50 protein-coding genes and 1 pseudogene (2 of these 51 only partly in view) are annotated in these 57,671 nt (G+C 47.6%); 27 read left to right on the top strand and 24 right to left on the bottom strand.

Annotated elements, in window-relative coordinates; genetic code table 11:
• A protein-coding gene (locus DSZ37_RS03940) for a trans-sulfuration enzyme family protein (RefSeq protein ID WP_109725660.1) crosses the window boundary here: on the top strand, positions 1 to 320 show its end. 877 nt of this gene lie to the left of the window's left edge; the window shows 320 of its 1,197 coding nt (coding positions 878–1,197); its start codon lies off the left edge, out of view; the stop codon is at positions 318 to 320.
• A 27-nt stretch (positions 321 to 347) separates the two neighbouring features.
• A complete protein-coding gene (locus DSZ37_RS03935) occupies positions 348 to 1,145 on the top strand; it encodes a carbon-nitrogen hydrolase family protein (RefSeq protein WP_109725659.1) in 798 nt (265 codons plus the stop codon).
• A gap of 76 nt (positions 1,146 to 1,221) precedes the next feature.
• Here the strand turns inward: DSZ37_RS03935 and DSZ37_RS03930 are convergent, their stop codons facing one another.
• Positions 1,222 to 1,611 carry a GH25 family lysozyme gene (locus tag DSZ37_RS03930; protein WP_181380229.1) on the bottom strand — a complete coding sequence of 130 codons (390 nt, stop codon included), beginning with the start codon at positions 1,609 to 1,611 and terminating at the stop codon, positions 1,222 to 1,224.
• A gap of 647 nt (positions 1,612 to 2,258) precedes the next feature.
• Here DSZ37_RS03930 and DSZ37_RS03925 point away from each other — a divergent pair.
• The 5 genes and pseudogenes from DSZ37_RS03925 to DSZ37_RS03905 form a co-directional block, all read left to right on the top strand.
• A pseudogene (locus DSZ37_RS03925) lies at positions 2,259 to 2,642 on the top strand (heavy metal translocating P-type ATPase); the annotation flags it as partial.
• Complete coding sequence (locus tag DSZ37_RS03920) at positions 2,639 to 3,118, top strand: DUF6921 family protein (protein WP_146198156.1); 480 nt, start codon at positions 2,639 to 2,641, stop codon at positions 3,116 to 3,118. The pseudogene DSZ37_RS03925 and the gene DSZ37_RS03920, both read left to right, overlap by 4 nt.
• 2 nt (positions 3,119 to 3,120) lie before the next feature.
• On the top strand, positions 3,121 to 3,657 hold the full coding sequence (locus DSZ37_RS03915) for a pilus assembly protein PilX (protein ID WP_109725656.1): 537 nt from the start codon (positions 3,121 to 3,123) through the stop codon (positions 3,655 to 3,657).
• Positions 3,654 to 5,201, top strand: a complete 1,548-nt coding sequence (locus DSZ37_RS03910) for an L-aspartate oxidase (RefSeq protein WP_242978559.1) — start codon at positions 3,654 to 3,656, stop codon at positions 5,199 to 5,201. The genes DSZ37_RS03915 and DSZ37_RS03910 overlap by 4 nt, the downstream gene beginning before the upstream one ends.
• 5 nt (positions 5,202 to 5,206) lie before the next feature.
• Positions 5,207 to 5,908: a succinate dehydrogenase/fumarate reductase iron-sulfur subunit gene (locus DSZ37_RS03905; protein WP_109725654.1), complete on the top strand. Its 702-nt coding sequence runs from the start codon at positions 5,207 to 5,209 to the stop codon at positions 5,906 to 5,908.
• A 409-nt stretch (positions 5,909 to 6,317) separates the two neighbouring features.
• Here DSZ37_RS03905 and DSZ37_RS03900 read toward each other — a convergent pair whose 3' ends face one another.
• Positions 6,318 to 6,830 (bottom strand): nitroreductase family protein, encoded by a 513-nt coding sequence (locus tag DSZ37_RS03900; RefSeq protein ID WP_109725653.1) that lies wholly within the window; start codon positions 6,828 to 6,830, stop codon positions 6,318 to 6,320.
• Between the two features lie 201 nt (positions 6,831 to 7,031).
• Between DSZ37_RS03900 and DSZ37_RS03895 the strand changes: the two genes are divergently transcribed.
• The 5 genes from DSZ37_RS03895 to DSZ37_RS18165 all read left to right on the top strand — a co-directional run bounded on the left by DSZ37_RS03895 (position 7,032) and on the right by DSZ37_RS18165 (position 9,752).
• The gene (locus DSZ37_RS03895) at positions 7,032 to 7,484 is read left to right on the top strand and encodes a GNAT family N-acetyltransferase (protein ID WP_109725652.1); all 453 of its coding nucleotides are present in this window, start codon (positions 7,032 to 7,034) and stop codon (positions 7,482 to 7,484) included.
• Positions 7,485 to 7,497: 13 nt separating this feature from the next.
• Positions 7,498 to 7,992 carry a nitroreductase family protein gene (locus tag DSZ37_RS03890; protein ID WP_109725651.1) on the top strand — a complete coding sequence of 165 codons (495 nt, stop codon included), beginning with the start codon at positions 7,498 to 7,500 and terminating at the stop codon, positions 7,990 to 7,992.
• Positions 7,989 to 8,486 (top strand): GNAT family N-acetyltransferase, encoded by a 498-nt coding sequence (locus tag DSZ37_RS03885; protein ID WP_109725650.1) that lies wholly within the window; start codon positions 7,989 to 7,991, stop codon positions 8,484 to 8,486. The genes DSZ37_RS03890 and DSZ37_RS03885 overlap by 4 nt, the downstream gene beginning before the upstream one ends.
• Positions 8,487 to 9,028: 542 nt before the next feature.
• Complete coding sequence (locus DSZ37_RS18170; protein ID WP_347504390.1) at positions 9,029 to 9,484, top strand: DUF1016 N-terminal domain-containing protein; 456 nt, start codon at positions 9,029 to 9,031, stop codon at positions 9,482 to 9,484.
• A complete protein-coding gene (locus tag DSZ37_RS18165; protein ID WP_347504389.1) occupies positions 9,417 to 9,752 on the top strand; it encodes a PDDEXK nuclease domain-containing protein in 336 nt (111 codons plus the stop codon). Before DSZ37_RS18170 ends, DSZ37_RS18165 begins: the two co-directional genes overlap by 68 nt.
• 198 nt (positions 9,753 to 9,950) lie before the next feature.
• On the opposite strand, the gene DSZ37_RS03875 is transcribed toward DSZ37_RS18165, so the two are convergent.
• The 3 genes from DSZ37_RS03875 to DSZ37_RS18160 all read right to left on the bottom strand — a co-directional run bounded on the left by DSZ37_RS03875 (position 9,951) and on the right by DSZ37_RS18160 (position 13,573).
• A complete protein-coding gene (locus DSZ37_RS03875) occupies positions 9,951 to 10,409 on the bottom strand; it encodes a helix-turn-helix domain-containing protein (protein WP_109725649.1) in 459 nt (152 codons plus the stop codon).
• A 603-nt stretch (positions 10,410 to 11,012) separates the two neighbouring features.
• A complete protein-coding gene (locus tag DSZ37_RS03870; RefSeq protein WP_109725648.1) occupies positions 11,013 to 12,089 on the bottom strand; it encodes a dockerin type I domain-containing protein in 1,077 nt (358 codons plus the stop codon).
• 470 nt (positions 12,090 to 12,559) lie between these two features.
• Complete coding sequence (locus DSZ37_RS18160; protein WP_109725647.1) at positions 12,560 to 13,573, bottom strand: dockerin type I repeat-containing protein; 1,014 nt, start codon at positions 13,571 to 13,573, stop codon at positions 12,560 to 12,562.
• Between the two features lie 200 nt (positions 13,574 to 13,773).
• Between DSZ37_RS18160 and DSZ37_RS03860 the strand changes: the two genes are divergently transcribed.
• Together DSZ37_RS03860 and DSZ37_RS03855 are read left to right on the top strand one after the other, a co-directional pair.
• Positions 13,774 to 14,328 (top strand): RNA polymerase sigma factor, encoded by a 555-nt coding sequence (locus DSZ37_RS03860; RefSeq protein WP_109725646.1) that lies wholly within the window; start codon positions 13,774 to 13,776, stop codon positions 14,326 to 14,328.
• Positions 14,315 to 15,472 carry a hypothetical protein gene (locus DSZ37_RS03855; protein WP_109725645.1) on the top strand — a complete coding sequence of 386 codons (1,158 nt, stop codon included), beginning with the start codon at positions 14,315 to 14,317 and terminating at the stop codon, positions 15,470 to 15,472. Before DSZ37_RS03860 ends, DSZ37_RS03855 begins: the two co-directional genes overlap by 14 nt.
• 68 nt (positions 15,473 to 15,540) lie before the next feature.
• Here the strand turns inward: DSZ37_RS03855 and DSZ37_RS03850 are convergent, their stop codons facing one another.
• The 4 genes from DSZ37_RS03850 to DSZ37_RS03835 form a co-directional block, all read right to left on the bottom strand.
• Complete coding sequence (locus DSZ37_RS03850; RefSeq protein WP_109725644.1) at positions 15,541 to 16,086, bottom strand: class D sortase; 546 nt, start codon at positions 16,084 to 16,086, stop codon at positions 15,541 to 15,543.
• Positions 16,076 to 20,533 (bottom strand): FMN-binding protein, encoded by a 4,458-nt coding sequence (locus DSZ37_RS03845; protein WP_109725643.1) that lies wholly within the window; start codon positions 20,531 to 20,533, stop codon positions 16,076 to 16,078. Before DSZ37_RS03845 ends, DSZ37_RS03850 begins: the two co-directional genes overlap by 11 nt.
• A 219-nt stretch (positions 20,534 to 20,752) precedes the next feature.
• Complete coding sequence (locus DSZ37_RS03840; RefSeq protein ID WP_109725642.1) at positions 20,753 to 21,868, bottom strand: hypothetical protein; 1,116 nt, start codon at positions 21,866 to 21,868, stop codon at positions 20,753 to 20,755.
• Positions 21,869 to 21,880: 12 nt separating this feature from the next.
• A complete protein-coding gene (locus DSZ37_RS03835) occupies positions 21,881 to 22,447 on the bottom strand; it encodes an RNA polymerase sigma factor (protein WP_109725641.1) in 567 nt (188 codons plus the stop codon).
• Positions 22,448 to 22,808: 361 nt separating this feature from the next.
• Here DSZ37_RS03835 and DSZ37_RS03830 point away from each other — a divergent pair, with 361 nt between their 5' ends.
• The 5 genes from DSZ37_RS03830 (at position 22,809) to DSZ37_RS03810 (ending at position 31,181) form a co-directional block, all read left to right on the top strand.
• Entirely contained in the window at positions 22,809 to 27,296 is a 4,488-nt protein-coding gene (locus DSZ37_RS03830) for a leucine-rich repeat protein (RefSeq protein ID WP_109725640.1), read from the top strand.
• Between the two features lie 221 nt (positions 27,297 to 27,517).
• A complete protein-coding gene (locus DSZ37_RS03825; RefSeq protein WP_109725639.1) occupies positions 27,518 to 27,817 on the top strand; it encodes a DUF7701 domain-containing protein in 300 nt (99 codons plus the stop codon).
• A gap of 240 nt (positions 27,818 to 28,057) precedes the next feature.
• Positions 28,058 to 29,197 carry a leucine-rich repeat protein gene (locus tag DSZ37_RS03820; RefSeq protein ID WP_109725638.1) on the top strand — a complete coding sequence of 380 codons (1,140 nt, stop codon included), beginning with the start codon at positions 28,058 to 28,060 and terminating at the stop codon, positions 29,195 to 29,197.
• Between the two features lie 213 nt (positions 29,198 to 29,410).
• A complete protein-coding gene (locus DSZ37_RS03815) occupies positions 29,411 to 29,962 on the top strand; it encodes an RNA polymerase sigma factor (protein WP_181380228.1) in 552 nt (183 codons plus the stop codon).
• A gap of 13 nt (positions 29,963 to 29,975) precedes the next feature.
• Entirely contained in the window at positions 29,976 to 31,181 is a 1,206-nt protein-coding gene (locus DSZ37_RS03810) for a hypothetical protein (RefSeq protein ID WP_109725636.1), read from the top strand.
• A 140-nt stretch (positions 31,182 to 31,321) separates the two neighbouring features.
• Here DSZ37_RS03810 and DSZ37_RS03805 read toward each other — a convergent pair whose 3' ends face one another.
• From DSZ37_RS03805 to DSZ37_RS03795, 3 genes are all read right to left on the bottom strand, one after another.
• Positions 31,322 to 32,689 carry a hypothetical protein gene (locus DSZ37_RS03805; protein ID WP_109725635.1) on the bottom strand — a complete coding sequence of 456 codons (1,368 nt, stop codon included), beginning with the start codon at positions 32,687 to 32,689 and terminating at the stop codon, positions 31,322 to 31,324.
• Between the two features lie 13 nt (positions 32,690 to 32,702).
• A complete protein-coding gene (locus DSZ37_RS03800; protein WP_109725634.1) occupies positions 32,703 to 33,269 on the bottom strand; it encodes an RNA polymerase sigma factor in 567 nt (188 codons plus the stop codon).
• A gap of 317 nt (positions 33,270 to 33,586) precedes the next feature.
• Positions 33,587 to 34,162 (bottom strand): sugar O-acetyltransferase, encoded by a 576-nt coding sequence (locus DSZ37_RS03795; RefSeq protein WP_109725633.1) that lies wholly within the window; start codon positions 34,160 to 34,162, stop codon positions 33,587 to 33,589.
• A 285-nt stretch (positions 34,163 to 34,447) separates the two neighbouring features.
• Here DSZ37_RS03795 and DSZ37_RS03790 point away from each other — a divergent pair, with 285 nt between their 5' ends.
• The 6 genes from DSZ37_RS03790 (at position 34,448) to DSZ37_RS03765 (ending at position 41,555) form a co-directional block, all read left to right on the top strand.
• Positions 34,448 to 35,572: an MORN repeat-containing protein gene (locus tag DSZ37_RS03790; protein WP_109725632.1), complete on the top strand. Its 1,125-nt coding sequence runs from the start codon at positions 34,448 to 34,450 to the stop codon at positions 35,570 to 35,572.
• A gap of 280 nt (positions 35,573 to 35,852) precedes the next feature.
• The gene (locus DSZ37_RS03785; protein ID WP_109725631.1) at positions 35,853 to 38,072 is read left to right on the top strand and encodes a BspA family leucine-rich repeat surface protein; all 2,220 of its coding nucleotides are present in this window, start codon (positions 35,853 to 35,855) and stop codon (positions 38,070 to 38,072) included.
• A 332-nt stretch (positions 38,073 to 38,404) separates the two neighbouring features.
• Entirely contained in the window at positions 38,405 to 38,797 is a 393-nt protein-coding gene (locus DSZ37_RS03780) for a membrane lipoprotein lipid attachment site-containing protein (protein ID WP_109725630.1), read from the top strand.
• An 18-nt stretch (positions 38,798 to 38,815) separates the two neighbouring features.
• The gene (locus DSZ37_RS03775; protein WP_109725629.1) at positions 38,816 to 39,076 is read left to right on the top strand and encodes a PqqD family protein; all 261 of its coding nucleotides are present in this window, start codon (positions 38,816 to 38,818) and stop codon (positions 39,074 to 39,076) included.
• Positions 39,077 to 39,113: 37 nt separating this feature from the next.
• Positions 39,114 to 39,842: a hypothetical protein gene (locus DSZ37_RS03770; RefSeq protein ID WP_242978558.1), complete on the top strand. Its 729-nt coding sequence runs from the start codon at positions 39,114 to 39,116 to the stop codon at positions 39,840 to 39,842.
• 3 nt (positions 39,843 to 39,845) lie between these two features.
• Positions 39,846 to 41,555: an ABC transporter ATP-binding protein gene (locus DSZ37_RS03765; protein ID WP_109725627.1), complete on the top strand. Its 1,710-nt coding sequence runs from the start codon at positions 39,846 to 39,848 to the stop codon at positions 41,553 to 41,555.
• Positions 41,556 to 41,571: 16 nt separating this feature from the next.
• Here DSZ37_RS03765 and DSZ37_RS03760 read toward each other — a convergent pair whose 3' ends face one another.
• From DSZ37_RS03760 to DSZ37_RS03740, 5 genes are all read right to left on the bottom strand, one after another.
• A complete protein-coding gene (locus DSZ37_RS03760; RefSeq protein WP_181380227.1) occupies positions 41,572 to 42,300 on the bottom strand; it encodes a prolipoprotein diacylglyceryl transferase family protein in 729 nt (242 codons plus the stop codon).
• 16 nt (positions 42,301 to 42,316) lie between these two features.
• On the bottom strand, positions 42,317 to 42,862 hold the full coding sequence (locus DSZ37_RS03755; protein WP_109725625.1) for a hypothetical protein: 546 nt from the start codon (positions 42,860 to 42,862) through the stop codon (positions 42,317 to 42,319).
• Between the two features lie 141 nt (positions 42,863 to 43,003).
• Positions 43,004 to 44,206 (bottom strand): nicotinate phosphoribosyltransferase, encoded by a 1,203-nt coding sequence (gene pncB / locus DSZ37_RS03750; RefSeq protein ID WP_109725624.1) that lies wholly within the window; start codon positions 44,204 to 44,206, stop codon positions 43,004 to 43,006.
• An 18-nt stretch (positions 44,207 to 44,224) separates the two neighbouring features.
• Positions 44,225 to 44,749 carry a cysteine hydrolase family protein gene (locus DSZ37_RS03745; protein ID WP_109725623.1) on the bottom strand — a complete coding sequence of 175 codons (525 nt, stop codon included), beginning with the start codon at positions 44,747 to 44,749 and terminating at the stop codon, positions 44,225 to 44,227.
• A gap of 13 nt (positions 44,750 to 44,762) precedes the next feature.
• The gene (locus DSZ37_RS03740; protein WP_109725673.1) at positions 44,763 to 45,584 is read right to left on the bottom strand and encodes an NUDIX hydrolase; all 822 of its coding nucleotides are present in this window, start codon (positions 45,582 to 45,584) and stop codon (positions 44,763 to 44,765) included.
• A gap of 311 nt (positions 45,585 to 45,895) precedes the next feature.
• Here DSZ37_RS03740 and DSZ37_RS03735 point away from each other — a divergent pair, with 311 nt between their 5' ends.
• Both DSZ37_RS03735 and DSZ37_RS03730 read left to right on the top strand, forming a co-directional pair.
• Positions 45,896 to 47,203, top strand: coding sequence for a GGDEF domain-containing protein (locus DSZ37_RS03735; RefSeq protein WP_242978557.1), 1,308 nt, complete (start codon positions 45,896 to 45,898; stop codon positions 47,201 to 47,203).
• A 227-nt stretch (positions 47,204 to 47,430) separates the two neighbouring features.
• The gene (locus tag DSZ37_RS03730; RefSeq protein WP_109725622.1) at positions 47,431 to 50,382 is read left to right on the top strand and encodes a glycoside hydrolase family 9 protein; all 2,952 of its coding nucleotides are present in this window, start codon (positions 47,431 to 47,433) and stop codon (positions 50,380 to 50,382) included.
• Between the two features lie 525 nt (positions 50,383 to 50,907).
• On the opposite strand, the gene queF is transcribed toward DSZ37_RS03730, so the two are convergent.
• The 7 genes from queF to DSZ37_RS03695 all read right to left on the bottom strand — a co-directional run.
• Positions 50,908 to 51,405, bottom strand: coding sequence for a preQ(1) synthase (gene queF, locus DSZ37_RS03725; RefSeq protein ID WP_109725621.1), 498 nt, complete (start codon positions 51,403 to 51,405; stop codon positions 50,908 to 50,910).
• Position 51,406: 1 nt separating this feature from the next.
• Positions 51,407 to 52,093, bottom strand: coding sequence for a 7-cyano-7-deazaguanine synthase QueC (queC, locus tag DSZ37_RS03720; RefSeq protein ID WP_109725620.1), 687 nt, complete (start codon positions 52,091 to 52,093; stop codon positions 51,407 to 51,409).
• A gap of 10 nt (positions 52,094 to 52,103) precedes the next feature.
• Entirely contained in the window at positions 52,104 to 52,673 is a 570-nt protein-coding gene (gene folE, locus DSZ37_RS03715) for a GTP cyclohydrolase I (protein WP_109725619.1), read from the bottom strand.
• Positions 52,673 to 53,335: a putative 7-carboxy-7-deazaguanine synthase QueE gene (gene queE / locus DSZ37_RS03710; protein ID WP_207655904.1), complete on the bottom strand. Its 663-nt coding sequence runs from the start codon at positions 53,333 to 53,335 to the stop codon at positions 52,673 to 52,675. Before queE ends, folE begins: the two co-directional genes overlap by 1 nt.
• On the bottom strand, positions 53,332 to 53,757 hold the full coding sequence (gene queD, locus DSZ37_RS03705) for a 6-carboxytetrahydropterin synthase QueD (protein ID WP_109725617.1): 426 nt from the start codon (positions 53,755 to 53,757) through the stop codon (positions 53,332 to 53,334). The genes queE and queD overlap by 4 nt, the downstream gene beginning before the upstream one ends.
• Before the next feature lie 190 nt (positions 53,758 to 53,947).
• Positions 53,948 to 54,904 (bottom strand): hypothetical protein, encoded by a 957-nt coding sequence (locus DSZ37_RS03700; RefSeq protein WP_109725616.1) that lies wholly within the window; start codon positions 54,902 to 54,904, stop codon positions 53,948 to 53,950.
• 526 nt (positions 54,905 to 55,430) lie between these two features.
• Positions 55,431 to 57,671, bottom strand: partial view of an Ig-like domain-containing protein gene (locus DSZ37_RS03695; protein ID WP_109725615.1) — the final stretch only. The gene runs 3,444 nt beyond the window's last position; only the last 2,241 of its 5,685 coding nucleotides appear in the window; the start codon falls outside the window, past its right edge — the gene reads right to left on this strand; the stop codon is at positions 55,431 to 55,433.

Here is a 57,671-nt window from a genome sequence, read left to right as displayed (position 1 = left end):
ATCCGGGACTTCCGAGTAATCCGGGTCATGAATTAGCAAAGCGGCAGATGAAAAACGGCTACGGTGGAGTTATATCCTTTGGCGTAGATACAGATGATAAGACCGTTGAACGCTTTTGCGCGGCACTTAAGGTCGTAACATTTGCCGTATCTCTTGGACATGATGAAAGCCTGATTTTCCCACAACCGAGTTATGATGAGCGAATCAACCTATATCCGGAGAAATTCAGAAAAGGCTTTATCCGCTTTAGTGTTGGACTCGAGGACCCGGATGATATCATAGCAGATTTGGATCAGGCGTTGAAATCGGTGGGTTTATGATCAAACTGAATTTATGAGGTAAACGAGATGAAGATTGCTCTTGCGCAGATGAAAATGGATACAGATATCGAAAAGAATTTTCAAAAGTCATTGCAGCTTATTTGTGAGGCGGCGGAAAAGAAAGCGGATCTGATTTGCTTTCCAGAAATCCAGTTCTCTCCATTCTTTCCCCAATTTCCAGACTGTGATGTGAGCGAATATGTCATGACGGAAGACAGCAGCTATGTGAATGGAATAAGAAATGCCTGCCGGGAAAACCATATATTTGCTTCCCCCAACTTTTATATTGAGGAAAAAGGGCATAGATACGATATGAGCCTTTTGATTGATGATCAGGGAGAAATCGTCGGCAGACAGAAGATGGTTCATGTCGCTCAATGTGAAATGTTCTATGAGCAGAGCTATTACACTCCGTCTGAAGAAGGGTTTATGGTCTTTGATACGAAGTTAGGTAAAATCGGGATTGTTGTGTGCTTTGATCGCCACTATCCTGAGAGCATTCGTACGGAAGTTCTACGCGGTGCGGAGCTGATTATTGTCCCTACAGCAAATACTAAGTCAGAGCCCTCTGATGTGTTTCAATGGGAGATAAAGGTTCAAGCATTCCAAAACAGTGTCAATGTAGCAATGTGCAACAGAGTTGGAGTGGAAGGAAGCATGGAGTTCTCCGGCGAGTCGCTAGTTGCAGGCTTTGATGGCGAGACGATTGGAATGGCGGGAGATCAGGAAGAGTTAATGCTGGCAGAGGTGAATCTTTCCGGTGCAACCCTAAAACGTCACCAACGGCCATACACATCTCTTCGAAGAACGGATCTGTATGAGTGAAGATAATTGTAAATGACGACAAATTCTGATTTACCACACTATGTACCGGGCAGAGAACTACCTCTGCCCGATTGTTTTATTCTTTCTTGAGCGTACCCTTGTAGGTGTCCGTTCCGATCTTGATGGTAGCGGTCACGGTGGTGTCCTGCTTATCCTCGGATTTGTCAAGCGCAGGTGCAGGAGTCTTCCCCCAGCCATTCAGCCCCTTACCCTTGATAATGGTCGGGAAATCCTTATAGCAGATATCCAGATCCACATTGCCGTTGATGCCAGCGACCTTGCCTTTTTCACTGTGCTGCCAGATGCCGTAAGCACCGCTGTAATTGGTCTGATTGACCCAGTGCGCCAGCCAGATCGTGTACCACGACTTGATATCGTCGGCGGTATGTGTGGTCAAAGAAGAAGCAGAGCCATACAGTCCGACAAAATAGCCGGCGTTCTCAACCTTTTTAAGGAATGCACGCATGATACGATAATATTCCTGTACTAAGCATGCGTTATCTGATGATTCAACAATGAAAGCATCTCGAAATCGCCTCATAATGTTTAGTTCATCACAATCGTCTTTCTTCCCTAACTGGCGAATGAAACCTGTGTTGCCTTGCGTAAATGCGGTTTTCTCTTATCGGTAATATAAATTTTGACATCAGTGAAATTATGTCACAGCCGTTGCCGCCAGCCTGAAGATAACCTATACACAATTTCATAGCCATAGAAAAATTTACCTGATATGTGTGCTTTCTGCTTCCTTTTTCGACAACAGCCATAGAAATAATTGTTGTACTGAAATTAAAGAGTATCATATAATCTTTGTTTCCAATGCTTTATAATCCTCTTTAAGCGTTTCATACTTATACTGCGTGAGTTTCAAACCACTCTTGCTTGCCTGTTTTGGCTCATCCTCTATTTCAAGTCCGTGTTCTTATGCAATATCTATCAATTTCTGCATGCATATAGAGGTATAAGCAAGACTGAGATACAGATCATATTCAAAGGTGGGATGGAAACTACGGTTCTTGACAAATGCCTATCAAATCAGTATAATATATGTTGAGTGATTGCTAAACCAATAAAATTGGAGGTGTCACTATGGCAGAATCAGAATTTGTATGTAAAGTCAAGAAGATAGAAATGATCGACAAAAATAAGCCTGAAAACAGCAAGGTCGCTTTTGTTGGCGATGGTATCAATGACGCTCCCGTACTTGCAAGAGCAGATATTGGTATCGTTATGGGCGGTCTCGGCTCGGACGCTGCTATTGAAGCGGCAGACGTTGTACTGATGACCGATGAACCCTCTAAGCTCATTGATGCTATCGACATTGCAAAGGCAACAAAAGCTATCGCTATGCAGAATATCGTTATCGCACTCGGAATAAAGAGTATTTTCCTGATACTCGGTGCAATGGGTATCGCAGGAATGTGGGAAGCCGTGTTCGGTGACGTGGGCGTTACCATAATAGCCGTACTGAACGCAATGAGGATATTGAAAAAGTGAAAACATTGAAACGAAGACTTATTTTGCTTGCAGTTACAGCAGCTTTCATAGCATTTATGGGCGGAGCGACACATTCTCCGCCCTCTGTTATAGACGCTGTAACAGGAGCGACACGCAAATCAAATAAGAATACGTCCGAATATAACGGGAGCTATATCATCGGTATCAATACGGAAATCGCCGAAAAAAGTGAAATAATTGCAATATGTTCGGGAGAAGGAACGGCTATGTGTGCAAGCGGTCATATCCGCCTGTTTATCCCCGAAAGCGACAGCAAATCCAACAGCTACGCCAAAGAGATAAGCGAAAGGCTCGAAAAATCGGGGTTTGATACTGAAATAAGGCGATACAGCGACACTATGCTCCGTTCCCGTATCGTCAGCGAAAAATACGATATATTCATAGCCGCTGACGAGCTTATCGACAGCGGACTGCTCCACGATACGGACTATATCATTGGTCTATCAGGTAAATAAATATGAGGAAACTTAACACGGTCTTATCCGTTCTGCTTATAATCATTTTCGGCATTCACGGCGTTATGGGCGGATTTATGCTTATCGGAACAGGAAAAAGTGCAGGAAAAGTGCTTGCTTGGATAGGCGTTTGTATACTTGCTGTTCACGCTGTGATAGGCGTTTATCTTACGGTGAAAAGCCTGAAAACGGCTAAAAATACGGATGGAAAATATCTCAGGGAAAACAAGGCGTTCTGGGCAAGACGAGCCAGCGGACTTGCTATACTGATACTGCTTTTCTTTCATATCGGTATGTTCGGCGAAGTCAGGAACGGTCAGTATATCCTTTTTCCGTTCACAACAACAAATCTGATAACACAGCTCCTGTTCATTGCGTCGGTTGCGGTGCATATCCTTATCAACATACGTCCTTTGCTCGTTTCGTTGGGAATAATCAGCTTCAAAAAGCGTAAAGGCGACATTTATCTGATATTGTCCGTACTTCTGCTGTTTATGTCGGGAGCAGTTATCTTCTATTACATCGGGTGGCAGTCATGAAGAAACGAAAAATAGTTATAATCGGTGCAGGAGTTGCGGGACTGTCGGCTGCATTACAGGCAGTAAGCGAAGGCGGCGAGGTGGTTCTTGTGTCATCACAGCCGTCAGAAAGAGCACAGTCTGTCATGGCTGAGGGCGGTATCAACGCCGCTATGGATACCAAAAACGAAAACGATTCTCCCGAAGAACACTACAAGGATACCATAAACGCCGCCTGCGGTCTTGCTGATCCGAATGCGGTGTGGAATATGACGCAGGCTGCTCCCGATATTATAAGGTGGCTTATGGACTTAGGCGTACAGTTCAACAGAAGCGGCTTTGACGAAGTTGATCTGCGTAATTTCGGCGGTCAGAAAAAGAAACGTACCGTATTTGCTCAGAGCGATACGGGAAAACAGCTAACGACCGCACTTATCGACGCAGTAAGGAAAGAAGAAGCGGCAGGCAATGTTAAAAGGCTTTCACATCATAGCTTTCAGACGCTTCTTTTGCAGGGAAATGTATGCCTCGGCTGTCTTATAAAAGACGAATACAGCAGTACAGTGACCGAGCTTCATTCCGATGCTGTTATTATAGCTTCGGGCGGTATGCACGGACTATTCGGAAACACAACAGGCTCGCTGTTCAACACGGGCGAAGTAACTGCGAAGCTGTTCCGCCTCGGTATTCCGATAGCAAACAGCGAGATGATACAGTATCACCCTACGACGATAGAGTGCGGCGGAAAGCGTATGCTAATAACCGAAGCCGTGAGAGCCGAGGGCGGTAAGCTGTTCTCCTTGAAGAACGGCAAGCCCTATTATTTCATGCAGGAAAGATACCCCGAACTCGGAGACCTTACCCCGAGAGACATAACCGCAAGAGAGATATGGAAGGAACGTCAGAACTCAGAGGTGTTCCTTGATATGACCGATATTCCCGATAAAGTCATAGCCGAAAAGCTGTCGGGAATCGCCGCCGACTGTATGCTTTATCTCCATAAGGACATAAGAAAAGAGCCTGTTCCCGTATCGCCCGGAATACACTATTTCATGGGTGGTATCCTCGTTGACGAGTATCACAGGACTCAGATAAATGGTCTTTACGCCGCAGGAGAATGCTGCTCGCAGTATCACGGAGCAAACCGTCTCGGCGGAAATTCTCTGCTTGGTGCAATATATGGTGGAAGGATCGCCGCAAAGTACGCTTGTTCAGATGAATGTAATATTCAAAAAGGACAACCCATAAAAGCGGATATTTCTGATGATAGTGTAACTTCTGATATACAGCGGCTGAATCAGATAATGCAGAATACTCTCGGCGTGGTGAGAAATGAAGAAACCTTGCAGAAAGGACTTCGTGAGATCAAGGAAATGAGCGGCTCGCTTGCCTTGCTTGGACGTGCAATAATTGAAAGTGCCATTGCCCGCAGGGAAAGTCGGGGTGCTCATTACAGAGAGGACTATCCGCTTCGCAATGACAGAGACTATCTGAAAACAACCGTCGCAAGGTTTGACGGTGACAATATCCGTATTCTGTTTGAAAACGTGCCGAAAAGGAGATGAACGCTATGCAGTATACCATACATATTAAGCGTCAGGCAAGCAGCAGTTCAGAGCCGTATTGGCAGGATCTCAGCATTGAATGTGATGAAAGCACATCAGTCGCAGGAGTTCTCAGAAGGCTTAACAGCAGAGCTGATCTTACGGACATCAACGAACAGACTGTTGACAAGATTGCTTGGGAATGCGGCTGTATGGTGCGAAAATGCGGAGCGTGTGCAATGCGGATAAACGGGATACCTCGTCTTGCCTGTTCGACATTTCTCGGCTCTCTCAAAGGAAAAAAGCTCATACTTGAACCGCTAAGCAAGTTCCCGTTGGTAAAAGACCTTATCGTTGACAGGTCGGCTATCTTCAAAAAGCTGGAACGAGTCAGTATCTGGCTTGAGGATAATCCGTTTATGAGCGAGCAGACCAAAGTTCAGCGATACAAGTCCGCAAGCTGTATTATGTGCGGCTGTTGTCTTGAAGTTTGTCCGAATTTTACTGCGGATAACGATTTTTCGGGAGCAATTGCTGCTGTAAACGCTTACCGCATTTTAGATGAAGAACAGAATATCGCCCATAAGAACGAGCTTTCCGAAAAATACAAAAAGAATTATTATGAGCAATGCGGAAAATCTCTTGCCTGCCACGATATTTGTCCCATTGGTCTGCCTGTTGAGGAGCTCATCGTCAGATCGAATGCGGCGGCGGTTTGGAAAAGATAAGTTTAGCTACGAAAATTTATCTCCTTCAACAAATTTATATGATGCAGGAAATAAATTGCCTGCTATCTTGATTTGAAGCGGTAAATCAATCACAAAATGAAATAGTCAATACCGAACACAAGGCACGAAGAACGCTCTCCGTGCCTTGTTTGTTTAAGCTGGATAGTTTCCCCATAACCGTTAATGGCGGCTCTAAGGGGCATTTTCCGTTCGGCTGATAACAATTATTCCAGCACATCTTTCTTCCTTTTCTGCTGACCTCGGCTCTGCTCCTGCGTCTGCGGTTCGTACTGGCGGAGGTATAATTATAACATATACCTTGCTGATTTTCAATCAATATATGCAACAACGGGAGCAGTTCTCAAAGAGTTGCTCCCGTTGTTAAGTAACTAACACTATCTCCTGACAATTACAGGTATGTCACTGTCTCTGACAGAGGCTTTCTGCTTTCGTGATTTGGAAGAGGTCCTGCACCTTCCGCAGCATAACCCAGATTAAGAAGCATAAGTATCTCCTCATTCTCAGGCAGACCAAGTGCGGCAGCCAATTTGTCCGGATCAAAGTAATTCAGCCAGCAGCTGTCCACACCTTCATCAGCAGCGGCAAGAGTCAGATGTGTTGCAACTATCGCTGCGTCCTCAACGCCTGAATCACGCTTTTCACCGGGATAGGTGAACACATTGTTCTTGTCGAATGCGACAACAAGAACAGTCGGCGCACCGTAGCGGCAGGGCGTGAACTGGTCGATTACAGCGAGTTTCTCAGCGGACTGAACAACATAGATATGCTGCTCCTGCAAATTCTTTGCGGTGGGAGCAAGACGTCCGGCTTCGAGGATAGCGTTCAGCTTATCAGCCTCGACCTGACGTGTGCTGTATTTTTTGCATGAATAACGATTCTTTACAACTTCTTTGAATTCCATATTATTTCCTCCGTTGCTATATTTGTTGACTACTGTGATTATATGTCTGATAAAATATCAGCTCTATTGTCACTATATCATTTTTATTGAGCAAAGTCAATAGCTATCGCAGTAGTTTATTGTGGCTTTGCCGACAAATTCCTTGAAAAACAGGGCTTGGTATGTTATAATGTGTATATTATAGGGAGAGGGGAACGTTTTATGGAAATAGAATATAAAAGATTGACCGATAATGAGCTTGACACATTTATAAAAATGAGAATCAACCAGCTTCGTGAGGAAGGTGCAAAGGAGGATATCGACCTCTATCCTGCACTGAAAGACTATTACACACGGCACATGGCTGACGGTACTTTTGTGGCATGGCTCGCACTTGACGGCGATAAGATCATCGGCACAAGCGGAATGTCATTCGTAGAAAAGCCTCCGTATTTTGGATGTCCAAGCGGTAAGATCGGACTTTTGTCCAGTATGTTCACGGACAAGGATTATCGGCATAAAGGTATTGCAAGCGAGCTTTTGAAGCGTGTGGTAGATGAAGCAAGGAACTACGGCTGCGGTACAGTTCAGATCACAGCATCGGATATGGGAGTGAAGCTGTACACGGCATTCGGATTTACACACAACAATAATTTTATGCAGTATAAATTGTAACGGAGGTTTCACCATGAACGAGATATTTACAAGGGTAAGCACCCGTAAATTTGAGGACAGACCTGTTGAGCCTGAGAAGATCACTCAGCTTCTCAGAGCCGCTATGCAGGCACCTTCGGCAGGCAATCAGCAGCCGTGGGAGTTCTATGTAGTGACAGACAAGGACAAGATCAAGGCACTTTCTCAGAGCAATCCTTATGCCGGCTGTGCAGCAGGCGCACCTGTAGTCATAGTGTCTTGCTATAAGGTGGAGGGTGCGAGATTTCCCGAATACTGCGAGATTGACCTGAGTATCGCCACGGAAAACCTGTGGCTTGAAGCGGCTTCTCTCGGTCTTGGTGCTGTGTGGATCGGCACTGCTCCGCTGAAGGAAAGAATGGAAAAGGTCGAAGCTGTCCTCGGAAATCCCGACGGGGTTCACGCCTTTGCACTTGTTCCCGTGGGCTATCCTGCGGAAACGAAGGAACAGCAGGATAGGTTTGACGAGAGCAGGATACATTATTTATGAGAACGATAAGAACAGCGACATTAGCTGATTTAAACAGCATTACAGCGGTTGAAGCCGAGTGCTTTCCGCCTGCCGAAGCTGCAACGGCGGAGCAATTCTCCGACAGGCTGAAACGCTATGCAGATTATTTTCTGCTGATGTTTGAAGATGACAAGCTCGTTGCTTTCGTGGACGGCTTTGTTACAAATGAGCGTGACCTGACCGATGAAATGTATGAAAACGCTGCTCTGCACGATGAAAACGGCAAGTGGCAGATGCTTTTCGGCGTCAATACGATCCCTGCATACCGCAGACAGGGCTGTGCCGGAGAGCTGATCGAGCGTTTTATTGATATTGCAAAAGAGCAAGGTCGAATGGGAGTAGTGCTGACCTGCAAGTACAGGCTTATCCATTATTATGAGAAATTCGGCTTTGTCAATGAAGGTCTGACAGCAAAATCAACTCACGGCGGTGCAGAATGGTATCAGATGAGGCTGTATTTGCTTGAGGAATAATGCTGCATAAGGACAATATTAAAAATCTCGACATTTCTTGACAAGTACAATGACAAAAATCTTGATTTGTGTAGATTTCGCCTTGATTTTTTTCTTGATTTATGTAGTACTAAACCTACCGTCGCTTTCAAGGTAGAAAAAACACTCGGCAGACAAACTGCACTAATTCGTGTGGCAGGTACATCATGATTTGAACTGACGACAACTTTTATGAAAAAACACCACCGCAATAATTGATTAACCATGACCTGCGGCTATATTTAGAGGAATTTAAGCCGTTGACTTCTGACAATAAAAATAAACAGGCAGCCAATTTTAAAACCGGCTGCTTGCTTTTCTGTTTATCTGACCGCCTTATAGCAATGACGTTTTACTTCTCGTTTATCGGTCTCACACATTAATTAACCGTGCTCACACAGCGGCTTCAACAGTTAGTCACGACAGAAACCTGAGCCGAGATTACGAAAGTATCGAGAAATTCCTTGAAAAGCTATGGGAGCAATGGTATAATATGCTTATCATTGGAAATGAGGTCGAGACCTATGGATAATGAAATTATGAGAACTGAGAACAGTTCGGAAGAAATCTATACTTCCATACGTTCTTTTGTTATAACAGCACAGAATAAAGTGTATACAGCTGTAAACTCGGCAATGGTCATAGCCTATTGGGAGATCGGTGAGCAGATCTACAAGGCTTGCGGTGAGAATGACAGGGCTGAGTACGGCAAGAGTCTTTTGAAGTACCTTTCTGACAAACTGACCACTGAGTTTGGAAAAGGCTTTACAGAACGAAATCTGCGTGCAATGCGACAGTTTTATAGCTGTTTTCCGAATCGGCACACACTGTGTGCCGAATTGAGTTGGTCACATTATCGCATACTTATGAAAATCACAGACAAGTCCGCCCGCGACTTTTATACAGAAGAATGTGCAAAATCAGCGTGGAGCGTCCGGCAGCTTGATCAATTATATCCTCAAATGCTTCGTGTTGTTTGACCTCAAAACTGACAAACTCACACATCAAGACTTGGGACAGATGCAGATGTATGTCAACTACTACACAAGAGAACTTATGAACGAAGGCGATAATCTGCCTATCGGCATTGTGCTGTGTGCAGAAAAGAACGATGCTGTCGTGAAATACACTCTGCCTGAAGGCAACAACCAGATATTCGCTTCAAAGTATTTTACCTATCTGCCGACTGAGGAAGAATTGAAACGTGAGCTGCGAATCGATGAGTTTCATAAACTTGAAGAAGAGTAACAATATGATATATCATTTGTGAATACTACCGGCACTAAACGTAAGAGTTGAACTCATGAGAACTTAAAAAAAATCAGTCCGCCGCAATAATTGATAAGTTGTGTATAACGGCTATATTTAGAGAAATTTAAGCCACTGACTTCCGACAATAAAAATAAGCAAGCAGCCAATTATAAAAACAGTTGCTTGCTTTTCTGTTTATCTGACCGCCTTATAGCAATGACGTTTTACTTCTCGTTTATCAGCCTCGCAAATCAGTTCACCATGTTCGCACAGCGGTTTCAGCAGGTAGTCCCGGCAAAATCCAGCACCGAGATTGAGATGCTGTGCTATCTCGGTTATCGTTCTGCGAGTGCGGCAGTAGCGGAGCACTTCACGCTGATAGTCACGGACATTTGGTTTGTCACTGACAGCGTAGACCGCAAGGTACTCAAGCACCCATTCTTTCGGATATATCAGGTGATTGCCTAAGTTATAGTGGCGCAGCATACCACAGTTTTTCAGGTTCAATACAGTAGCTCTGCCGACTCCCAGCATCTTCATCACGTCCTTTGTACCGAGTGCGTAAGGGTAATTTGAATACAGCTTTCGGAGCTTTATGACCGTCCTGATCTGTGCAGAAGTTAGCTCCCAATCGGTGTAACTTATGTCTTTCATTATACTTCCTCATTCCTCAGATTTATTTTGTTGCTGAAGCGGAATTATACATATTTCGTTAACGGTGTACACAAAAACCGTTCACAATCGTATCTAACACTTTTCTAACACTTTTGAGACTTTTTTTCACGATTTTTGCTCAGATGTTTCTATCAGTCAAATACGTTAATATAGGCATTTGCGGTGCTTCAATTGTCACACTCGGCTAAACACTGCCATTTATCGCCTGATAGGCTGATGCGTTCCGACACTAATTGGAACGTGCTGACACGTCCTGAAAAACGTCCGGCATGGCTCCAAAACCGCGTGCCGAGGGTTCAAGTCCTTCTGCCCCTGCCAGAATGATAAAGCCTGTATTTCGAGGAAAACACCGAAATACAGGCTTTTCTCTTGCCTATCCGAAACAGTTTGGGCTGCATTTTTGCAGTTGCATGTGAAGAAAAAACAGGCAAAATTCACACGAAATTCACACGAAGAAAAGGCGATATAATGTTATAAGAAACAAGGTGCCCTTCTTTATGAAAAGTCGGGCACCTTGTTTTGATTTTAGTCATTTTATACCGATCGGCAGTATCAGGTATTCCTGCATCGAAGCACCCAACTTTACCGAATGCTTTTCATAAATTCTTCCATTGATATCACTTCTTCCTTTTCGGTCGAAGCATAGGCGTAGTAAGAAAGAATACCCGACGCATCCACAGCGTCTATTCTGCCATTTCGGTCAACGTCGGCAGCTGTCTTCTGAGCGTCACTGTATCCGCCGTCCTTATTCGTAGAAATAACTGCATAATATGCAAGGACAGACGAAGCATCCACTGCATTTATAAGGCCATCATTGTTAACGTCTCCAAGCTTATCCCCCTCCGTTACCGCAGATCCGACCGCAGTGGTGACAGTAGTGGTAGTGGTAACGGTAGTTGTTGTGGTAGTTTTTTTCTCTCCGATTATCTTTATGTAACCGTTGTAGATACCCCTTGTAAAAGCATAGGTCATCTGCAGTCTTCCTGCATCGTCATGCTTGCTTTTTATGAAAGTGTCGGCTACTATGCCGTCATCCGTATACGCCATGCCTATGGGATACATCTCTCCCTGCTCCGCATCCTCGGGAACTATAAAATCAATGGTGAACAAGCAGCTTTGGCTCAGCAGAGTATCCTCGCCATATGCATAAAAGGCAAGCTGTCCGTCCTCCACCTTTGCCGAACCCGTGGTAAATCCGCTTAATCCCTTTCCCGTGGTTATCACCTCGCCTTTGGAGTTTTCCTTGACAGTCAGTCTGGTATCGTAAAATATATGGAACTTTACATAGCTTACAGGCTCCGTAGCACCTGTGATACTGCAATATACCCTCTGCACCTTGCCCGGAGCGTATTCGGGCTCAAGTCCTATCTTGTCAAAATAAATCATCAGACCGCCTTCATAGTCCCTTGGGTCGAACTTCGGCGCATTCCACTCATTAGGCTGTACCCAGCGTGTTCTGTCATATGGTACCTCCCTGTCATCCTGCTTGTCAAAGGGGTTTTCCGAACCTTCGGCTGACACAGCGGCGTTTTTCTCCAATGTTGTGAGCGTGACAGCATATGTATTTGTGATGCTGTCGGAGAAGCAATTATAAATTGATAATACCAGTGCAAGACTTGTTATGGCTGATATAAAGCGGTTTAAGAGTTTATTTTCCATATCGGACCTCCTGTTGCAGTACAAAATCATTTCCGCGCTGTATACAGAGTTATCAGGCTTTCGATCTTTTATCAATTATACCAAATCAGATATCAGTATGTCAAGTAAACAGCGGCACCTGTTAAGGGCGGTACTCTTATAGAAGTTTTACAAGTGATATTGAGGAAAACCCTTTTGAAAAAGGGTTTTCCTCAAACTCCTTTCCTAAAACTTTCAGCATTAAATTTAGCCCCAACAGGCGCTCTCAGTATTATTACTGATTTTCACATCTTGTGTGGAGCGCACTGTCGGGGCTAAATTCAGTTATAAAGTCTTTGGAAAAAAGGGGCTTGGGGGAAAAGAACCTTTCCTCAGAAAGGTTTTTCCTCCAATAATTACATATAAACTTCTATATAAGTACTACTCTTATGATGCCGCTGTTTTTCACTATTCTATTGTCAGCCCCACATTCAGCCGCGGATTTTTTCCGCTTACTCAATTCCGAGGAGCCTGTTCTGTATGGACAGAGCATCTCCGGAAGTAACACCGTCGCCGTTTATATCACCGTTGAACCTGCCCTGCTCCGTAAGCTGATACTTATCTGGATTTGCAAGTGACTGCATGATGAATATGGCGTCTGCAAGGTCCATTCCCCCGTCGCAGTTGGAGTCTCCCTGCACCGATGGTCTTCTGTAGAACTGCCTTATCTCGGTGCGGAGCTCATCTGTCACGTCCTCCTTGGTGTAGATGTTATGGGTGCAGTTTATTGTGTCAGCATTTAAGAATGCAAGCTCTGTTGTCGCACACAATGCCGAATATCCGATACCCTTTTCGCTCATATCCTTCAATGCCTCATAAAGCTGACCATGTGTCCATGATTTGCTGCCGATAGCCAAGTAATAATCATAGTCATCAAAAACTTCATACGGTCTCTGTTCCAGTCCAAGCTCGGGATAATCGCTTACGATCTCCTCGGGAGACCTGTCTGAACGGATATAAAAACCCTCCACACTCAGATAATTCATGTCCTCATATGCCTCGAAGTTCTCGTCTATGGACAGAACGCAGTCATAACCTTTGAGGACATCGCAGACAGCTTCATAATAGTCGCTGCGGAGCCATTTCAGAGTGTAGGTGACACCGTGGGCATTCTTTTTAATAATGGGCTTCTGCTTTTCAGGGGACTCCTTTATCTGCTCCCTTGCAGCGCTGATTATTTCATCAACAGGAAGCTCGCTGCCCTTGGCAACTGTTATCTCTGTACCCCGCGAGTTCTTTTCTATGATATGGAACTTTCCGCTGCTGTCAAGAGTTAAAGTACATCCGCCGCCATAGCGATATAAGTCCGAGAGGAATACAAAGTCCTCTCCCGAGAGCTCGGTATATACCTCATCGACTGTCTTGCCTGCATAGTAATCTACGCCCGTTTCGGCATTTGCGGCTATACCCGCAGTCTGTGCTGCGGCAAGAGCTGCGGATAATATAATAGCTGTCAGTTTTTTCATAGTAATACCTCCTTTTTTGCGGCTGTATGTTTTTGCCTTTCACTACTTAGTAACACTTTCGATGAATTTGTCTCACCGGTTTCAAAATAATCCTGTTGACAGGGAAAAATATATATTTTATAATCAAGGTGAGACAAAATGCGGAAAAATGTTACTAATCAGTAGAGGAACTATACCATATCGCATGAAAGGAGTTGTCTATGGACAGCGGTGCAAACAGCTACCGCCGTTTCCTTGAGGGTGACAGGAATTCTTTTACCGAGCTGGTCGCTGAATACTGGGACGGTCTCACGCTTTACCTCACAGGCTTTGCGGAGAGCTTCTCCGAAGCAGAGGAGCTTGCCGAGGAGACATTCCTTAAACTATATACCGATAAGCCGAAGTTTTCGGGGAAAAGCACCTTCAAGACATGGCTTTTCTCCGTGGGACGCTATACCGCTTATAACTATATACGAAAGCGGCGGAAGATACAGCAGGCTCCCATAGATGAGTTTTACCATATCTCCGACAGGGAGGATATAGAAAAGAACCACATACAAAGCGATGACCGCAGGCTGCTCCACAGGACGATGGAGAAGCTGCCACCTGATTACAGGCAGGTGCTGTATCTGGTCTATTTTGAGAATTTCAGCAACACCGAAACGGCTGTTATAATGAAGAAAAGTGAACGGCAGGTCAGGAACCTGCTTTACCGCGCAAAAGGTGCGTTGAAAAAACTACTTGAAAAGGAGGGCTTTGAGTATGAGGAGCTATGAAGATATTGCCAACAGGATAATGAAGCGCGGCGACGAGATAATTGAGCAGAGAAAGCTCAGAGCCGCAAAAATAAAGCATACTTCCTATGCGGTGTCGGGTATGTGCGCCGCTGTCATCGCAGGTGTGGGACTGTGGAAGCTGTCCTCGGCTAAAGACCTCGGAAACGACAAATTCACAGACAGCAGCATGATAGAGAACTCCACCGAGCCGACTGCTTCGGAGACTGTAACCGGAACAAAAACAACGTCTGTTACGGCTGCTGCCGTAACTTCTGCGGCAAGGACTACAAACACTGCTCCCACGGCAACTCAGACCGCTTCCATTGTAACTTCGGCAGCAGCTTCCGAGCCATCAATCACCACGGCTGCAAACACCACAAAAGCCGCCCCTCAGACCACTGCACTTACCACTTTATTGACAGAAGCTCCGACAACGTCTGCTTCAACCACTTCAGCCATAATTACATCACCTGAGATCATCACAGAGCCCCCCTCTCCTACTTCTACATTTGACCCGAATGTATTCCGCGAGATATTCGTACAAAGCTTTCAGGAGCTTGCAGGTCCTGCACCTGCGGGCACATATTACAAATTAAGCAGCTATGACGCTACCGACCGTCTGAAAGGCAGCTATATCCGTCCTGCTCACATTGAAAAGGAGTACACGGAAAACGGCAGGACAATGCTCGCTGCTGCGGATATAGATATTTACAGCATAAGAGGTCTTTCCAATGCAAACGCCATGATAGCCGCGAAATTCCCAGACAAGATCGGCAGCTATATCTATGTCAGCATGGACTACTCCCCCACGGACCTCGGCGGTCTCATAAACGAAATGGGACTCAGCGCGGATGGACTCACAGGGGAAGCGTATATAGGCTCGCAGCTCCGTAAAGATATTGACAAGAGCAGTATATGGGCACTTCTCGCCGAGAACACTTCCCTGCCCAACGTATATAGCGGCACAGCGGAAACCGACTCCGCTGTGAAGCTGATATACAGAAAGGACTATGTCAGCGGCTCATTATCAGTTTCCGAAAACGGAAAGCTCATATGCGAGCTCTGCGGCATACGCTCCTGCTATGACATAGGCAAGGACAGAGCGAAAGCTGTTATCTCTGCCCTTTCCGAGAAGCAGCAGTAAATCGGATAATAAAAGCTAAAGCCTCCCGAGGGAGGCTATATTATTATGAAAGATTTCAATTTATCCTTTTATCTGTCACCATCAAATGCTGCAACCACCACCTGCCGCTGCGTTCCGTCGTCAGTGCAGGTTATTATCGTCAGCCTGTTGTCACCGGGATCATCAAGTACTTCTGTTTCATTCGGCTGAACAATGAAGCTTTCTGTCACGGTATATGCATATGCTTTTTTTGACTTATCATACAATACGATCTTCATACCGTTTCTGACTTTTTTGAGATCATTGAAGTATTCCTTGTAGACGGTACTGCTGTGACCTGCAATGCAATAATTCCCTTTGCCGAAATCTCCTGTTCCGATAAAATGTCCTGCTGCCTTTGAAAGCGTTGAATTATCCGTGCCCTCAAGAATGGGAGCCTTGATGTGCAGCTCCGCTATCTCCACAACAGGGTTTTCACGCATCAGCTTTTGCTTCTGATATTCTCTGTACAGCTTTCTGATCCCGAAAAAGCCGATAATACCGACACCGATAAGTATTGCAACGAGCCCTGCTGTAAACAGAGCCCATTGCCTTTTTGTTTTGCCAGCGGTATCAGTCTGCGGCTTACTGCTCATCTTCACGACGGCGTATCACGCCTGAAGCCCTGATCGCAAACGCGCCCATAATAACAGACATGATCGCTCCGAGAAGAATAAACAGGTTTGTCATTGAATTATTGCCTGTCTGCGGAAGATCAACGGCTTCACCGTCGGAATCGCTTCCTTTTCCTGTCTTTGGATCAATGGTGTATTTGTCAAGGACCTTTCCCGATTTGTCTGAGATGGTTATGACGCGTCTGCCATTTTCATCACTGCTGATGACAGCTTTTGTATACTTGACGCCGTTCTTCTTCTGATAGTCCTTTTCTGCCCATTCGCAAAGCTCCTCATCGGAAGCGATATCGGGCTTTTCTTCAATGATCTCCTCACCGAATTCGGGTGAGCTTTCACCCATTACCCAGCTGTTGAGGTCTGAACCGTCATTGGCGTAGAAGAGCTGATGAGAAAGACCTTCCTTGTTGTTTTCGGTCATATCTTCAAGGTATGCGCTTACCTCACCGAGAACTGCGGTCATGTTATTTTTATTGGCGTTAAGTGTCTCTGCAAATTCCTTTGAAGCCATCTCCTCTGCTGTCATGGAAGATACCTTTATCTCGCCGCCTACAAGAGTTCCCGAAGCCTTTTTCTCGGCTATCTCCTTGCCTGCTGCCTTATAGTCCGCACTGCTGTTGAAGAAGCAGCAGTGATCGGCCGCGATACCTGCACTGCGTCCGTTTATGCCGCCGATATCCACTGTTGTGATAAGCGACTCAACATTTCCGCGGGTATAGCAGTTTATGTTAGTACCGCCCGACATACCTGTCAGACCGCCCACCATAGCCTTGTTGTTGCTCTCGGCATTGGCACTGATATTTCCGAGGGTATAGCAGTTCACCTGTGCGGAACGGTTTGTCATTCCTGCAAGACCGCCTGCGTATACGGATGATGTACCTGTTGCAGCATTTATCTCGACATTTGTATAGCAGTCGGTAACAGTACCGCGAAGTGTGCTTCCCACAAGTCCGCCGACTCTTGCGAAGGACTCCTTTGTTTTTGCGTTTATGCTTCCCTCGGCGGAGCAGTTGTCGATAACGAATCCGTTCTGCGCCCATGCAATAAGTCCGCCCACATTAGCCTCATAGCGAGACTCAACATTGATGGAGATATCTCTGAGCTTTATATTTCTGATATTGACAAGCCTTGCGCTTCCATCGGGAGTTAGATTGGTTTCATGCTCACCTGCTGCCAGACCGAATAATCCCGAAAGGTAAATATCGGCAGGAGCCTCCTTGCTTCCGATAGTAAGTCCGGATATGGTATGATCTCTTCCATCGAAGTTTCCGCGGAAAGGATATACCGCGAAGTTCTTCTTCTGACCGTTTATCTCCGCCTGAATAGCGTGACCGATCGGGAGCCAGTCACCGCCTTCAAGAGTGATATCGCTGTCAAGAGCGAACCAGATATTCTCCCAGTCCACTTCCTCATTCATAGCCTCTGCCACATAGCGGAGCTGAGCCTCTGTCTTTATAAGGTAAGGCTCCTGCTCAGTGCCCTTGCCGCCTGCAAATACTGATACATCGGCAGCATCATATGAAGTCTTGTCGTTGTATGTGGATTTGTCCTTGGCTGTCTGAAGTGCAGCTTCATAAGCTTCGCCCTCTGCGGAACCATCGGAGGAAACTATCTTTGTTACCTCTCCGTCCTTGACCGTGATGGTAACTGTTACCTTTTTATCGTCATCCCTGCCGTACCATGTGCCGTCATTGAGCTTGAGCTCCGGCTTTTTCACGATCTCTGCCTCGGGCTGAACGTAAGCAGCCTCTGCATATTCGTCGGCAAACGTTACCTCATTATCGTATTTCCATGCTTTCAGCGAATTATTTGTGATACCGAACTGTGTCAGCTCAACAGGGAAAGCTGCGAAATTGCCGTTAAGCTTATCTGCAAGTCCGCTGTAATTCTTTGAAGTGTATGCCTCGTTATTGAAAACCACACCGCCTGTGTATACCAGACCGTCTTCACTTACGCCTGAGGAAACTCTCGTTCCCACATCGGCAACAGGGGCAACAACAGTATCGCCGATCTTCATTACAGCTTCGGAGTTGTAATAGCAGTCATAGGTATGACCGATACCTGTGATCCAGCCTGATAAAGCACCTGTATATGTGGAATAATCATTGGTCTCGTGACCGCCGCTGCCGTAGCAGTTTACCAGATAGCCTGCATTTACTGCCACAAGAGAGCTTACGGTCGCCATGCCCTCGTCCTCGCGGTTACCGCTGCCGTAAACTTTTCCGAGGGTGTAGCAGTTTGCCACAAGTCCCCTGTTCACAAGTGCGGCGATTCCGCCTGTTTCACCGAATGCAGCACCTGTTTTTACAGTGCAGGAGGCATCAACATCAGATCTGCAGTTGATGATAGCTCCCTTGTAAACGTATGCTGCTATGCCGCCTGCAAAGTTGTTGCCCTTATCTGCGGTCAGTGTCAGTTTGCCCTCAACATCGCAGCTGTCAACAATAGCACCCTTGTAGCCGCTGCCGTCGGAGTCCATTACCGCTGCGATACCGCCGACATACGCACTTGCTTCATAGGAAACATTGATAAGCACATCTGTCAGCTTGACGTTCTTAACAACAGCATCAGTGCCGAGAGCACTGAAAAATCCGATGTAATTCTCTCCCTTGGCAAGCTGCTTGGCTGTATCGGCGCTGCCGATGGTCATACCCTTGACGGTGTGCCCCTTACCGTCAAAGCTGCCGTTGAATACAACGCTGCTGTCGCCTATGGGAGTCCACTCACTGTCGGAAATGTCAATATCATCTGCAAGCTCGATGTATGTTCCCGTGTAGTCGATATGCTCGGACAGTGAGCCTGCAAATCCGCGGAGCTGATCTGCCGTTCTGAGAATATAGGGTGACTCCTTTGTACCCTCTCCCGAGTCAAATACAGATGCATCTATCACATCGTTGATGAATACCTCATCGGAAAGAGTGATCTCACCCTCGTCGGAGAGCTTCCAAAGCATGAACTCGGTGCCGGTATCACCAAGCTTCCTTGATATATCATAGAGGTTTTCGTTGAGTACTTCTGCAAATTCACTGCTGTTCATGTTATCTGCCTTTTCAGCAGCAAAGGTGTCCTCAGCGTTCATGGAGCCTGCTCCGTGTGACACAGCATCAATGGTTGAAGCCGAACCTGATTCGTCCATATAGCGCAGTTCTGCTCCGGAAGCATAGTAATCATACTTTCCCGAAGCGGCAGGCATAAGAGCTCCGTTGATGATGCCTGCGCAGTTTGCAGCGTCAGCTTGTGCAATGGTACCCACAGTAACATTTCCCGAGGAAATGCAGTTGTACTGCTCAGATGTCATCATGCCAACAACTCCGCCTGCATAGAGGGAGAAGCCGCTTTTTGTCAGTACGGTTATATCACCCTTGTCAGCGCAGTTCAGCACATATGTATCGTTGCCTGCCATTGAAACGATACCGCCGCCGTATGCGATCTTTGAGCCTGCTGACGAATAAACCGCAGTATCCGAAATGCAGTTCGATATGATCGCATTGCCCGAAGCTCTGCCCACTACGCCGCCTGTCATTACCATTGCCGCATCAGTCTCAGCCGATACCGAGCCGCTGACAGAGCAGTTGTCTACTACGGCACGCCCCTCAGCCTTTGAGACTGCATTGCTGGTGATATCTCCTGTTATACCGCCTGCTCTTACAACCTTTTCGCCTGCCACCTTAATGTTTACGCCTTCCAACTTTACGCCCGAGACCTTAGCAGTGCTGAGAAGTGTGGAAAAGAGTCCCACATTGCTCTCATCGGCATATGCTGAACTCTCATCTGTTACAATGGTAAGTCCCTTTACAATGTGACCGCGTCCGTTGAAGTCTCCTGCGAATATCTTATCGAGATTTTTAGCCGCAGCTCCCTCAGCACCTATGGGGTTCCAGTTTTCTGTATCGGATAAGTCTATATCAGCATCGAGGGCAATATATTTGCCGAGGTAGTTCTCTCCCTCATCAACGCTCTGAGCAAATCCAATAAGCTGAGAAGCTGTATTGATAATAAAGGGATCATCGGTACTTCCGCTTCCGCCCTCAAAGCAATCGGGAGCAGTACTCTTTGCAAGGGCATTTTCCACTGCTTTTTTGATGCCCTCACTGCTGTAAGTTGCACCGCTTACGGAATCAACGCCCTCAGTGCCGTTAGCGGAGATTATCTCGGGTATCAGCTTTTCCGCTTCCTTCCAATATGCCGGAGTTTCGTTCTGTGCCGTAACATCCACAGCCGAGACAGAGCCCTCGGAAACCGTTACCGATACTGTGATATCGCCGTTAAATCCCTTAGCTGTACCCGTATAGATACCGTCCTTATAGACGTTATCCGCATAGGCAGCAGCAAAATGAAGAGAATTTGTCACCAATGCCGCAGACAGTGCAGCACAGAGAACTCTCTTCTTGCTTAGTCTGTTTTTCTTCATTTTTATGACCTCACTTTACGTTAAAGAATGGGTTTATGTACTTGATGTTAGTATTTACTAACGTATAGATTATAGCACATTGTTATGTTTATGTCAATAGTCTTGCAAATAAAAAGCTCCTCCCTTTTCCTTGGGAGGAGCTCGTTATTATATCTCTTTTGTTCTTTTTATCTTTTGTTATTCATTGCTGCCCGAGCATTTCGGCTTTGCAGCACCTCATCAGTTCTGAGAATAAGTGTATTCGGTTTTATCAATTCTCCAGTCCTGAGCATTTTCATCAAATACTATGCTGAATGTTACCTCGCCGCGTACATCTCCGTTCATAGCATTCGGTCTGTTACGGAACTTTCTTTTAAGTGTGAATGACTTATCGGTAACATTTGTTATGTCCATCTGATCATCTGTCCAGTGATCGGTATTATCAAATGATGTATACAGGGCTCTCTGGTATAATTCTCCGTTATACTCGATATATACGCAATTACGATCCATTGTCATATCGGAACCTTCTGTGAACGAGGGACCGAATAATTCAAAGTCATCAGGATACTGATTATAAGGATCATAGAAAGGATCAAAATCAGCAGTATAGTAAGAATAGTAATACTCCTTTAATTCCTCCATATTCCTGTCTGCAAGCTCCTTGAACATACACTTGACGTACTCTATATTCATCGGATCTCCTGATGTATTATCGGGCGTTTCAAACTTAACGTGTACTGTATGTTCATAATCGGCAGTCTGAAGCACCGAACGACCGAACAGGTATGCATAATCCCAGTAATTATCTGTAAGCTTATGTGCAGCCTCATCGGGAACAAAGGTCTCATTCTCAGTCTGAGCGGCAGTTGTCTCAGCAGCCGCAGCAGCTGTAGTTATTGCTGTTGTTGTTATTGTTGTGTTTTCTGTCGCAGTACCTGCAACAGCTTTCATTGTGGCAGTAGTTGTTTTTGTTTCACCAGATGCAGCTTCGGTGGTAACTGTTTCCGATGTATAAGTGGTCATCTCCGTCATAATGGATGAACTCGGGCTCGGAGCTGTTGACTTCATGTTGTGGAGCAGATAGCTTCCTCCGCCGATACCGCCTGCTATAAGCACAAATGCTGCTGCCATGCCTGCGATTTTTATCCATCCGGGACGATTGTAGATCTCAACGCCGTGTACACTGTTTTCGTTCTCGGTATTATCGATATTTGTATTATTCATTTTCTCTTTAGTCATTTTAAACATCCTTTCTTTAGCTGAATCTGACAGGGATGGATATTCTTTTGCAACTCTGTCTGCTGTTTCCAGATCAATATTTATATCGTTGAGCAGCTCATCATTTTTCTTCATATACATCTCTCCTTAATAATTGATACCGACTTCGCAAAGCATTTTTTTAAGCTTTTCTCTTGCCCTTATGCTTCGCTTCTGTACTGCTGAGGCAGTCATGGAAATTGCTTTCCCTATTTCAGCTACCGTCATATTGTAATAATACTGCCTTATTATTATCGTTGTATCAGGTTCACCTAATTCCTTTATTTTGCTAAGAAGAATTTGATTTCGTTCTGACATTTCTGAAGATTCGATTATGTTTTCTCCGGAAGAAAGTTCACGAACGCCCTCGTCGTCTGTTGATACGGTAGTATCAGCTTTTTTGCTCAGCCTCCTGAACATATCTATCGCCTTGCGCTTGGCGATTACTCCTATGAAGCCCTTCAGGTCACCCTGACGCTCTCCAAGGGAGTCTATTTTTCTGAACACCTCTACGAAAGTATCGCTTACGCATTCCTCTATGTCTTCCGAGCGGCCGCAGGACTTTAGTCTGGCAGCTGCAATAACGTAGACATAATTGCAGTATTCATCGAAAATTGATCTCATGCATTCATCCGGAGAGTCTTTCATCTGTTTTTTCAACTCCTGGTCAGTCATGTCAATTCCTCCTTGTGTTTTATCAGCAATTGCTTTCATAATATACACTCGACCATAAATTACGGGGTAGGACATTTTTTCAAAAAAAATTTTCGGAAATTATATTTTTTCTGTTTCAGGATCAAGCTTTCCTTATTAATATAGAAAACACTTCAATTAACAGTATAACATATAGGCAGTGCTGCTTCAAGTACCCAATAATAATTACAATGTAGTAAAATATAATACTCTATTAATATAAAACTGTTGATATCTATGCTCGTTTTAGATATAATACAATTAACAGCTGCATTTAAATTTGTATATATTTTTATATGCGGCTGTTTGTTAATTTTAGCTGAAAAGCGAAGGGAGTGTTTATATGAAGCAATCATTTGCAGGGCGTTTTACGTCAATTATGCTTAGCTGCGTTTTCTCCGTTACGACATTGACGGCTGTCATGCCGCCTTTTGTCCATGCAGAGGAGGATTACCTCTACACCGAGGACGGCTTTGCATATGTGGTCAACGATGAGGGTACTATCACCATCAAGGGCCGCGACAAATCCCGAGAGGACGAGTATGACAAGACAAAAATAGTTCTTCCGTCAAAGATAGACGGCAAGTACGTCACCGAGATCGACACAAATTATTTCGGACACGGTACATACTCCAGCAACAGTGAAGTGACAGAAATAGTTCTCCCCGACCACATCGAGAAGATAAACAACTGGGCTTTCAATGATTACAAAGCTCTCGACACACTCATTATCCCCGCAACTCTGAAAGAGGCAGTCCGCCCCTTCACCTACTGCAAGATAAACAAGGTCATAATCGAGGACGGCATGGAGACAATCCCGCAATCGCTCTTTAGCTACACCGATTATATGGGCGAGCTGGTCATCCCCGATTCCGTTACAGCTATCGGCGATAACGCCTTTGATTCCATAACAGGTCTCAAGGAGATACACGTTCCCGACAGCGTAAAAGCCATAGGCTACTGCGCTATTGCCAACGATCCCGACCTTGAAGTGCTCGACCTTCCCGACACACTTGATTTCATCGACACCTGCGCCTTCTTCAACAATCCCAAGCTCACATCTGTAAATATCCCTGATACATGGACTTTTGGCGAGGGAAAATACGGATTTTTCAGCAGGTGCGGACTAAAGGAGATATCATTCGGACCGAACAGAACCGAGATACCTCCAAATATCTGCCAGTACTGCGAAAGCCTTGAAACTATCAACTGGCCAGATGCTCCCGTGAAGATACTGAGCCGTGCATTCGAGGACTGTATCAGCCTTACAGACCCGAAGATACCCGACAGCGTCGAGTTTATCGACAGCTTTGCGTTCACGGGCTGCAAGGGCATTACGAATCTCGATCTGCCCAAAAATCTCAAAGAGCTCTGCACCGACAGCTTCAAAGGGCTCACGTCGCTGAAATACCTTTACGTTCCGATGCAGCTCCCTTCAAAGGGAAATTATGACGGTGTATCCTCTTTCTGGTACAGCGGTATTGAAAAGCTTGAATACGCTGACGGTATCACAGAGATCAACGCCATTACAGCTTCGGGACTTCCGAATCTGACCGAGATAATAATCCCCGATTCCGTTACAACTATCAAATCCGGAGCCTTCAGCGATGACAAGTCATTGGCACATATCGACCTTCATGAGGGCATAACGAATATCGGCTGGGCATCGACCTTTTCAAAGTGCTACAGCCTTAAAGAACTGCATCTCCCTTCATCCTTGAAATTGGAAGGTTATGAGTTCTCATCTGCTCCTGCCCTTGAGACCGTATATGTTCCCGACGGCTGGACGGAGCTCCCCGAAAAGGCATTCATAGGCTGCGAGCATCTGAAAAAAGTCGTTATCCCCGAAAGCGTCACCAAGATAAAAACGCTGGCGTTCAGCAGATGCTATGAGCTGGAAACAGTCGATGCTCCCCGTGAGGAGTATGAGCTGGAGAACGGCGCCTTCACCTACTGCAACAACCTCTGGGACGAGAGGTTCACCATCGCCAAAAAGGGCGATCTGTTCATCACTAAGTCCTCTCCCTCAAATGCGGCAGGCGACATTACCAACTATACCGTGTATTACTCAATAAACCCGCGTTTCCTCGATACCTTCGGAACAGCCAATCTGGATGTTTCCGTGCAGCCTTATAAGCACCTTGTCATCGACGAGAGCCTCCCCGAAGGACTTACCGCAGGCGATGTAGGCTTCAAGGTAGACCTTGGCTCGCCCACAGGCGTATTCCGTTTCAGTGTCCGCAATCCCGAAAATGAGACCGTCAAGGTCAAGGCGGAGTTTTCTGCCAAGACATACACTCCCGAGAGCTACGAATGGGATACAAAACAGCTGACAGTCACGGATACGGAATTTGAGCCCCTGACCATCAATGCTCCCGATACTGTAAGCATCAAGGACGGCAAGTCATCATTCAGCGTCTTCGGCTATGCCACAATCGGCGAAAAGGTCGCTGTCATGGTAAACGGCGAGGAGTACACTACCGTAGATTCCAATAAATACACAGGCAAATACAGCGCTCAGATAGAGTGCGAGCCCGACGGTGATATCATAACCGTGCAGGCTGTCTGCGGCAGCAATAAGTCCGACACAGTCCGGATAAACGTTGACGAAAACGTGCCTGTGCTCGTTGATTTTGATGTTACTCATTACACTCACGGCACCGACCACTGGACAGAGGACATGACGGATATTTTCCGTACAGGCTATTCTCCCTTTGTTCCCTACAATCCGGGCAGACCTTTTGAATTCGATGTTAAGCTGGACAATGACGATAACGTGGGAACTGCTTATGTTTTCTCAGAGACCAACGATGACATTTCCTTTGTTCCCCTCGAAAAAGACAGCGAAACCGGCAGATGGGTCGGCGAGGGCTTCTTTGATACTACCCTTCCCGGAGACCTTTATATCGGTCAGACCCCTAAATCCGCAAAGGGCGTTGCTGTTGAAAAGAAAAACGAGGACGGCTCCACAAGCCTTGAATTCAATGGCAAGGATCTGCTGAATACCACCCCCGAGAACCTTGATCCCGTAAAGGAGCTTATTGACAACTCCGAGATCAAGGTACTGGAGAATACCCAGAACAGGACCGCTGTAAAGGTCAAAACTCCTGTTCCTCCCGTTATATCGGACCGGTTCCCCGACAGTGAAAATGTCAAAGAGCTGGAAGTCAACATCATTCAGGATATTTGCGATGATCTGGATTTCGGCGACGGAGCAGTCTCCTCGGACAAGGCAGCTGAGGCTCCCGAGGACTACGGCTTTACAGAGTCGGGAGTAGAGCTCATAGACGCCGAGGGCGAAAAACACACGATCTATATCCGTACACTGACAGAGGACAGCGATGTCCGCACACTCACCGAAAATGTCAAAATGGAAGACGGAAGCTCGGTATACGACTTCCTCAAGAGCGGAAATACAGGAGATGCTCAGGGTGTTATCATTCTCGATAAAAACACAGACAGCGGCAAGACCTCTTATCTTACTGAGTTCTTCAATGAGAGCCAAGACCTCCAGAAAGATACCGCAGGCGGCGTCGTAGTTTCGTTATTTACCGAAGGTCTCAAAGACACAGTACAAGGCGCTGCCAAGGGCGTAACTGTTCTCGCCGGCGTAGCCCAGAACGGCATTGATCTCTACGGCAGCTATCAGGGATATTCAGACACCCTCGAACAGATCGACTACTCCAAGAATGAATATGTCCGTAAAAACAGCAAGGAGCTGAAAGCTCAGGCTAAGGCAATATACTACTCCCGCGTACTCGTCACAGCAGGAGCTGTTACCATAGGAGCCGCTGTCACTTTTGCATCTGCTATCCCCTGTGCCGTCGGTATCGCTGTGGGCGCAGCAATAGGTTTCGGAAGCTGGCTGATCGGCAAGCTTCTCGACAAGGCTGAGAACAATCTCAAATCCAAGGTCTATGTAACTCCGAAGGGTGAAATAAAGGAAGGCATCGACCCGAGCGGCTACGTTTACGCAGCTGTTCCCGAGAACAGAGTTGAGGGAGCTGCTGCCACTATCTACTACAAGGACGAAAGCGGCAAGGCGGTCAAATGGAATGCGGAGGACTACGATCAGGTCAATCCGCAGATAACCGACTCGGAAGGCTGGTTCATGTGGGACGTTCCAGAGGGACTGTGGCAGGTAAAGATAGAAGCCGAAGGCTATGAGACATACACAACGGAGTGGCTTCCTGTCCTTCCCGTCCAGACTGACGTTAATATCCCGCTGAAAAGCACCTCTGCCGCAAAAATCGAGAGCATAGATGCTCATACAAACGGCGTGAACATAAAAATGTCCCAGTTCATCACCGACAGTACAGCTGTTGCAGAGAACGTTTACCTGACCAACAGCAAGGGCGAGCCTATCCCCTGCAAGATAAGATTCTCCAAGTCTGAAACAAATGATACGGACTTCTCGGACGTAATAACTCTTATTTCCGAAAGCGGAGATATTTCGGGAGCAGAGCTCCATATCACAAAGGGACTTCTGAGTTACAGCGGTGTGGCTTCAAAGGCTGAAAGCATGAAGATCAATGATATCAATGACACGCCCATAGTTGACACCGAACCCGAATTATTGCTGGGAGACGTAAACGATGACGGAAAGATCAATGCCATTGATGCTTCCAATGTTCTTTCATACTATGCAAATATCTCCACTAATAAGGACGGCGGATTTAACGAGGCTCAGAAAAAAGCAGCCGATGTGGATAAAAACAACGTGATCGACGCAGTTGACGCTTCTCAGATACTTTCCTACTATGCATACTCCTCAACCACAAAGGATGAGATACTTTCACTGGAGGAGTTTCTGAAGCAGGCAAATAAGTAAAAAACAGGCTTACATTCTCATGTCAAAAACAGTCGGAAAGCACTTAGCTTTCCGACTGTTTTTATTGATCATATACTGTTTGCATTATGTCCTCGCACAGCTCTCCTTTGCCCGTTCTGTTTGACTTTATCCCGAAGCCGTGATATAATCCGGATATACGGTACTTCACCCCAAAGAGCATAGCGAACTGCTCCGATATAGAACACATCAGGAGGACTGCAATGGAAACCTATATAGATACGGTCACTGAGCTCGTTGCCGAGCGCACACATATAAAAAACCAAAACCTTGTGCATCTTTATGCCTTGCTCGTACTTGTCAAGGGAACCAAGATAACTCTGAAAGATGTTCATGACGCATGGGCAATGGATATGAATTTCAGCCCCCTTACAGAGTGGTGTGACGGCCACGGGCACAGGGATATTATCCCCTTTGAAGAGCTGGACAAAGAAACACAGGACAAGGACAAAAAGTATGCCGACATACTTCGTTTGATCGCAGACGAGCTGAGTCGGCGATAATATCCGCAGCATTTGCTAAGCCGCTTTCTGACCGAAATTCAGTAATAAATTGTTCTCTCTGCATTTATTGCTGTCTGTGTGAACAAACTATTACCTTTTGTATGGTATTGTTGACTTATTCTGCAATATATGGTATACTGATAGGTAGGAACTGTGTTATGCAGTCCCTTTGTAACAGGTTAAACTGCCTGCTGTGACAGGCAGACATAAAAAGCATCATATTAACAGGAGGGGTTAATAATGAAGTCAAAGAGAATAGCACTGAAGGCTGCATCCTTTATTGCAGCTGCAACACTGTCTGCTGCAATGCCGCTTTCCACTATTGGAAGCACATTCATGCAGTCCACACTTACCGCATACGCTGCGGAAACTTCCGGCAGTCTCACATACGAGAAGTACGATGACCATGTTGAGATCATAGGAAGCGACTACAAGGCAACATCCATCGAGATACCCGATTCTATCTCAGGACTGCCCGTTACTGCCATCGGTGATTACGCATTCGACGGCTGCTCACTTTCAAGCGTGACTATCCCGAATTCAGTCAAGACCATCGGCAAGTACGCATTCTGCCAGAGCGCAAACCTTAAATCCGTAACTATCCCCGAAAGCATTGAGTTCATTGATCTCCGCGCATTCGATTCATGTAAGCAGCTTTCCGAGGTAAATCTTCCCGATAAGATGATCGAGATGTCCGCAAAGGTATTCGACAATACCCCATGGATGGACGCTCAGCGCCAGAAGAATGATCTCGTCATCATCAACGGCAACCTCATCGACGGTGAAAAAGCCAAGGGCGATGTGATCATCCCCGACAATGTAAAGTACGTTTCAGCAGGCGCTTTTGAGAGAAACGAGGATATCACCTCCGTTGTATTCCCATCAAGCGTTACCAAGATCAACGACAACGTTTTCTTCTACTGCTCAAATCTGAAGTCCGTTGACGCAAAAAGCTGTACATTCATCGACAGCATGGCTTTTGCTTACTGCAACAAGCTCACCGATCTCAAGGTATCGGGCAAGATGACAAAGATCGACTATATGGCTTTCTCAGACGTTACCGCTCAGGCTACCATCACTGTATACGGCACCAAGGCAGACTGGGATCAGGCTGACAAGCCCACAGACGACAAGTTCCTGAACAATGCAAGATATATCTTCGATGAGAGCTATGTAGCTCCTCCCGAGGAGATCGAGGGCGACCTCAACGCAGACGGCTCATTCAACACAGCCGATCTGATACTCATGAACAAGTGGCTCCTCAGTGTTCCCGGTACTGAGCTCGCTAACTGGAAAGCAGGCGACTTCGTTAAGGACGAGCAGCTTGACGTTTACGATCTCGTTCTCATGAGAAAGGCTCTTATCGCAAAGGGTCAATAATATCATAGCTATCCGAAACAGCCGCTTTTAGTCAGCTTCATTAAAGAAATATGTGGATTACCGAGCCTGAATTACCGGGCTCGGTAATTTTATGCCACGTTCCGCCGGAGGGGGCTCCCCTGAGCGGCTGTTTTTTTGTCCCTGCTGTTGCACTTGCATTCTCTCCTGCGTATGTGTATAATGAAAGCAGATCTGCCGAAAAGGAGGAGCACAATGAACGACTCGGAAATACTTGAACTGCTGCATCAGTCACCGCAAAAAGGACACCGCGCACTTTTCGATGAATACTACAGCTATGTCTATGCAATATCAGTGAATATCCTCAGGAACTTCGGCTCCCGCGAGGACGTCGAGGAGTGCGTCATCGACACCTTTACTTCCGTCATAAACAAGCTTGACGGAAGCGCTGTGGGCTCTGTTAAGCCCTTTGTGGGCACAGTTGCCAAGCATAAGGCAATAAGTATGCGGAGAGCTCTTATGTCAAAGTCAGGAAAGTGTGTCTCGATAGACAGCGAGGAGATAGGTGAGCTCCGCTCTGAAGAACGAGTGGACAGGAACGCCGAAAACTCCGACATGACAAAGCAGCTGCTTCAGAAGGTAAAAGAGCTGGGCGAGCCTGACTCCGCCATCATAATACAGAAATTTTTCTACGGACAAAACGCAAATGAGATAGGCAGAATGCTGGACATAAAGCCTGCAACAGTGCGTATGCGCTGTACAAGGGCGATAAAAAAGCTCCGCAGCCTGCTCAGGGACTTCTATTAAAGGAGAGATAGTTATGAAAAAGGATACAGATAAGCTTTTCGGTAATTTAAGCGATGAGGACGCCGAGAGGATAGCCGCAGATTATCCCACGGGAGACAAAAGCCAGCGTGACCGCATTTTCAATGAGATAGAACGCCGCGTTGAAGGCAGAACGACCTCAGATGACATGGACGTCAGCGGCGTTGAGACCTACCGTCCCAGAATATATATGAAGGTCATCTCCGCTGCGGCAGCCTTGGTACTCGTAGCAGGTGCGGCAGTGGGCGGAAGTTACCTGCTCCGCGGCAGAGACAAAAATCTGACAGTGGAGCCCTCCTCAGAGGTAATGGAGGAGACTACCGAGACAACAGCTGCTCCCACTACCGAGGAGCAGACCACAGAGCCAGAGGTACCTACAGAGGAGCAGCTCCTTGAACTGCTGAACAGCCGCTCCTACGACGATTATCCGCAGCTCAATATAGGCTACAACATTGTCAGCAACGCCACATCAACCATAGAACATGGCTTAGCCAAGAGAGATATGGTCACGGGAAATGAGTCAATGATGGTTAAATTTATACGCAATCCCGACTGTTACAAGGACGTTGACGCTGAAACTCTGGCTGATTGGGGTATCGACCCGAATAACATCGAAGAGATATACTCCTCCTCAGAGATGTTCATGTACAAGGATCTGTATATCTGTGTATTCGATAACACTGACGAAAACCTCAAAGACCAGTATGAGGTAACTGACCGCAAGGACAGCGCATTCGCTAACCCCAACGTTTTCGCCAGCCAAGCCAACTTCTATCCCGAGGTCATTCTCGAGCAGATAAACACGGGCAAATATGAGATACAGGAGATAAGCGGAGGAGCCACCTTCCTCGGCAGAGACTGTACCTCTGCCCACCTTTACTGCCCCAGCGTAAAGGAATACGAGAAAAAAATGGGACGAAACGTAATGACCATTGATGACGGAGACTATGCTGACGAGATACAGCTGGACATTCTCGTGGATAACGAGACAGGCTTTATTCTCTGGTTCAAGGATACTCAGGGAGATTGTACCGAGGAATATTCAGTGGATACTCTCCTCTTCAACGAGGACGCAGAGCTTCCCGAGGACGGCGCTTACATCAAAGAACGTCTGTCGGGCTGTATTCCCAACTGTGAAGAGACCGCTGCATACGACCTCAGCATACTTGACGAAACTCCCGACAGCGAAAATATAGGATAAAGCATTATACAGCAAAAAGCACCTCCACATTAAGGACGGTGCTCTTACGGAAGTTTTATGCGTGATATTGAGGGAAGCCCTTTTGTAAAAGTGCTTCCCTCAATTCTTTTTTCGCAGGCTCTGTTTTAGTCTTATTATGTTTAACTGAGCGGCGAGAGATCGGTGAAATAGTACTGCTGACCTGCAACGATCCAATTCATTGCGTCCCACTGATCACGGGCAGAATCATATTCTTCCTTGCTGACCTGAACATTGTCTATGGTGTACTCAGCAGCTTCCTCTCCTGCGTTTCCTGAATTATTGGTTATCATATGGAGCAGTGTTATGGTATGACCTTCATAGCTGCTTGTAGCGCAGGACTCAAAGCCCATATGCATATTATAGCTTCCGAGGAGGTGCTCTGCCGGCTTGTACATAAATGCACCGTACACACCGTACTCTGCTATTGTACCGTCATCTGCGAGAACAGGAACAGCATTGCCGTTTTCGTAATAGTATATCCTTACTCCTGCCGCATGATATGTTCCCCTTGACAGAAGGAGCTCGGGAACACCGTCGTTATCGATGTCCCTGACATCCCACATTGACTCGGAAGAGTATTCCGATGTATTCATAAAGTCTGTAAGGACCTGCTTATAAGCTGTTTTCCAGCTTGCGGTCACGCTTGGAGCAGAAGCTTCAGCGCTGCCCGCGCGGACAAGTCTCTCAAGACCGCCGTTGCCAATGCCGAGCTGGTCCAGTCCCTCATTATAAGTTGCAACGAACTTTATCGCAGTGCCATCGTAGAACACGAGTGTTACTAACTGAGTACCTGCTATTTCATCGACTGTTCTCTCTACCCTGTCTGTGGTGACATTGCCGCTGTTTTCGGTATATGTGTATGTGCCGTCGCCGCGTATCTCAACAGTACCTATATTGTTTGCGCCCTGATCAACGGTATAGTTTCCGCTTGACGCCTGATATACCCATGTGCCGGCAAAGGGCTTCAGAAGTGCATTCTCGGCTTTTTCCTCCGCAGTATCCCCGCTGCCCGGCACCAATGATGTGACTGCCGAAGTATTTGCCGATGTAGTAGTAGTCCCTGTGACAGACCCCTTCGGACCTGTTGAGGAGGGTGTGGTACCTGTTCCCGAAGTTGTTGTGACTGTTACGGCAGGAGTCACTACTCCTCCTCCGCCGCCGGGCTTGTGGTTCCTTTTCAGCATAGCTGTACTGCCGATAGCAATGCCTGCGATGAGCACTATGGAAGCAGCTGTTGCAAGAGGTGTCAGCCATGCAGGTCTCTTTGCGACCTCAACACCGCTTACATCATCGTTTTTAGTCATTTTGATAGCGGCTTCTCTTTCTGTTCCTTCAGCCTGCGCCATCTGCTTTCTGAACTTCTTCTCACTCATGGCAAGTATCCTGTCAAGCTGTTCATCGGAAAGCTCAGGGCACTTATCTATAAGTCTCTTCATTGAATCATTCTCCGCGTTTTCAAGAATGTCGAATAAATCCTTTTCTCTCATTTCTGCTCCCCCCTTATCTTTCTATTCCGACTTCAACAAGCTTCGCGCGCAGCTTGTCCATCGCCCTTGAGCACCTCTGCCTTACCGCGACTGCGGTCATCGAGAGATATTTTGCAATTTCACTTGAATTTTTATTATAATAGAATTTCTGTATAAGTATAGTCGAATCAGGTTCTCCCAGCTCGTCTATCTTATCGAGGAGCACACGGCGAAGTTCAGAACGATCAACGTGCTCGTCAACACTGAAGTCCGAAGCAAGTCCTGCCATATCCTCATCATCGGTATCGGATATATGCTTCGATTTGGCACACAGGCTTCTGAAGCGGTCTATGGACTTTCTCTGAGCAATCGTAGCTATCAGCCCCTTGATATCATTTTCCGATGACAGGTCAAACTGACACTTCATAAAAAGATCCGCAAAAACATCACTGACACACTCTTCGATATCCTCGCTCGTGCCGCAGCCTCTAAGCCTGTTGTAAACAATGGCATAGACATATCTGCCGTACTCCTTGACCAGCGCTTTGTGGCAGTCCGCAGGCGATTCCTGCATCATAGCTGCCAGTTCTCTGCTTGTCATGTTCATTCCTCCTCGCGATCTGTAATTGATAAGGTCGGCCTTTCAATAAGAACAATCGGGGGATAAACTCAGGGTGTTACATTTAAGCCGAACATTTACAAAAAAAGCACATAAGTTTATATGAAACAATGTGTTATAAAGCATGGGTACAGCAATGCAGCCATGCTTCCGCAAGCCTTTATCATACCTCACATTATAGCCTATAAAGCAGCCCGTGTCAATAGTTTTTCAACGCAGATACGGCAAAAAGTCCTGCTCAACCGACAAGGTGCGGAAACAGAGAACGCCATACCGAAGCTGTCGGTATGGCGCATTTTTCATCTTTTATCCTTAACCGAGCCGATCACTCTTGCCGGGTTTCCCACAGCTATCATCCCCTCGGGCACATCCTTTGTCACCACCGAGCCTGCTCCGATAACAGCATTGTCGCCTATTATCACCCCGGGAAGGATAATGCTGCCCGAGCCTATCCACACGCCGTTTCCGATATGAACAGGCTTGGGGATAAGGTCGCCGCGCTCCTCGGGGAGCATACCGTGGTTGAGAGTGGCGATGGCCGTATTATGTCCGATAAGGCAGCCGTCACCTATATAAATACCGCCCTGATCCTGAAACTTGCAGCCTGCATTTATAAATACTCCCCTGCCTATGTGTGTATTTATGCCGCAGTCGGTGTAAAAAGGCGGAAAGAGTCCGAAGCTCTCATCAAGCTCCTGCCCGATAAGCTGCCCCATGAGCCTTCTCAGCTCCGCAGGCTCGTGGTAGCTGCCGTTTATCTCCGCTGTAAGACGCAGAGCTCTCTGACTGAGCTCATGCATTTTAAGATGCACTTCACCGCCGCACTTGGTCTGAGCGGAAGTGTTCATGGCTTCGATAAATTCCCTGTCTGTCATAGTATTTCCTCCTGTGCCGTTTTCTATATTATACCATGATCTGCGGCATATAACAAATACCTATTTTGTATTCTGTGATATTCATTCTGTGCATATCACTTGCCTGAGCCCTCCTTTAACTCCATATAAAGTTCATAAACTATCATCACCGCATTATTATTGACTTTGCCGAGGTAATATGTTACAATATACCTGATGAAACGAGCTTTAATTGCTAAAAGTTTTTAACTATGTATCTTTTCAGGTTCTTTCACAGCCTGAAAGCAGCGATAAGGAAATGATATTATGGGAATGTTGGATTTTTTCAAGGTCAGCAACGGTATCGCTAACAATATCCGCTTTGAAAGCGATAACCTCGGCACAGGTCTGTATTCGGGCCATGTAGGGGCTTCGAGACTGCCCGAAGGCCACGGAGTCTTCATCAACAGCCTCGAGATAGAATACGACGGCGAATGGCAGCGCGGCAAGCTCTGCGGCTTCGGCAGGAAATACGCAAAGGGCTACTACGACATCTCTCAGGGGGAAGACGATGACGCAAGCAAGTCTCTGGTATATGCGGGAGAATTCAAGGACAACAGATTTAACGGCAAGGGAAAGCAGTACCGACAGACAGGCAAGATAGCCTATGACGGCGACTGGCTCGACGGCTGGAAATGCGGTGAAGGCACCGAATACTACGAAAATGGCAGAGTGAAATTCACAGGCAGCTGGAACAGGGACAGATACCACGGCAAGGGCGTCTATACAGCCGAAAACGGCGATGTCATCGAGGGAGAATGGACAGACGGTCTTCTCAACGGCGAGGCTGTCCTGAAGACCCGTGACGACTGCGTATACAACAGAGTGTATAAGGACGGCGAGGTGGTAAGCGAAAAGCTTATCAGCGGAACTCCCAAGCCCTCACACGACGCAGGCAGAGTAATCGTGTTCGACAACGGCACATATAAGGGCGAGGTGGACTTCAACGGCAAAATGTGCGGCAAGGGAGTCTACACCTATACCAACGGAAATGTTTACGAGGGCCGCTTCAAGGACGGCGTAAAGCAGGGCGAGGGCGTCTTCACATGGGCTGACGGAAATGTTTATGACGGTCTGTGGGAGGACGATATGCGCAACGGCAGAGGCGAGTACCGCTACAAGAACGGAAACCGATACGTCGGCGACTGGAAGGACAACGTCAAGAACGGCGTCGGCGAGTTCTTTTACAGTAACGGCGAGAAGTACGAGGGCAGCTTTGAAAACAGTCTCAGACACGGTCACGGAGTTTTCTATTATAGGAACGGAGCTGTTTTTGAGGGCGAATGGATGAATGATATGCTCAACGGCGAGGGTGTTCTTACTGCTAAGGACGGAAGCCGCAAGCGCCAGAAATGGGTGAACAACAAGCTTGTCAGCGAGGAAGCTCTCTGAGCCTTGACAGACGGATCTCATAACAGAATATTCACAAAAGGCAGTCCTCGGGCTGCCTTTTTCATATGTGAAAAAAATACTGCAGATGGCTGTTTTTCGGCAAAATCGCAATAAAAGTATTGACATTTAATAATAAATATGATAAAATATACATCCAGTAGTGTAATGATATAACATCTTATCCTTAATTTTTCAATTGGTAGGACAGCCCTGCACTTTTCCCGTCCCTACGCCGCAGCGGCGGGATATTATCTCAAGCGGCAGAAAAGGAGTGTTTACCATGGATACCAGACACATCAGAAGAGCAGCGGCAGCCATTCTTGCTGTTGCGCTCATAGGCGGTGCGCTGCCATATAACGGCGGTTCTCCCCTGCTCGGAACGGCTGTTGTTGCCCACGCTGAAAGCAATGTCACATTTGACGAGGAAACTGGCTTGCTTACACTCAGCGGAAACATCACCAAAGACGACCTCAAAAGCTACAGGTACAGCAGCAAGGTCAAGAAGATAGTCGCCCTCGAAGGCACTGTTCTCCCCGATGATTGCAGTGATCTTTTCTCATTCTTCAAAGCAGAAAGCATTGACCTTTCAAAAGCTTACACCGGCAGAGTACACAATATGCGCCGTATGTTCTACAGCTGTGAGCAGCTTACCGAGCTTAATATAAGCGGTTTTGATACATCTCTTGTAATTGATATGAGCTCTATGTTCCAGTATTGCAGCAAGCTCACTTCGCTGGACGTAAGCAGCTTTTCTACAAATAATGTAACCACTATGGAATGGATGTTTAATAGCTGCCGTTTACTCACTGAGCTTGACGTTTCAAGCTTCGATACAGTTCACGTCACATCATTTGACAATATGTTCAGCGGCTGTTCAAGACTCACTTCTCTCGATGTAACAGAATTCCAGACCCGTGATGCAAAGACCTTTGCCCATATGTTTGATTCCTGTTCAGGGCTTACCTCTATTGATGTCAGCAGATTTGACACATCATCTGCCACAAATCTGTATGGTATGTTCCATAACTGCAAAAAGCTCGAATCACTTGATCTATCCAATTTCAATACCTCAAAGGTAACAAATATGACCCATTTGTTCTCTGGCTCAACAAAGCTCAGGGAAATAATATTCGGTAATTTTGACACCTCCGCTGTCACCTCCATGGCTTATATGTTCAACAGTTGCAGCAGCCTTGAGACTCTTGACCTGCGCTTCAATACATCAAACGTTACAAACATGGGAGATATGTTCAGCGAATGCAGCAATCTGAAGCAGCTTTACCTCCACTCATTCGATACCTCAAATGTTACGGATATGGGCTATATGTTCAGCGGCTGTTCTGTTCTTCATGAACTTGATCTGAATAATTTCAATACCGAAAAGGTCATGGATATGGATCGTATGTTCAACGGATGCAGCGATCTGAAGCAGCTTTACCTCCACTCATTCGATACCTCAAATGTTACGGATATGGACTATATGTTCAACGGCTGCACTAATCTTGAAGAACTTGATATAAGCAGCTTTGACACTTCCAATGTCAAAATCACTAATTCCATGTTCAAAAACTGTAAGAAACTGGGATATACAGATTTTTCAGGATTTGACCTGAGCAATGTTCCCAACAGTAAGGAAATGTTTACAGGCTGTGATGCTATGAAGCCTTACATCGTTACTGCCGCGGCAAATAATGCCACACTGAACAGCAGTATCGGACTCAACTTCTACATAACACGCCCCGAACGCCTTGACAAGATAGTCATCAGCGGTCCCAACGGAGATGTGGAAACTGATCTCAGTGACTGCGAGATGATAAATAACTATTACAAGATAACCTATCCCCTTAATGCTTCACAGGGCAGCTCGGACGTTACTATGAAGGCATACGATTACGATGGCAACAGACTTATCGTGGCAAACACATCCAACGGTCTCCTTGACCATTCTCAGTCCACAACGACACTCGATAATTATCTCGCAGCTGTTTTCGCAAATAACAGCCTTTCAGAGGAAGTCCGCGATCTTGCAAACCGTCTCAGACGCCTCTGCACTGCTGCTGACGGATACTTCAACGACACATCTGCTTTCTATCCTCCTGCCAATTTATCCGAAGCAGATAAGGACTTCATAAACAGCAAAAAGCTGAAGAACGGTGCAGAAAAATACAAGATATCAGTAGTGCTCAACTCCGATACCGCTATAAGATTCTACTATGACGGCGAGGAGAATACCGCTGATTTCGGCGGCAAGACTATCACCGCAAAGACAGGAAAGTACGGCAAGTATTTCGAGATACCCGACATTGCCGCACATCAGCTCTTTAACGACTACACCATACGCATAGGCAACAAGGATTATGTATTGAATACCATGTCCTATGTTCAGCGCGTTTTTGAAAACGGAGATCTCGGAAGCAAGCTCTACGGCGTATGCGAAATGTTCTACGCTTACGGCAAGGCTGCTTATGACTACAACAATTCTTTAAAGGAGACCACATGATGAAGGAAAAATACACTGCTCCCGATATGGAGCTCATAGAGTTTGAGAGCGAAGACGTTATCACTACCAGTGATCCAGAGCTTCCTCCTCAGTAAGTACCACAGACAGGCAGTCCGCAGAGGGCTGCCTGTTTTTTTACACTTTCCCTGCTTTTATTATAAATGGGGAGCGACGCAGACGATTTCGCGGCAAAGTGTATAAAAAATGAACTTTAACGCTGCGCCACTTGCCTTTTTAAAGCTTTCATGATATAATTGATTTGTCTGCAATAACCGCCCGAACGCAGTTATTGTAACGAAATGAATTATAATATCAATTTCAAGGAGTTCATTATGAAAAAGATATTACCGATATTACTGGTCTCAGCTCTCCTGCTGTCAGGCTGCAACGGCGGCAAGGGCGGAAGCTCCGCAAAAAGCTCTTCATCGGAAACTGCTTCCACTACTGCTGCCGCAGATACAACTGCCGAAAACACCACCTCCGCAGGCTCAGATACCACAACAGCAGCCGCAGATACTACATCGGCAGTCACAGCGGAGGCTGCCACAGCAGCAGCTGAAAACAGCACTGCCGCTAAGTCCGCAGACCCCGACACTGAAGCTCTCCTCGAGGCAGGTATAGTCCCCCCCGAAGCAGATGAGCCCGCTCAGCCTGACATCACCATATCACCCGATGCACCCGACGATGACGGTCCCATAGAGCTGCCTGTCATACCAATTACCTGACCGGAAGGAGATACTATCATGAAACTTGACTCAAGATTTCTCACCCATGTATCAAAGGGTGAGCATATAACCGTATCCACCAGCGGTACCAACTGGAACGGTCTCATCCGCAGCAATCCCACCGCCGCTTTCATTATCGAGTGCCTCAAGACAGACACCACCGAGAGCGCCATTGTTGACAAGCTTCTTGAGAAGTACGACGTGGAACGCTCTGTCGCCGAAAGTGACACAGCTGCTATCATTGCAAAGCTGCGCTCCATAGGTGCTGTAAACGACTAAAGACATGATAACCCAAAATTACAGGATAGCGGACAAAGTGGTTTCTGTCAGTTCCATATATGACGAGGTCCACAGCTATTGCAGGGACTACCTCACCGACGAGGAGGCAGAATACTCCGTATCCACCTCTCAGGAGGATATAGACTTTGAACGCAGAAAATCTGACCGTGAGAACGAGCTGGAGGGACTTCCCGTTGTGGATCACAGAGACAGCTACCTTGAGGAGCTGGCTGTATACCGCAGGATAGCTGAGAAGATGCTGGACTATGACACCGTGCTCTTTCACGGCTCGGTCATTGCCGTTGACGGAGAGGGCTACCTCTTTACGGCAAAGTCGGGCACAGGCAAGTCCACACATACAAGGCTCTGGAGAGAGTATTTCGGCAGCCGCGCCGTAATGGTCAACGATGACAAGCCGCTGCTCAGGATAAGCGGCGGCAAGGTCACTGCCTACGGAACTCCATATAACGGCAAGCACAGACTTGGCAGCAATATCTCCGTGCCGCTGAAAGCCATATGCATACTCACAAGGGCTGAGGAGAACAAGATCGTTCCTATCTCAAGGGAGCAGGCATACCCGATACTGCTCCAGCAGATATACCGTCCCGCAGATACAGTGAAGATGCAGAAAACTCTCGCTCTGGCAGACGACCTTGCCGACAGTGTAAAGCTCTTCCGTCTTGGCTGCAATATGGATATATCCGCTGCAAGGATCGCCTACGAAGGAATGAATGCTTGCTCCGCAGAATATATCAAGGTTGAATAAACAATGAAGAATAACGCGACAAAGTGGCTTTATTCCGTACCAAAAGGGAAAAAACTGTATATACTCGCCCTGATGATGATACAGGGACTCCACGGCGCCAGCGGTGTGCTGTACGCTCTGCTGCTGAGGAATATCGTGGACTGCGCCGCCGCACATGACAGGAACGGCTTCCTGAGATATGTTATATCTACCATCATACTTGTGGCTGTACAGATAAGCCTGCGGGCTATGGTGCGGTGGCTGACGGAGCTTTCAAAGGCGACCTTCGAGAACCTGTTCAAAGCCCGTCTTATGCGGAATATCCTGCGAAAGGACTTCGCCAGCGTAAACGCTGTACACTCGGGAGAATGGCTCAACCGCCTCACCAGCGACACCGTTGTAGTGGCGGACAGCTACGTTGAGATACTCCCCGGACTTGCAGGCATGATAGTGAAAATGGTCAGTGCCGTCATCATGATGATAGTACTTGACCGACGGTTTACCTGCATACTTCTCCCCTGCGCCGTGGTCATGCTGCTGCTGACCTACGGCTTCCGAAAGGTGCTGAAGCGGCTACATAAACAGGTTCAGGAGTGCGACGGCAAACTGAGAGTCTTCATGCAGGAACGCATAGGCAGCATGATGATGATACGCTCATTTGCAGCCGAGGAGCAGACCGAGCAGGACGCCGCGGACAGGATGAATGCCCACAAGTCCGCAAGAATGAAGAAGAACCGCTTCTCAAACCTGTGCAATGTGGGATTTCAGGCAGCCATGAACGGTATGTACCTCTTTGGCGTCTGCTACTGCGGCTACGGCATACTCATCGGCACTATCAGCTACGGCACCCTTACCGCCATTACTCAGCTCATATCGCAGATACAGGCTCCTTTTGCCAATATTACGGGATACCTGCCCAAGTATTATGCAATGACCGCAAGCGCGGAACGACTTATGGAGATAGAGGATTTTTCCGACGACAGCGATACTGCTCCCCTCAGCATCGGCGAGGTCAACAGATACTACTCAGAGGAGCTGCGCTCCTTTGGCATACGCAATGCCTGCTTTACATATTATCCTGCCGCTGACAGCATCAGAAAGCTGTCCAAGGCGGATATGCCCGAGGTGATAAAGAACGTCAGCGTTGACATAAAAAAGGGCGAATATGTTGCATTCACAGGACACAGCGGCTGCGGCAAGTCCACGGTGCTGAAGCTCCTTATGAGCATATACAGACTGGACGGCGGAGAACGATATCTCATCGGCAGCGACGGCATAGAAGCTCCGCTGACTCCGCAGTGGCGCAGACTTTTCGCCTATGTACCACAGGGCAACCAGCTCATGAGCGGTACTATACGCGAGGTGGTCTCCTTTGCAGACAGCTCAGAGGACAGTGCCGAGCGTGTGGAAAAAGCGCTGAAAATAGCCTGTGCCGAGGAATTCGTATCTGCACTTGAAAACGGCGCAGATACGCTTCTGGGCGAGCGCGGAACGGGTCTTTCCGAGGGACAGATGCAGAGGATAGCCATTGCAAGGGCGATATATTCCGAAAGCCCCGTGCTTCTTCTGGACGAAGCTACCAGCGCACTGGACGAGAGAACGGAAAAGCAGCTTCTGGAAAACCTCCGCAGCATGACCGACAAGACCGTGGTCATCGTAACACACAGACCTGCGGCTCTGGAGATATGCGACAGAACAATAGATTTTACGGATAATAAAGGCGGCTCACAGTAATACTGTGAGCCGTTTTTCAGTTATATGCCCTTTCGGAAATGCTATGCTTCCTGTGTGTCTGTACCGCCATAACAGCGATAAACACCGCAACAGCCGCTGCACAGAGCAGCTGATTGGGAGATACCATCTTTCCCGCATGGGAAGCCCTCAGGAAGTCCAGTGCGAATTTTGCCGCCGCGGACATGAGGAATATGACAGCAACAGCAGCGTTTTTTCTCCCCCTTGCGTACATTATCATACCGATGATGAATATGACGAGGAATGCTGCGGACTCCGCTATCTGTACGGGAAATGCACTGAGATGTCCCATTCGCTCACCGCTGTACTCAACACACATGACGCCGCTGTAATCCACGCCGCGGCAGCAGCCTCCCATCAGGCAGCCTATCTTGGATATGCTGTACATGATGGGGAGCGAAAGTGTGCAGCTGCGGAGCATAATGCCTATGCTCTCCCGTCTGCGTGAAATGGCAGCCATTGTAAGAGCGCTGGCGTACATACCCACCGCTCCGCCGATGGAGGATAATCCCAGAGCCTTGCCCCCTGAGGCTATCTGTGTGTGCAGAAGTGCGAAAAAGCCTATCATCGGAGGTGCAAGGAGTATACCGTAGGCAGCGATATTCTGCTTTATGCCATCCCTGCGATTGAGCACGAACTGCACTCCCAGTCCTGCTGCAAGGGACAGCAGGAGCATTACCGCATAGGGTGGTATCAGCCCGTGATCGGTACAGATATGTATATTCATAGTCATCCTCCTCTCATCAAAGGTTAGAGCATTGCCTCATTATATCATAACAGGCTGCCATGACCAACAGAGCACTGATAAGAATAACTGCAACAGCTACGATATGAAGTATCATCAGCACAAGACCGAACACATTCTTCGGATATGTAGCTCTCACCACTATCATCAGTACCAGTGAGGCTATCCAGCCCAGCATTCCCAGTGTGGGCAGCTTGAATAAAAGAAACGGACTTACCACCAGCAGTATCAGGCTGATGATACACATTACAGTCCCGCCGTTTGACCTGTTTACAGGCGGTGCCGGTGCATACTGTGACCAGTAATACTGCACTATTTTATCATGAGTGCTCTGATCGAACACCACCCTGTCAGTACTTCCGCAGGAAGCTATGTGATAGTATTCCATCTGGTCAAGGTAATACATAAATCTCCCGTCATAAAGTCTTGCAAAGCCGTAACGTGCCAGTATATCCTCAGGCACTCCCTCGGGAGCAAACAGTGCAGGTCTGCCGCAGTACACATCATAACTGCAATTCAGTATATCGTAATAATCAACTCTCATGTTGATCCCCCTTCCGTGTTTCTATGCTTTGATTATACAGCGAAATGCAGCGATATGCAAGATGACAGGAATAACTTTCAAAGTGACATTTGTAACAAAAAACGGAGAAGGCTCACTCATTGCCTTCTCCGTATGGGGTACTTATTTTTTAGCGGATTCTCTTTTCAGTCTGAAATCCACCGAGCGCTTGAGGTATTCAAGATACTCCTCATCACGGCACATTGCCTTGCCCACAGCGTCGGACAGCTTCGCCACGGGTCTGCCGTTGACATACTGGAGCTTGATAACGATGTTGAGAGCCTCCTCCTCTGTATCGTTGGAGCAGAATGTTCCGATACCGAAAGACACCTTTGTCTTGCCGCAGAAGTGATCAAAGAGCTTCTGTGCGCGGTCGAAATCAAGGCTGTCGCTGAACAGCAGCAGTTTTGTCTTTGGATCAACGCCGTACTTCTTGTAGTGAGCGATCATCTTTTCGCCCCACTCATAGGGGTCGCCGCTGTCGTGGCGGACACCTGTGTAGTTGTTGACCATTGAGCGGTTGAAATCAAGCAGGAACAGGTCAGTAGTGATAGTATCCGTAAGTGCAGTACCGTTATCGCCGTCGTACTCGTCATACCAATCCTTCATGGCATAGTGATTGGTGTATGCAAGTGGGATGGAGTCTATTCCCTGATACATCTGCACGAACTCGTGAGCATATGTGCCTATGGGGGTAACATTGTACTTCATGGCAAGGTAAACATTTGAAGTACCCACGCACTTGTCGGTCTCGGTGCAGAGGCGCCTTACCACAACGTCCTCCCACTCACGGGAAAGCCTTCTGCGGCAGCCGAACTCTGCGAACTTAAATGTATAAGTTCCGTCGTTCAGTGCCTTTATCTTGGCGTCAAGACGCTCCTCGGCAGACTTTCTCAGTCTGTCGTAGTCGTACTTCATGCGGAAGTATACCTCGTTGACTATCTCAAGGAGATATATCTCGAACTGCATTGCCGAGAACAGAGGTCCGTCCACAACTATCTCCAGCTCGCCGTCAGCATTGAGCCCTGCGGTAACGTAGTCCCTTATGGGGTGCCACAGTCTGAGAAACTCGACATAGTCGTCCTTGATGAAGCGGATGGAGCGGAGGTAATCCAGCTCCTCCTTTTTAAAGCTCAGTGAGCAGAGGTGGTCGATCTGGTCGTTTATCTCCTGCACCATTTCGGCAGTGAATACAATGCCCTTATTGCGGCACTTGAAGTAGTATTTTCCACAGAGGTCTGTGTGCTTGTGGAAAATGACCTGATCCATATTGAACTTGTACAGGTCAGTGTCAAGGAGGGAAACAACGATGGGTTCAAGCTTCATAATATCATATCCTTTCTGTTAAATTACATCTATCTGGCAGCTTCGCATGGTCTCGAGAGCTGCATCGTGCTTAACGGGTGTAACTCCTGCACAGCAGGCTGCGTCAACGGATATGGGAGCCTCGGGGAAGTTCGCCTTGATGAGCAGAGCATTGCTGACAACACATATATCGGTGCAGAGACCGATGAGCTCAACAGTGAATTTCTCATTGCCCACTGCTTTTTTTATCAGCTTGGGAAGATCAACGGAGCCGAATGTATTCTTTTCCACAGGAGTATACTTCTTTCCCTCGAGAGCCGCCGCGATATCCTTGTTCAGCTCCCAGCCCTCTGTGCCCTTTATGCAGTGAGGAACGGGAAGCTTCTTTCCCTCGGCGGTGTCCATATAATTCTCGAAGTGGGTGTCATAGGTAACGAAAATGTCACCATCAAATGCGGCTATCTTCCTTGCAGCCGCAGGAACGATCGCGCAGGCCTCTGCAGAGCCGAGAGCTCCGTCCACGAAGTCCTTCTGCATATCAACTACAACCAGAATATTTTTCATGACGATATCCTCCTTAATCATTGCTTTTGCGTCTGTACAGCTTAGCGGGACGATGTCCCTCGCCCCTTACTATCTCGCCTGTCTCCTCCACATACTTGCTGACCATTCGTCTGAAGTTTGCAGGAAGGAAGGAAATGTTGAGTATTGTCTCCTGAACCTTCTGAAAGGCGGTAAGAGTGAATTTCTCAGGAAGAAAGTCGAAAATGGTATCATAGCTTTTTGCCGCTCTCCTGAGAGCCGAGACGGCTGAAGCTATCATGGCGGCGTGGTCAAACGCCAGTGAACCGCTGTCTTTTATTGCGAAAGAGGTACGCCCGAAGCCCGAGCTCTCCTCGGTGAGAACTGCTCTGAGCACCACATCGCCGTAGCTGAGGGTCAGGCAGTATTCGCCGCCTGAGTCCCTGACAAAGTCCACATCGAACCACTGTGCGTCGGAGGCGTCGTCCATAGCCACCTGCTTCACAGATTCGTCCCCTATGATGGAAACATAGGCGTGTGAGATTATCCACCCTCTCGGGTCACGTCCCGGAGCGCTGAAAACCCCCACAGGCATAATGGATACGGGAAGGACATTAGTCTCCTCCTTTATCTCTCTGAGAGCACACTCCTCAACAGTCTCGTTGGAGTTGAGAAATCCGCCGGGCAGCGCCCACATTCCCTTATAGGGATGACCGCCCCTCTTTATCAGCAGCAGCGAGAGCCTGTTCTCGGGATTACGGCGGTAGCTTGCCTTTTCCTCGGACCTTATCATGAATGCCGCCACATCGGCTGTGACGGAGGGTCTCTCGTAATCGCTGAGCTTATATGCCGACAGGAACTCCTTTTCTGTTGCCATCGGCATCACCTCCTCTGTTATTTCTGTTATGATAATATCATAAAAATAATAAGATGTCAAGTACTTTTCAAAAATTTCTTCTGTTTTTTCCGAAAGTATTCTGTTTTCTGCATTTTTCACAAGCAAAGCGACCTCAGTTTGTAAGTTATCACAAATAGTTATCTGAATTGTTGAAAATTCACAGAATATTATCATTTCAAATACAAATATATGTTATCATATATGTAAAGATAAAACTTCTCTGTCCGAGGCTGAACGGAGAGGACTTACTATGGGCAGTGCCCGAATTTCACAGCTTAGGGGGCATGAATGTGAATACCGACAACATCAACGATATAACTCTTGAGGACGTAACGAGTTATGCCATGAAAAACGCTGACGCCATAATTGTTGCGGACGGAAGAGCGGACACCTACAGAGCGCTTGCAAGGCGCGGATTGTTCGCAAAGCTCCTTGACGCAGACGGAAGCTACCTCGACCTTATCGAAAAGCTCTGGTATCACTTCAACAACAGCTCTGACACCGTTATCGAGGACTACCGCGTATTTATCCCTACTGCGGGTAAGTTCGTGGGAAAGTACAGCCGAAGGATAAACATAAGCTTTGAGGGAGTCACTCATGTGGTACAGATGACCGTTTATCCCGTGGTCAGTCAGGAGGTCTATATCCTCCTGCTGGACGAGCTGGACAGCAGCCAGTACATAGACGAGACCCTGACCACCAAAAAAGTCAGCACAATTCAGAATACCTATCTTTTCTCAATGTATGTGGACCTGATAAAGGATACCACCAACAGCATAAGTATCACGGAGCTGTCTGATGATGTCCAGAACCAGCAGCTGAAGTACTCCGAATGGCGCATGATGATAGTTAATATGATAGGACCCGATGATCAGGCAATCTTCCTCGAGAGAACAGACCCCGAGTATCTGAAAAAGAACCTCGCGGTCGGACGTACATCCTCCTACGACTGTCTTATGAAGAACCTTGAAGGCAGATATATCTGGGTAAAGCTCATTTTCAGACGCGCCGAGACCAGCAATCCCGATGACTTCCGCTTTGTATTCATGGTACAGGATATACACGAGAGTGCCGAGGAGCTTATGACCGCACTCAAAACCTATGAAGATCTTGCCCTGAAGGACCCCCTCACCGGGATATACAACCACCGACAGCTTGAGACCGAAATGGATAACACCATCGAAGACATCAGGGTCAACGGCGGCAGCGCTGCCATGATGATACTTGATATCGACTATTTCAAGCGCGTAAATGACGTATACGGCCACGCCGCAGGCGATAAAGCTCTCATACATTTTGCAGAGGTGATAACCGACTTTATAAGCAGCCGTAAGGCTGTTGCAGGACGCTGGGGCGGCGAGGAGTTCATTGTGGTGCTGGACAATGCCGACTCAGAGGAAGCAATATCCACTGCAAACGCCCTCCGTCAGCGGATCGAGGAGGAACCATTCGGCAAGATCGGTCATATCACCTGCAGTATCGGCGTAACAGTCATAACTGCCGATGATAATGTCACCACAGCCTTTGAACGTATGGACAAGGCGGTCTATGAAGCAAAATCCGCGGGAAGAAACTGCATAAAGACAGTATTCCGCTGAAATATGATATTCTGTGCAGCTTTTGTAAAGCCTCTCTTGATAAAGCCGCTCCCGAAATTACATCGGGAGCGGCTTTTTGTCTTGACTAATCCCATATTATAGTATATAATGGATATATATTCGCGGCAGTCAACAAATAAGTTTGTTATTATTTACAACCAAATAGCCGCGATTATAATAATGAGATCAGCCGCAGAAAGCGGCTAAACATCAGGGAGGGAACAATCATGAAACACAGGTCAACAAAAAAACTCATCCAAAAGCTGATGGCAGCTTCAGTAGCTGCGGTAAGCACTGCCGCATTTGCTCCGTTTACAGCTAATGCCGATTGTCTCGGACAGAACAGCTTCGACAACGGGATAATACTGCCATGGACTGTATTCGCCAATAATCCGGCGGAGCAGGATTTCGAGGTAAAGGACGGCAGCTTTAACATCACTATCATCAATCCCGGCGGAAAGAAACGCGGCGGCGAGTCCAGATGGGATCTGGGTATACGCCACAGAAATCTCCATATTGAGCAGGGGCACAAGTACAAGGTACACTGGGAGTTAGAAGCCTCTGCCGAAGGAGAGCTCCATACTCATATCGCAGGTAATGACGATAACGGCGAAGGCGTATGGCAGAACAATTCCAGCAGCTGGAATCAGGGCTGGAACAACGTCAAAATAGAAAAGGGCGAGAACAGCTTCGACAGTGAATTTACCGCAACCAAAACTATCGAGGTCGCATCATGGGAATTCCACTACGGCGGCGAAGGCTCTTATCAGGCTCAGGACTGCTTCCCCGAGGGAACAGTGCTGAAATTCGACAATCTCACACTTGAGTGCGAGGACTGCGGCGAGGAATACAAGAATGCAAATTCCACCCCATGCCTCTGGGACCCTTCAAATGAAATGGGTATCATTACGCCCAGAAGTGATGTAAGAATAAACCAGATAGGCTATTATACCTTGCTTGACAAGAAGGCTACATACGCCACAAGCAAGGAGATCACCGAGCCCGTCAGCTTCACCGTCAAGAAGAACGGCGAGCCCGTATTCACAGGCAAGGGTACTCCCATAGGATATGACGAGGCAGCAGGCGATTACTGCCAGATACTTGATTTCTCATCTGTGACCGATCCGGGTACATACACCATTGAGGTGGATGACAAGGATAACGTATTTACAAATCCCATCACAGGCGAGGTCTATAATAAGTATATCAGCCATGAGTTCCGTATAGGCAATGACGTATACAAGGGCATCCTCACCGACGCCATGAACTATTACTACCAGAGCCGTTCGGACGAGGACATCACAGAAGATAAGATAACCTCATTCAACCCCAAGGACATTAAAGCCAAGCTTGCTCATGCTGCACAGCACAAGAGCTACACCGCATATATCCAGTCACAGTGGATAAGAGCCTACGGTAACGAATTTGACGGTGACAAGAGGAACTCCATCGACGCAGCAGGCGGCTGGTACACAGGCTCAGACAATACAAAGAACGTGATCGTCGGCGCAAACTCAGTATGGCTCCTCCAGAATATGTATGAAATGGAGAAGTCAAAGGGCGATGCTTCTGAGGAAGCTCTCAGAGAAGCAAGGTATGAGCTTGAGTGGATGTTCAAGATGATCGTTGATCCGGAGAATGACCCTGTATGGGGCAAGGACTGCGCAAACTTTGTATATCATCAGGCAAATGACCACAAACGCATCTCTTTTGAAGGAAAAACCTACATATACGATGAAGACTATATGCCTACCCATATCGTCAGACCTCCAACGTATGCAGCTACATTCAACATGATAGCCTGCGCGGCTCAGGCTGCACGTCTCTGGGAGGGCATAGATGATGAGTTCGCCCATGAATGCCTCCAACACGCAGAGGATTCATGGAAGGCTGTAATGGCATACAAGGAAAAATGGGATACCGACCTCGGACAATATGAGAGGGATCCTCAGTTCGCTCCCGAAAGCTCATATGTAGGCACAGGCATATACGAGGACCGCAGCGTCAAGGACGAAGCATACTGGGCTGCCTGCGAGCTCTTCGCTACCACAGGTGCTGAGGAGTATTATAACGAGCTGAAGGACTATGAGAACGAGCACAGCGCGTCAGGTATCGCAAAGGCATTTGAAATAGCTCTGCCCGAGAGTGACGAGCTCACCTACTCCGCCTTCAATAACAGCGATACTACCACTATGGGAACACTTTCACTTTACCTCAGTGATAAGACAGCTGCAAAGGACAAGGAGACAATCGAGAAAAGCATCTTACAGGCAGCAGATTCTATGCTTGAAATGGAAAACAGCACCTCAAACGGAATGGGTATACCTTACAGAGAAGCCAAGGATACCGATTTGATCGGTATACCCGGGTATGATTATCATGCAGGATATGAGCCTGCTTCAAATGCTTGTATAACTAATAACGCCATGATCATGGCTTATGCTTATGACGCATCAAACTGCAATAGTAAGTATCTCAACGGAATGACTCAGGCTATGGACTATATCTTCGGAAGAAACGGTCTCGGCATATCCTACGTCACAGGCTACGGTTCTTACCACTCAAACAATCCCTCACACAGATTCTGGATATATGAGCTGGACAGCAGTTTCCCCATGGCTCCGAACGGAATAATGGTCAGCGGTCCCTGCTCAGGACTTATGGATGAATATGTAAAGAGTATGGGAATGAAGCGCGGCAAGGTACCTGCTCAGAAGTGTTACGCCGATTCCGTAGCCTCATGGAGCACCAACGATCTGGCTCCCGACTGGCAGGCTTCCTTTGCATGGAACATCAGCTTTGTCGAGAGCGCACTCAATACACCCGGACCGCTGCCCCCGATCACTACAACATCAACCTCAACAAATACTACTACAACCACAACAACTACTTCCACAACGTCCGCAGTACCGCCCGTAACTACCTCCACACAGGAGATAGTTCCCACAAAGAAAGGCGATACAAACTGTGACGACACAGTAGAGCTGGCAGACGCTATACTCATTATGCAATCACTGGCTAATCCCAACAAGTACGGTGTAGGCGGCTCCGACGCACACGCTCTCACCGAGCAGGGCAGAGCAAATGCCGATGTTGACAAGTCCGTAAAGGGTCTCACCTCAGGTGACGCTCTCCGCATACAGGAGTATCTCCTCCACCTTGCAGACTCACTGGACTGACAGCAAAAAAGCAGAATTGAAAGTACCTTAGCAGTCAAAAAATCATAGATCGGAATTTAGCGATACGCGAAAAATTGGAAATGTAGGGGGCGGCGTCCTCGACGTCCCACGAAATTTGCATTGCAGGGGCGGATATCATCCGCCCGATAGCATCGCGGCGAAGCCGCTTCCTAATGGCTAAAAGCTAAAGGCTTCAAAATTTAACATAAAGCCCCTGAGTGATTAAACGTGATACTCGTACAGCAGTTTTATAGGTGATATTGAGGAAAACCCTTTTGAAAAAGGGTTCTTCCTCAAACTCCTTTCCTAAAACTTTCAGCATTAAATTTAGCCCCGACAGAGCGCGCCTCACAAAATGTGAAAATCAGTAATAATACTGAGAGCGCCCTGTCGGGGCTAAATTCAGTTATAAAGTCTTTGGAAAAGGGGGTATGGGGGGAAGAACCTTTCCTCAGAAAGGTTTTCTCCCCATAATTACGCATAAGCTGCTATATAAGCACCACGGTTAACACTCAGGGGCTTTTTTCACCTGTTGTTTATACTTTCGGGATACATATCATGATGAGCCAGTCTGTCCCACGCCAGCTGCTCCCACTTTGTACCTGCCATGCCATAGTTGCAGTAGGGGTCAATGGAAATGCCGCCTCTGGGCAGGAACTTTCCCCATACCTCAATGTACTTGGGCTCCATAAGCTTTATAAGGTCCTTCATGATGATGTTCACGCAGTCCTCATGGAAGTCGCCGTGGTTGCGGAAGCTGAACAGATACAGCTTCAGAGACTTGCTCTCCACCATTCTCTCGCCCGGGATATAGGATATGTAAATGGAAGCAAAGTCTGGCTGTCCTGTGATAGGACACAGACTTGTGAACTCGGGACAGTTGAACTTTACGAAATAGTCGTTGTCGGGATGCTTGTTGGGGAATGTCTCCAGCACCGACGGGTCGTAGTCCGAGGAATACTTTGTATTGTTATTGCCGAGGAGAGTTATGCTCCCCTTTTCGTTTTCGGTCCTTCCGCTCATATTATTCTCCTTTCATGGCAGGGTCGTCGATACCGTTTGCTCTGAATGCAGCTATCCTGTCGCGGCAGGTCCCGCACACTCCGCAGGGCTTGTCGCCGCCCTCATAGCAGCTCCATGTAAGCTCATAGGGAACTCCCAGCTCCAGTCCCTTTGCAATGACCTGAGCCTTGTTCATGCCTATAAAGGGAGCCGTTACCCTCAGTTCTCCGCCGCTTCCCAGATAGATAGCGCGGTTGATGGCGTCATTGAAATCGCTGCTGCAATCGGGATAGGCGTTGCCTGCGGCGTCATCGCTGTGAGCGCCGTAGTATATCTCCTCGCAGCCGTTTGACAGTGCGATGCTCGCCGCAGAAGCAAGGAAAAGTCCGTTTCTGAAGGGCACATAGGTGGAGACAGGCTTGCCGTCGGTCTTTTCCAGCTGCACCGCATAGCTCTCCTTGGGTATCTCTCCCTCTGAGCCTTTCAGCAGAGTGCAGTCACTGTCAGCGAATATCAGCGCCAGATCAAGCTCCTTATGCTTTACTCCGTAATGTGCAGCTATTTTTCTTGCGGCTTCCAGCTCGCGGCTGTGCTTCTGTCCGTAGTAAAGAGACAGCGCGAGCACCTCGTCCGCTCCGTATTTATCAACAGCGATGGCAAGACAGGTCGTACTGTCAACGCCGCCGCTGAAAAGTACCAATGCTTTCATAGTATCCTCCTCAGTCAAACTTCACAAGCTCTTTCAGTTCAGAGCTGTCTCTGAATGCGCCCATGAACGTACCCGTCACCGTTTTTGCTTCGGCATTGCGGATACCTCTTGCGGTCATGCAGCTGTGGCTGCCTCTTATCATGACACCTACGTCGGGAGTACCTGCCGCCTCGGAGATTATCTCTGCGATGTCCTTTCCGAGACGCTCCTGAAGCTGCAAACGCTTTGCCGCCATATCACAGATACGGGCTATCTTGCTCAGTCCCAGCACCTTGCCGTGAGGGATATACGCCACATTCACGCTCATATCGTACATAAGAGCCAGATGGTGCTCGCAGTAGCTGAAAACGGTAATATCCTTCATGACCACAGCGCTGTCCATATCGGGATCGCCCTCCGCGTCGAAGGTCTTGCCGAACATCTCGGCTATCTGATGATTTGTATATGCAGTTCCCTCAAGGACCTCCTCAAGCATACGCGCCACACGGGCAGGAGTCTCCCTGAGTCCCTCGCGGTTCGGGTCCTCGCCTATGGCTTCGAGAAGTCCGAGAACGTGATATTCGATTTTTTCCCTGTCCATTAAACTCCCCTCCTTGTAGGCTCCCAGATGAACTTGTGGAGCTGGAGCTGGAGCCTTACTCCGTTCATATTACGCTCCTCCATGAACTCAACTATGTCCGCAGGCTCTATCTCGCCAAAAACGGGGCTGATGTACACATGGCAGCGCTCCGTGAGCCTGTACTGCTCAATTATCTCCGCAGCTCTTTCAAGGTCCTCCATGCTGCCCGAAACGAACTTCACCGTATCGTGGCAGTTCAGCAGGCGAAAATTGTTCCTGCACATGAACTCCTCCATGCCGCTTGAGGGCAGCTTATAGTCCATGGTGAAAACTGGTCTGTGTTCTGCCTCAGCCAGTCTGTCAAGGGCAATGCTTCCGTTGGTCTCTATCTCCACGCGGCAGCCTCTCTCCATGAGAAGGCTTATGACCTCGGCGCACTCCTTGTGCAGCAGGGGCTCGCCGCCTGTCAGGGTCACATTATGGACTCCTGTTTTGCTTACCCAGTCGGCTATCTCCTCGGGAGTCTCAAACTCCGCAGGAGCATTCCCGCTGTTAGCCCAGCTTGTGTCACAGTATGAGCAGTTAAGATTACAGCCGCGGAAGCGCACGAACACCGCAAGCTCGCCTGCGTGAGCGCCCTCACCGTTTATGCTCACGAATTTTTCAACTACGGGCAGCATTATATCCCCTCCTCAAATACAGCGCAGTTTTCGGGAGTCTCATAGACCGTGACGGTCTTTACGGGAAGTCCCTTTTCTCTCAGTGAGCCGAAGAAGTCCCTCGCGAAGTTCTCGGCTGTGGGGCGGTAAGCCACCTCTATAAGGCGGAAATCCTCATCGCGGAGCGCCGCAAGAGTGGTCTCCTTCAGCGAACCCGTCTCGTATATAAGCGCGTGGTCAAAGCTGTCTGCAAGAGCCCTTACCTCGTGCTTTAGGTCACCGAAGTCGATGACCATACCTCTTTTTTCGCCGCTTTCAATAAGAGCGTCCGCAGCTACTGTCACCTCGATTTTCCAGCGGTGACCATGGATATTGGCGCACTTGCCCTTATAGCCTGCAAGGAAGTGTGCGCTGTCGAACTCAGCGGAAGTTTTCAGATAATACATTTCTTCACCTCATGATAATATCAACAAAAAAGCGCCTGCCATGGGCAGACGCATCTGTATCACATTAAGAGCGCAGTATCCCTGCACTCACAGATGCCCTGGTTTTGTTTAACGACAGGATGGCGCAAACGAACTGTCGGGAGCGGACTCCGAGAAATATTATACCATTATTTCTCCCCTGTGTCAAGTCTTATCTGCGTATTATCGCAGCTATTTTCCTTACGGGAGCAAGCGGTCTCTCGCCGAAGAACAGGAACACTGCCGCAGTAAGCACAACATAGCCTGCGGTCAGCTCAAAGGGGAACTTCAGCAGAGCTGCCTCGGGAATGATGAAGGGCAGTGTTACAGCCGCTCCACAGGGCGGAAAATAGAGCTTTGCGGTATTTACCGCAATGAGTATGGCTCCGCAGGACAGTACAGCCGCAATTGTCAGGGGAAGTCCCAGTGTCACGCATATCACATAGCGCGAAGCGCAGCCCACTGCCGCAGCAAGGGCGATAAGCCACACAGTGACGGGTGCCTTTTCCCTCAGCTTTGATGCAGGCTTGCTCATCTCCGCAAATCCTACGATAAGAGGCGGAGCTATGAAGAATATCTCGTGGAACAGTGCAGGGATAAGGCATATCATTGAAGCGCATACTATCTGTTTTCCGCGGAGTATCAGCAGCTCTCTGTCGGGTACAACGGGACGGAAATCATATTTCTCCCTCATGCCTGCCTTTTCAAGGAGCAGCTGCACTCCCAGTATCAGAGATGTCATGACTATAACGGAAAGAATATAGACAGGACTCCTTGTACCGAGAAGAACGGGCAGCACACAGGCTGACACCGCAGGCAGGAACTCGGTTCCCGATGCGGTTATCAGCGCAAATGCGAGGATAAGTCCTATTGGTATCTGTGCCGCAAGGGGCAGGGGCACCAGCCATACTACTCCCACACCTGCCGCAGCGCAGGCGGTTATGGTCAGCAGCAGCCTCAGCCGTGAGGTGTTCCATACCTGCCGCGGAGCCGCAAGAGCTCCTATGGCGATAGCGGTTATCTCGGGGAAAATTATCTCCTTTTCATGTAAAAGCTCCGCTGCCGCAACCATTCCTGCCGCAAGAGCAAGGGATATGAGTGAGGGCAGAGCCGACTTTATTTTCTGCAAACGGGTCACCTTTTCTAATGTGAAGATATTTCAGTGCAAGGCGCACTAAACATTAGTATAGCATAAAATGGATAATAAAGCAAGGGACGCGGCATAAAAGTTCCCCAGCAGCAAAGCGTTGCCGCGAAACAGGGTGCGGCGGCTCGCCGCTTATAGCATAAAATGGATAATAAAGCAAGGGACGCGGCATAAGAGTTCCCAGCAGCAAAGCGCTGCCGCGAAACAGGGGGCGGCGGCTCGCCGCTTATAGCATAAAATGGATAATAAAGCAAGTGAGGAGCAGCGATGTTGATATCCTGCAACAAAAAGACCCCCGAGCGCTATAAAAACGCTCAGGGGCATTGTGTTTTATAATGATCTGGGTTTAGAGTTGTGGTGTCGCCTTCGGCGACAATATTTAGCATTATGAGCGAAGCAAACACATTAATTCTTCATTCTCATCTTCAGCCGTTAGTAGGGCGGATATCATCCTCCCTATAACTAAGCGTCAAAGCCGCTTCCTGATGGCTAAGGGCTAAAGGCTAAATCACAGCAGTCTCTTCTTCCTTCTTCTGATAAGGAATGCACCTGCTCCTGCAAGGAGAACTGCCGCAGCTCCTGTTACCTTGACCCATGTCTTGCGGACAAGGAGCCTTGCTACGTTTGTGGTAACAAGAACGTTCTTGTATGTGTATTCTATCTCGTTATCAGCCATATCCGTCAGAACGATCTTTATATCCTGAGCACGGGAAGAATTTGGGATATCGAATACGCATTCATCATTGTCCATCCTCGATGCCGCTCTGTTTCCGTCAATGAACACCTCAACGCCCTTGAGCTCGATATTATCCGTGACAGAAAGACGGGCTGTGTAGTTCTCGCCCTTGTATGCGCGGTTATCGCTGATATTGATCGGTATACACAGGGGCTTGGTCTTGTCAACGCAGAACGTAAGCTCAGCCTGTTTCTTATCAGAGTCGCTGATATTGATATTTCCTGCCGCGTCAACAGAATGGACTGATACTGTATACCTTGCGTCACTCTCAAAGTTCTTGGCGTAGATAGTATACTTGTACTCAGACCACTCATTACCGCCGCCGACGTGCTCAACGGAGTAATCCTCCCCTTCGGTCAGCTCTATCATCTCAGAATCCTTGGTGATGAATACAGTGCTCTTATCGGAGTGCTTGTCAACGTTGTACTCTGTGAGGATAATGTCCTTTTCCTTGGAGATATACTTGTTCGCCAGCTTCTGTGTATCTTCGTCGAACTCAAATGTAGAGCCGAATCTGTTTACGGAGAAGCGGACCTGTGTTTCCAGCTGATTTTCCGCATTATCCTTGGCGCTCGCCTTTATGGTGTAGATGTCATCGTAGTTCTTTCGTGCCGGGAAATTGTCAAAGACGTAATCCAGTCCCTCAGAGGTCTCAACGAACTCGCCGTCATAGGGAAGGTTCTTTCCGCGCTTTGCGCCCTCAAGGGTGATCTTTATGCTGTCTCTGTCGAGGTTGGTGTCGTTGAAGCGGATACGCGGTCTGATCTCATCACCGCCGTTAGCCTTTTCCACCTCTCCGATAGCGATCTTGGGGGCGGTGGTGTCTATGCAGAATCGGCTGCTGTAAGAATCGAGGGTATTGCCTGCCATATCTCTGCCCGAAACGTTCAGCGAGTATTCACCGTCCCTGTCGAACCTTATGGAAGCCACATGGTCCTTGCCCACAGCGGTCCAGTCCGACATTTTCGGGAAGCCCTCTGCGCTTCCGTTGAGAGTTCCCGAAACATTTATCCTCGAAGGATCGAAGTTATCATCGGTAATTCTCAGGGTCATGGTCATATTGTCATGGTAGTAGTGGTCATTCTCTATGCTCTTGTCAATGCCGACATTGAGCGTGGGAGCTGTCTTGTCGATGGTGAAGGTCTCGGAGGTGAACTCGTTTGAAGCTCTGCCTGCAAGGTCTGTACACTTTACGACAAGGTTGTATACACCGTCGTCTTCAAAGTCGATGGGAGCGCTGTACTGTGCTGTATCTGTGCCTGCGGTACCGCCTGTGAGCTCCCATCTGAGAGTCCTTTCGGCGCCGTTCACAGTGACATTTACCAGACTTTCGCTGAAGTTGCGCTCGGTAACGGTAACGACTGCCCTTCTTGATGAGCGGTAGATATTCTTGTGATCCTGATCTCCGCCGTTATTCTGATCGGCAAAGACCACGTCCACTCTCGGATCGGTCTTGTCTATGCTGAACTCTGCCTCAACAGCATTATCGCTGCCGTGACCTGCATTGTCCGAATATCCGAGAACAACGCTGCTGCCGTTGCTGTTTCCGCTGAAACGCATTGAGCCTGTCATGCCGTTTACAAGGTTATAGTATGTGCTGTCGGCATTCCAGACTGCATTTCCGCTGCCAAAGCTTCCGTCTCTGTTGATCGTAACTGTATCGCCGCTGCCTACAGAGGGAGTTACGGTTATGGAGCTCAGTCCGGAATATCCGTCCGTTACTGCGAACCTTATGTCGATATCCTCGCTGTACAGCGGTCTGTTGTTATTATCTCTGTGAGTGGTTTGAGGCAGTATCACTGAAGCGGATGCATTCATTTCATGCTGACCGCTGCTCTCTGTAATGATGCCGTAGGTCTCGATAGTATCGGAGTTTCTCAGTACATTGCTCTCTGCACACACTGTGACGGTTCCACGGAAATCCACAGGAATAGCCGCTGTCCACTCTCTTGTGCCTGTTTTTTCAACAGCTGCCTCACCGTACTTAGAGCCATCTGTATTCCTGAGAGTCAC

It is taken from the genome of Ruminococcus flavefaciens, from assembly GCF_900116855.1.
GTDB classification, from domain to species: Bacteria; Bacillota; Clostridia; order Oscillospirales; family Ruminococcaceae; genus Ruminococcus; species Ruminococcus flavefaciens_R.
The sequence above is the reverse complement of the archived record's forward strand: the minus strand, read 5'-3'. Positions and strand labels throughout refer to the sequence as shown.

Excerpts from the sequence above, each read along its gene's own strand:
- DSZ37_RS03935 (WP_109725659.1), top strand. The coding sequence starts at position 348 with ATGAAGATTGCTCTTGCGCAGATGAAAATGGATACAGATATCGAAAAG.
- DSZ37_RS03930 (WP_181380229.1), bottom strand. The coding sequence starts at position 1,611 with ATGCGTGCATTCCTTAAAAAGGTTGAGAACGCCGGCTATTTTGTCGGA.
- DSZ37_RS03915 (WP_109725656.1), top strand. The coding sequence starts at position 3,121 with ATGAGGAAACTTAACACGGTCTTATCCGTTCTGCTTATAATCATTTTC.
- DSZ37_RS03910 (WP_242978559.1), top strand. The coding sequence starts at position 3,654 with ATGAAGAAACGAAAAATAGTTATAATCGGTGCAGGAGTTGCGGGACTG.
- DSZ37_RS03905 (WP_109725654.1), top strand. The coding sequence starts at position 5,207 with ATGCAGTATACCATACATATTAAGCGTCAGGCAAGCAGCAGTTCAGAG.
- DSZ37_RS03900 (WP_109725653.1), bottom strand. The coding sequence starts at position 6,830 with ATGGAATTCAAAGAAGTTGTAAAGAATCGTTATTCATGCAAAAAATAC.
- DSZ37_RS03895 (WP_109725652.1), top strand. The coding sequence starts at position 7,032 with ATGGAAATAGAATATAAAAGATTGACCGATAATGAGCTTGACACATTT.
- DSZ37_RS03890 (WP_109725651.1), top strand. The coding sequence starts at position 7,498 with ATGAACGAGATATTTACAAGGGTAAGCACCCGTAAATTTGAGGACAGA.
- DSZ37_RS03885 (WP_109725650.1), top strand. The coding sequence starts at position 7,989 with ATGAGAACGATAAGAACAGCGACATTAGCTGATTTAAACAGCATTACA.
- DSZ37_RS18170 (WP_347504390.1), top strand. The coding sequence starts at position 9,029 with ATGGATAATGAAATTATGAGAACTGAGAACAGTTCGGAAGAAATCTAT.
- DSZ37_RS03875 (WP_109725649.1), bottom strand. The coding sequence starts at position 10,409 with ATGAAAGACATAAGTTACACCGATTGGGAGCTAACTTCTGCACAGATC.
- DSZ37_RS03870 (WP_109725648.1), bottom strand. The coding sequence starts at position 12,089 with ATGGAAAATAAACTCTTAAACCGCTTTATATCAGCCATAACAAGTCTT.
- DSZ37_RS18160 (WP_109725647.1), bottom strand. The coding sequence starts at position 13,573 with ATGAAAAAACTGACAGCTATTATATTATCCGCAGCTCTTGCCGCAGCA.
- DSZ37_RS03860 (WP_109725646.1), top strand. The coding sequence starts at position 13,774 with ATGGACAGCGGTGCAAACAGCTACCGCCGTTTCCTTGAGGGTGACAGG.
- DSZ37_RS03855 (WP_109725645.1), top strand. The coding sequence starts at position 14,315 with ATGAGGAGCTATGAAGATATTGCCAACAGGATAATGAAGCGCGGCGAC.
- DSZ37_RS03850 (WP_109725644.1), bottom strand. The coding sequence starts at position 16,086 with ATGAGCAGTAAGCCGCAGACTGATACCGCTGGCAAAACAAAAAGGCAA.
- DSZ37_RS03845 (WP_109725643.1), bottom strand. The coding sequence starts at position 20,533 with ATGAAGAAAAACAGACTAAGCAAGAAGAGAGTTCTCTGTGCTGCACTG.
- DSZ37_RS03840 (WP_109725642.1), bottom strand. The coding sequence starts at position 21,868 with ATGAAGAAAAATGATGAGCTGCTCAACGATATAAATATTGATCTGGAA.
- DSZ37_RS03835 (WP_109725641.1), bottom strand. The coding sequence starts at position 22,447 with ATGACTGACCAGGAGTTGAAAAAACAGATGAAAGACTCTCCGGATGAA.
- DSZ37_RS03830 (WP_109725640.1), top strand. The coding sequence starts at position 22,809 with ATGAAGCAATCATTTGCAGGGCGTTTTACGTCAATTATGCTTAGCTGC.
- DSZ37_RS03825 (WP_109725639.1), top strand. The coding sequence starts at position 27,518 with ATGGAAACCTATATAGATACGGTCACTGAGCTCGTTGCCGAGCGCACA.
- DSZ37_RS03820 (WP_109725638.1), top strand. The coding sequence starts at position 28,058 with ATGAAGTCAAAGAGAATAGCACTGAAGGCTGCATCCTTTATTGCAGCT.
- DSZ37_RS03815 (WP_181380228.1), top strand. The coding sequence starts at position 29,411 with ATGAACGACTCGGAAATACTTGAACTGCTGCATCAGTCACCGCAAAAA.
- DSZ37_RS03810 (WP_109725636.1), top strand. The coding sequence starts at position 29,976 with ATGAAAAAGGATACAGATAAGCTTTTCGGTAATTTAAGCGATGAGGAC.
- DSZ37_RS03805 (WP_109725635.1), bottom strand. The coding sequence starts at position 32,689 with ATGAGAGAAAAGGATTTATTCGACATTCTTGAAAACGCGGAGAATGAT.
- DSZ37_RS03800 (WP_109725634.1), bottom strand. The coding sequence starts at position 33,269 with ATGACAAGCAGAGAACTGGCAGCTATGATGCAGGAATCGCCTGCGGAC.
- DSZ37_RS03795 (WP_109725633.1), bottom strand. The coding sequence starts at position 34,162 with ATGACAGACAGGGAATTTATCGAAGCCATGAACACTTCCGCTCAGACC.
- DSZ37_RS03790 (WP_109725632.1), top strand. The coding sequence starts at position 34,448 with ATGGGAATGTTGGATTTTTTCAAGGTCAGCAACGGTATCGCTAACAAT.
- DSZ37_RS03785 (WP_109725631.1), top strand. The coding sequence starts at position 35,853 with ATGGATACCAGACACATCAGAAGAGCAGCGGCAGCCATTCTTGCTGTT.
- DSZ37_RS03780 (WP_109725630.1), top strand. The coding sequence starts at position 38,405 with ATGAAAAAGATATTACCGATATTACTGGTCTCAGCTCTCCTGCTGTCA.
- DSZ37_RS03775 (WP_109725629.1), top strand. The coding sequence starts at position 38,816 with ATGAAACTTGACTCAAGATTTCTCACCCATGTATCAAAGGGTGAGCAT.
- DSZ37_RS03765 (WP_109725627.1), top strand. The coding sequence starts at position 39,846 with ATGAAGAATAACGCGACAAAGTGGCTTTATTCCGTACCAAAAGGGAAA.
- DSZ37_RS03760 (WP_181380227.1), bottom strand. The coding sequence starts at position 42,300 with ATGAATATACATATCTGTACCGATCACGGGCTGATACCACCCTATGCG.
- DSZ37_RS03755 (WP_109725625.1), bottom strand. The coding sequence starts at position 42,862 with ATGAGAGTTGATTATTACGATATACTGAATTGCAGTTATGATGTGTAC.
- pncB (WP_109725624.1), bottom strand. The coding sequence starts at position 44,206 with ATGAAGCTTGAACCCATCGTTGTTTCCCTCCTTGACACTGACCTGTAC.
- DSZ37_RS03745 (WP_109725623.1), bottom strand. The coding sequence starts at position 44,749 with ATGAAAAATATTCTGGTTGTAGTTGATATGCAGAAGGACTTCGTGGAC.
- DSZ37_RS03740 (WP_109725673.1), bottom strand. The coding sequence starts at position 45,584 with ATGGCAACAGAAAAGGAGTTCCTGTCGGCATATAAGCTCAGCGATTAC.
- DSZ37_RS03730 (WP_109725622.1), top strand. The coding sequence starts at position 47,431 with ATGAAACACAGGTCAACAAAAAAACTCATCCAAAAGCTGATGGCAGCT.
- queF (WP_109725621.1), bottom strand. The coding sequence starts at position 51,405 with ATGAGCGGAAGGACCGAAAACGAAAAGGGGAGCATAACTCTCCTCGGC.
- queC (WP_109725620.1), bottom strand. The coding sequence starts at position 52,093 with ATGAAAGCATTGGTACTTTTCAGCGGCGGCGTTGACAGTACGACCTGT.
- folE (WP_109725619.1), bottom strand. The coding sequence starts at position 52,673 with ATGGACAGGGAAAAAATCGAATATCACGTTCTCGGACTTCTCGAAGCC.
- queD (WP_109725617.1), bottom strand. The coding sequence starts at position 53,757 with ATGTATTATCTGAAAACTTCCGCTGAGTTCGACAGCGCACACTTCCTT.